Annotated in this window: 46 protein-coding genes and 1 pseudogene (2 of these 47 cut by a window edge); 17 read left to right on the forward strand and 30 right to left on the reverse strand. The window is 71.9% G+C overall.

What is annotated here, in order from left to right; all coding sequences use genetic code 11:
* On the reverse strand, positions 1 to 174 hold the 5' end (the start) of the coding sequence (locus HHX30_RS01060) for a hypothetical protein (protein WP_169978418.1). Its footprint begins 312 nt before the window's first position; the window shows 174 of its 486 coding nt (coding positions 1-174); it begins with the start codon at positions 172 to 174; its stop codon lies beyond the left edge, outside the window.
* A gap of 101 nt (positions 175 to 275) precedes the next feature.
* Between HHX30_RS01060 and murA the strand changes: the two genes are divergently transcribed.
* Positions 276 to 1,580 carry a UDP-N-acetylglucosamine 1-carboxyvinyltransferase gene (gene murA, locus HHX30_RS01065; protein WP_169978421.1) on the forward strand — a complete coding sequence of 435 codons (1,305 nt, stop codon included), beginning with the start codon at positions 276 to 278 and terminating at the stop codon, positions 1,578 to 1,580.
* A 52-nt stretch (positions 1,581 to 1,632) separates the two neighbouring features.
* Positions 1,633 to 3,891: a transglycosylase domain-containing protein gene (locus HHX30_RS01070; protein ID WP_311921949.1), complete on the forward strand. Its 2,259-nt coding sequence runs from the start codon at positions 1,633 to 1,635 to the stop codon at positions 3,889 to 3,891.
* Between the two features lie 10 nt (positions 3,892 to 3,901).
* Here HHX30_RS01070 and HHX30_RS01075 read toward each other — a convergent pair whose 3' ends face one another.
* From HHX30_RS01075 to HHX30_RS43100, 5 genes are all read right to left on the reverse strand, one after another.
* Positions 3,902 to 4,558 (reverse strand): response regulator transcription factor, encoded by a 657-nt coding sequence (locus HHX30_RS01075; protein ID WP_169978423.1) that lies wholly within the window; start codon positions 4,556 to 4,558, stop codon positions 3,902 to 3,904.
* Positions 4,555 to 5,652 carry a sensor histidine kinase gene (locus HHX30_RS01080; protein WP_169978425.1) on the reverse strand — a complete coding sequence of 366 codons (1,098 nt, stop codon included), beginning with the start codon at positions 5,650 to 5,652 and terminating at the stop codon, positions 4,555 to 4,557. The genes HHX30_RS01075 and HHX30_RS01080 overlap by 4 nt, the downstream gene beginning before the upstream one ends.
* Positions 5,653 to 5,654: 2 nt before the next feature.
* A complete protein-coding gene (locus tag HHX30_RS01085; RefSeq protein WP_311921951.1) occupies positions 5,655 to 6,362 on the reverse strand; it encodes a DUF998 domain-containing protein in 708 nt (235 codons plus the stop codon).
* Positions 6,363 to 6,443: 81 nt separating this feature from the next.
* The gene (gene dnaE / locus HHX30_RS01090; RefSeq protein ID WP_169978428.1) at positions 6,444 to 9,965 is read right to left on the reverse strand and encodes a DNA polymerase III subunit alpha; all 3,522 of its coding nucleotides are present in this window, start codon (positions 9,963 to 9,965) and stop codon (positions 6,444 to 6,446) included.
* A gap of 79 nt (positions 9,966 to 10,044) precedes the next feature.
* Positions 10,045 to 10,983, reverse strand: a complete 939-nt coding sequence (locus tag HHX30_RS43100) for a chorismate mutase (protein ID WP_169978429.1) — start codon at positions 10,981 to 10,983, stop codon at positions 10,045 to 10,047.
* A gap of 291 nt (positions 10,984 to 11,274) precedes the next feature.
* Here HHX30_RS43100 and HHX30_RS01100 point away from each other — a divergent pair, with 291 nt between their 5' ends.
* Entirely contained in the window at positions 11,275 to 13,434 is a 2,160-nt protein-coding gene (locus HHX30_RS01100; protein ID WP_169978431.1) for a serine/threonine-protein kinase, read from the forward strand.
* Between the two features lie 78 nt (positions 13,435 to 13,512).
* Here HHX30_RS01100 and HHX30_RS01105 read toward each other — a convergent pair whose 3' ends face one another.
* On the reverse strand, positions 13,513 to 14,004 hold the full coding sequence (locus HHX30_RS01105; RefSeq protein WP_169978432.1) for a hypothetical protein: 492 nt from the start codon (positions 14,002 to 14,004) through the stop codon (positions 13,513 to 13,515).
* A gap of 221 nt (positions 14,005 to 14,225) precedes the next feature.
* Between HHX30_RS01105 and HHX30_RS01110 the strand changes: the two genes are divergently transcribed.
* From HHX30_RS01110 to HHX30_RS43610, 3 genes are all read left to right on the forward strand, one after another.
* Positions 14,226 to 14,450 carry a hypothetical protein gene (locus HHX30_RS01110; RefSeq protein WP_169978434.1) on the forward strand — a complete coding sequence of 75 codons (225 nt, stop codon included), beginning with the start codon at positions 14,226 to 14,228 and terminating at the stop codon, positions 14,448 to 14,450.
* A 235-nt stretch (positions 14,451 to 14,685) separates the two neighbouring features.
* On the forward strand, positions 14,686 to 16,104 hold the full coding sequence (locus HHX30_RS01115) for a PLP-dependent aminotransferase family protein (protein WP_169978436.1): 1,419 nt from the start codon (positions 14,686 to 14,688) through the stop codon (positions 16,102 to 16,104).
* Positions 16,105 to 16,533: 429 nt separating this feature from the next.
* Positions 16,534 to 17,199 carry a BTAD domain-containing putative transcriptional regulator gene (locus HHX30_RS43610; RefSeq protein WP_396703272.1) on the forward strand — a complete coding sequence of 222 codons (666 nt, stop codon included), beginning with the start codon at positions 16,534 to 16,536 and terminating at the stop codon, positions 17,197 to 17,199.
* Between the two features lie 86 nt (positions 17,200 to 17,285).
* On the opposite strand, the gene HHX30_RS43615 is transcribed toward HHX30_RS43610, so the two are convergent.
* The 3 genes and pseudogenes from HHX30_RS43615 to HHX30_RS01135 all read right to left on the reverse strand — a co-directional run bounded on the left by HHX30_RS43615 (position 17,286) and on the right by HHX30_RS01135 (position 19,544).
* The gene (locus HHX30_RS43615) at positions 17,286 to 17,411 is read right to left on the reverse strand and encodes a S26 family signal peptidase (protein WP_396703274.1); all 126 of its coding nucleotides are present in this window, start codon (positions 17,409 to 17,411) and stop codon (positions 17,286 to 17,288) included.
* 256 nt (positions 17,412 to 17,667) lie between these two features.
* Positions 17,668 to 18,948 (reverse strand): annotated as a pseudogene (locus HHX30_RS43620) (ATP-binding cassette domain-containing protein); the annotation flags it as partial.
* 29 nt (positions 18,949 to 18,977) lie between these two features.
* Complete coding sequence (locus HHX30_RS01135) at positions 18,978 to 19,544, reverse strand: TlpA disulfide reductase family protein (protein WP_169978437.1); 567 nt, start codon at positions 19,542 to 19,544, stop codon at positions 18,978 to 18,980.
* A gap of 372 nt (positions 19,545 to 19,916) precedes the next feature.
* On the opposite strand from HHX30_RS01135, the gene HHX30_RS01140 reads away from it, so the two are divergent.
* Positions 19,917 to 21,068, forward strand: a complete 1,152-nt coding sequence (locus tag HHX30_RS01140) for a sensor histidine kinase (RefSeq protein WP_169978439.1) — start codon at positions 19,917 to 19,919, stop codon at positions 21,066 to 21,068.
* Positions 21,065 to 21,700, forward strand: a complete 636-nt coding sequence (locus HHX30_RS01145) for a response regulator transcription factor (RefSeq protein WP_169978440.1) — start codon at positions 21,065 to 21,067, stop codon at positions 21,698 to 21,700. Before HHX30_RS01140 ends, HHX30_RS01145 begins: the two co-directional genes overlap by 4 nt.
* A gap of 39 nt (positions 21,701 to 21,739) precedes the next feature.
* Here the strand turns inward: HHX30_RS01145 and HHX30_RS01150 are convergent, their stop codons facing one another.
* Entirely contained in the window at positions 21,740 to 23,170 is a 1,431-nt protein-coding gene (locus HHX30_RS01150; RefSeq protein ID WP_169978442.1) for a M1 family metallopeptidase, read from the reverse strand.
* Between the two features lie 64 nt (positions 23,171 to 23,234).
* Positions 23,235 to 26,063: a M14 family zinc carboxypeptidase gene (locus HHX30_RS01155; protein WP_169978444.1), complete on the reverse strand. Its 2,829-nt coding sequence runs from the start codon at positions 26,061 to 26,063 to the stop codon at positions 23,235 to 23,237.
* Between the two features lie 328 nt (positions 26,064 to 26,391).
* On the opposite strand from HHX30_RS01155, the gene HHX30_RS01160 reads away from it, so the two are divergent.
* Both HHX30_RS01160 and HHX30_RS01165 read left to right on the forward strand, forming a co-directional pair.
* The gene (locus tag HHX30_RS01160; RefSeq protein ID WP_169978445.1) at positions 26,392 to 28,218 is read left to right on the forward strand and encodes a serine/threonine-protein kinase; all 1,827 of its coding nucleotides are present in this window, start codon (positions 26,392 to 26,394) and stop codon (positions 28,216 to 28,218) included.
* A gap of 93 nt (positions 28,219 to 28,311) precedes the next feature.
* The gene (locus tag HHX30_RS01165; protein ID WP_169978447.1) at positions 28,312 to 29,895 is read left to right on the forward strand and encodes a serine/threonine-protein kinase; all 1,584 of its coding nucleotides are present in this window, start codon (positions 28,312 to 28,314) and stop codon (positions 29,893 to 29,895) included.
* Positions 29,896 to 29,905: 10 nt separating this feature from the next.
* On the opposite strand, the gene HHX30_RS01170 is transcribed toward HHX30_RS01165, so the two are convergent.
* From HHX30_RS01170 to HHX30_RS01180, 3 genes are read right to left on the reverse strand one after another with little or no spacing between them, the layout of a single operon-like run.
* Positions 29,906 to 30,835, reverse strand: a complete 930-nt coding sequence (locus tag HHX30_RS01170) for an RluA family pseudouridine synthase (protein ID WP_169978448.1) — start codon at positions 30,833 to 30,835, stop codon at positions 29,906 to 29,908.
* Positions 30,828 to 31,463 carry a signal peptidase II gene (lspA, locus tag HHX30_RS01175; protein ID WP_169978450.1) on the reverse strand — a complete coding sequence of 212 codons (636 nt, stop codon included), beginning with the start codon at positions 31,461 to 31,463 and terminating at the stop codon, positions 30,828 to 30,830. The genes HHX30_RS01170 and lspA overlap by 8 nt, the downstream gene beginning before the upstream one ends.
* On the reverse strand, positions 31,436 to 31,831 hold the full coding sequence (locus HHX30_RS01180) for a TraR/DksA C4-type zinc finger protein (protein ID WP_169978451.1): 396 nt from the start codon (positions 31,829 to 31,831) through the stop codon (positions 31,436 to 31,438). The genes lspA and HHX30_RS01180 overlap by 28 nt, the downstream gene beginning before the upstream one ends.
* A gap of 626 nt (positions 31,832 to 32,457) precedes the next feature.
* Here HHX30_RS01180 and ileS point away from each other — a divergent pair.
* From ileS to HHX30_RS01215, 7 genes are all read left to right on the forward strand, one after another.
* Positions 32,458 to 35,616: an isoleucine--tRNA ligase gene (ileS, locus tag HHX30_RS01185; protein ID WP_169978453.1), complete on the forward strand. Its 3,159-nt coding sequence runs from the start codon at positions 32,458 to 32,460 to the stop codon at positions 35,614 to 35,616.
* Positions 35,617 to 35,899: 283 nt separating this feature from the next.
* The gene (locus tag HHX30_RS43105; protein ID WP_169978455.1) at positions 35,900 to 37,474 is read left to right on the forward strand and encodes a GMC family oxidoreductase N-terminal domain-containing protein; all 1,575 of its coding nucleotides are present in this window, start codon (positions 35,900 to 35,902) and stop codon (positions 37,472 to 37,474) included.
* Between the two features lie 618 nt (positions 37,475 to 38,092).
* Positions 38,093 to 38,989, forward strand: a complete 897-nt coding sequence (locus HHX30_RS01195; protein ID WP_283246672.1) for a HoxN/HupN/NixA family nickel/cobalt transporter — start codon at positions 38,093 to 38,095, stop codon at positions 38,987 to 38,989.
* A gap of 213 nt (positions 38,990 to 39,202) precedes the next feature.
* The gene (locus HHX30_RS43625) at positions 39,203 to 39,514 is read left to right on the forward strand and encodes a hypothetical protein (protein ID WP_396703028.1); all 312 of its coding nucleotides are present in this window, start codon (positions 39,203 to 39,205) and stop codon (positions 39,512 to 39,514) included.
* A complete protein-coding gene (locus HHX30_RS43630; RefSeq protein WP_396703030.1) occupies positions 39,511 to 39,816 on the forward strand; it encodes an SH3-like domain-containing protein in 306 nt (101 codons plus the stop codon). The genes HHX30_RS43625 and HHX30_RS43630 overlap by 4 nt, the downstream gene beginning before the upstream one ends.
* Entirely contained in the window at positions 39,813 to 40,532 is a 720-nt protein-coding gene (gene scnC, locus HHX30_RS01210; protein WP_169978460.1) for a thiocyanate hydrolase subunit gamma, read from the forward strand. The genes HHX30_RS43630 and scnC overlap by 4 nt, the downstream gene beginning before the upstream one ends.
* Positions 40,533 to 40,558: 26 nt before the next feature.
* Complete coding sequence (locus HHX30_RS01215) at positions 40,559 to 40,864, forward strand: SH3-like domain-containing protein (protein ID WP_169978461.1); 306 nt, start codon at positions 40,559 to 40,561, stop codon at positions 40,862 to 40,864.
* 49 nt (positions 40,865 to 40,913) lie between these two features.
* Here HHX30_RS01215 and HHX30_RS01220 read toward each other — a convergent pair whose 3' ends face one another.
* The 15 genes from HHX30_RS01220 to HHX30_RS01290 all read right to left on the reverse strand — a co-directional run.
* A complete protein-coding gene (locus tag HHX30_RS01220) occupies positions 40,914 to 42,689 on the reverse strand; it encodes a hypothetical protein (RefSeq protein ID WP_169978463.1) in 1,776 nt (591 codons plus the stop codon).
* A 45-nt stretch (positions 42,690 to 42,734) separates the two neighbouring features.
* Positions 42,735 to 43,598 (reverse strand): DivIVA domain-containing protein, encoded by an 864-nt coding sequence (locus HHX30_RS01225; RefSeq protein ID WP_142568625.1) that lies wholly within the window; start codon positions 43,596 to 43,598, stop codon positions 42,735 to 42,737.
* A gap of 49 nt (positions 43,599 to 43,647) precedes the next feature.
* Complete coding sequence (locus HHX30_RS01230; protein WP_030509057.1) at positions 43,648 to 43,935, reverse strand: YggT family protein; 288 nt, start codon at positions 43,933 to 43,935, stop codon at positions 43,648 to 43,650.
* Positions 43,936 to 44,018: 83 nt separating this feature from the next.
* Positions 44,019 to 44,546, reverse strand: coding sequence for a cell division protein SepF (locus HHX30_RS01235; protein WP_169978465.1), 528 nt, complete (start codon positions 44,544 to 44,546; stop codon positions 44,019 to 44,021).
* 134 nt (positions 44,547 to 44,680) lie between these two features.
* Positions 44,681 to 45,379, reverse strand: coding sequence for a YggS family pyridoxal phosphate-dependent enzyme (locus HHX30_RS01240; protein ID WP_169978467.1), 699 nt, complete (start codon positions 45,377 to 45,379; stop codon positions 44,681 to 44,683).
* A gap of 33 nt (positions 45,380 to 45,412) precedes the next feature.
* A complete protein-coding gene (gene ftsZ / locus HHX30_RS01245; protein ID WP_169978469.1) occupies positions 45,413 to 46,888 on the reverse strand; it encodes a cell division protein FtsZ in 1,476 nt (491 codons plus the stop codon).
* 247 nt (positions 46,889 to 47,135) lie between these two features.
* The gene (locus HHX30_RS01250) at positions 47,136 to 47,807 is read right to left on the reverse strand and encodes an FtsQ-type POTRA domain-containing protein (protein WP_169978471.1); all 672 of its coding nucleotides are present in this window, start codon (positions 47,805 to 47,807) and stop codon (positions 47,136 to 47,138) included.
* 31 nt (positions 47,808 to 47,838) lie between these two features.
* Positions 47,839 to 49,263, reverse strand: coding sequence for a UDP-N-acetylmuramate--L-alanine ligase (gene murC, locus HHX30_RS01255; RefSeq protein WP_169978473.1), 1,425 nt, complete (start codon positions 49,261 to 49,263; stop codon positions 47,839 to 47,841).
* Positions 49,260 to 50,339 (reverse strand): undecaprenyldiphospho-muramoylpentapeptide beta-N-acetylglucosaminyltransferase, encoded by a 1,080-nt coding sequence (gene murG / locus HHX30_RS01260; RefSeq protein ID WP_169978474.1) that lies wholly within the window; start codon positions 50,337 to 50,339, stop codon positions 49,260 to 49,262. Before murG ends, murC begins: the two co-directional genes overlap by 4 nt.
* Complete coding sequence (ftsW, locus tag HHX30_RS01265; protein ID WP_311921971.1) at positions 50,336 to 51,763, reverse strand: putative lipid II flippase FtsW; 1,428 nt, start codon at positions 51,761 to 51,763, stop codon at positions 50,336 to 50,338. The genes murG and ftsW overlap by 4 nt, the downstream gene beginning before the upstream one ends.
* On the reverse strand, positions 51,760 to 53,136 hold the full coding sequence (murD, locus tag HHX30_RS01270) for a UDP-N-acetylmuramoyl-L-alanine--D-glutamate ligase (RefSeq protein WP_169978476.1): 1,377 nt from the start codon (positions 53,134 to 53,136) through the stop codon (positions 51,760 to 51,762). The genes ftsW and murD overlap by 4 nt, the downstream gene beginning before the upstream one ends.
* A complete protein-coding gene (mraY, locus tag HHX30_RS01275) occupies positions 53,118 to 54,194 on the reverse strand; it encodes a phospho-N-acetylmuramoyl-pentapeptide-transferase (protein WP_169978478.1) in 1,077 nt (358 codons plus the stop codon). The genes murD and mraY overlap by 19 nt, the downstream gene beginning before the upstream one ends.
* The gene (gene murF / locus HHX30_RS01280; RefSeq protein ID WP_169978480.1) at positions 54,191 to 55,558 is read right to left on the reverse strand and encodes a UDP-N-acetylmuramoyl-tripeptide--D-alanyl-D-alanine ligase; all 1,368 of its coding nucleotides are present in this window, start codon (positions 55,556 to 55,558) and stop codon (positions 54,191 to 54,193) included. The genes mraY and murF overlap by 4 nt, the downstream gene beginning before the upstream one ends.
* Positions 55,559 to 55,621: 63 nt before the next feature.
* Entirely contained in the window at positions 55,622 to 57,193 is a 1,572-nt protein-coding gene (locus HHX30_RS01285; RefSeq protein WP_169979712.1) for a UDP-N-acetylmuramoyl-L-alanyl-D-glutamate--2,6-diaminopimelate ligase, read from the reverse strand.
* 79 nt (positions 57,194 to 57,272) lie between these two features.
* Positions 57,273 to 57,671, reverse strand: partial view of a penicillin-binding protein 2 gene (locus tag HHX30_RS01290; protein WP_310741742.1) — the final stretch only. 1,332 nt of this gene lie beyond the right edge of the window; the window shows 399 of its 1,731 coding nt (coding positions 1,333-1,731); the start codon falls outside the window, past its right edge; it ends in the stop codon at positions 57,273 to 57,275.

Below are 57,671 nucleotides of genomic sequence, written 5' to 3' on the forward strand. Positions count from 1 at the left end.
GGCCTCGATGAGGGACTGCGTCTCCGGGTCGGCCAGGTGCGGCGTGCCGTCGACCAGCACGTACCGCGTGGCGGGGGCGAGCGCCGACCACACGTATCCGGCGACCGCGCCGAGGACGGCGAGCACGAGGACGGTCACGACGGTCGTCGCCAGATTGCCCCTCAGATGCCGCACCGTCCCGATAGTACCCACATGGTAATCGGGTCCGATCCCGTTACTCTTGCTGAAGCCGGGTGCAGGGGACGCGCGGCATCGGTGTGGGCCAAGGAGGCCGAGTGAGCGAAGAGGTATGGCAGATCGACCCGTCCGGCCCGTTGCGGGGAGACGTGGAGGTCCGGGGATCGAAGAACGCGGTTTCCAAGCACATGGTGGCGGCGATGCTCGGGACAGGTCCGAGCATCCTGCACAACGCCCCCGAGGTCGGCGAGGTGGGGCTGACCGCCGCCATGCTCGAAGCCCTCGGCATCCATGTGGAGATCACCCCTGGTGAGATCGCCATCGAACGGGGCAGCGAGATCCGGCCGCGCGTGCCGGAGGAGTACACCGGTCTCAACCGCATCCCGATCCTGATGCTCGGCCCGCTGCTGCACCTGGCGGGCGAGGCGTTCGTCCCCCTCGTCGGCGGCGACCCCATCGGCAGGCGGCCGGTCAACTTCCACGTCGAGGCGCTGCGGTCGATGGGCGCGGAGATCGAGGTCGGCGACAACGGCATCACCGCCAAGGCGAGCCGGCTGCGCGGCAACCGCATCACGCTCCCCTACCCCAGCGTGGGCGCCACCGAGACGATCCTCATGACGGCGGTGCTCGCGGAGGGCAAGACCGTCATCAAGGGCGCGGCGATGGAGCCCGAGGTGGTGGAGCTGGCACTGTTCCTCCAGCGCATGGGCGCGATGATCGAGCTGAGCCCGGACCGGCGCATCGTCATCGAGGGCGTCGAGAAGCTGCACGGCGCCTCCACCTGGCTGGCCGGCGACCGCATCGAGGCGTTCTCGTACCTCGTGGCGGGCCTGGTGACGGGCGGCGAGGTGCGCGTGCACGGCTGCCACCAGGACCGGCTCGTCACCGCCATCACCACGCTGGCGCGGATGGGCGCGCGGTTCGAGATCACCGACGAGTGGCTGTGCGCCTCGGCCCCGGACGGCCTGCGCGCGGCGGCGGTGCAGACCGACACCCACCCCGGTTTCATGACGGACTGGCAGACGCCGCTGATGGTGCTGTTCACCCGCGCCGAGGGCATGTCGGTGCTGCACGAGACGGTGTTCGAGAACCGGCTCGTGTACGTGCCCGCGCTGCAGAAGATGGGGTGCGAGATCGAGGTGTTCGCCCAGTGCCTGGGCGGCCCGGCGTGCCGCTATCACGACACCAACGCCAAGCACTCGGCGGTCGTTCGCGGAGTCTCCAACCTGCGCGGGGCCGACGTCACGCTCCCCGACATCCGCGCCGGGTTCTCCGCGGTGCTGGCCGCCGCCGTGGCCGAGGGCACCTCGACCCTGCGGGGCGTCAACCACATCGAACGCGGCTACCACAGACCGTTCGAACAGTTCACCTCCCTCGGATTGAAGATCAACAGGATCACGTAAAGCTTTACGGCTCCCGGGTTTGGACAAACGCCAGAGGTCGCACTGATATCCCGTGACCTCTCGTCTTCTCGGCGTCGCTTTCGGGCGCGCCGTCCTCGCGCTGGGCCTGTGCGGCACAGCCGGGGGCACCCTGGTCGCCGGGCTGGTGATGCCCTTCGTGGGCGGAGCCGGCCTGGCGGCCAGGAGCGCCGCGTCCACCCTCACCTACCTGCCCTCGCCGCTGCGTGAGGAGCCGCTGCCCGAGGTGACACGGCTGCTCGACCGCAACGGACGTCAGATCGCGCAGTTCTACTACCAGAACCGGCAGTCGGTGCCGCTGAGCGCGGTCGCCCCGGTCATGCGCCGGGCCATCGTGGCCATCGAGGACGCCCGGTTCTACGAGCACGGCGGTCTCGACCTCAAGGGCACGCTGCGTGCATTCGTCACCAACACCCGGGCCGGCGGGATCCGGCAGGGCGGCTCGTCCATCAGCCAGCAGCTCGTCAAGAACATCATGCTGAACCAGGCCGAGTCGGAGGACGAGCGGGCGCAGGCCCTCGTGCGCTCGTTCCGCCGCAAACTCGACGAGTTGCGGTACGCGCTGGCGCTGGAGCGCAAATACACCAAGGACCAGATCCTCGAGCGTTACCTCAACATCGCCTACTTCGGCGCGGGGGCGTTCGGCGTGCAGGCCGCGGCCAAGCGGTTCTTCGGCGTCGACGCCGCCGACCTGACGCTCACGCAGGCCGCGACGCTCGCCGGCGCCGTGCGCACGCCGTACGACACCGATCCCTCTTTGGGCGACGAGCACAGGGACCGGCTGCGGGCCCGGCGCGACCTGGTTCTCGGCCGGATGGCCGAGCTGAGGATGATCGACGGGAACGTGGCGCGCGCCGCCGCGGCCGAGCCGCTGGGACTGCGCCTGCGGCCCGAGCCCGGCGGCTGCGCCGGCAGCGCCCACCCCTTCTTCTGCGTGTACGTGGAACGCGAGGTGCTCGGCAACCCCGCGTTCGGGTACACCAGGGCCGACCGGGAGCGACGCCTGCAGCGGGGCGGGCTGACCATCTGGACGACCATCGACCCGGTCGCGCAGCGGGCCGCGGCGCGTGCCATCGCCGCGCGGGTCAGGCCGCGCGACAACCAGGTGGCGTCGGAAACCATGATCGAGCCGGGCACCGGGCACATCCGCGCGATGGCGGTGAGCAAGCGGTACGGACGCAACCCGCACGACCGCGACCTCGGGCCCGCCACCACCTACAATCTGGCGGCCGACACCGCGCACGGCGGCGGGCTCGGCCTGCAGGCGGGCTCCACGTTCAAGGTGTTCACGCTGGCCACCGCGCTCAAGCAGGGGATGCGGTTCGGCGACGGCTTCACGATCCCCGGCGCGTACGTCCCGTCGTACGGCTACCGCGACTGCTCGGGCAGGACCGTCAACGACCCGAAAACGGTCATCCACAACGCGGGCGGCGAGGGCGGCGGCGGGCCGTACAGCCTGGAGATGGGCACCTGGCAGTCGGTGAACATCTTCTACATGCGGCTGGAGCGCGAGGTCGGCCTGTGCGACGTGGTGCGAACGGCCAGGTCACTGGGCATCAGGCGGGCGGACGGCGCGCCGCTGCACGAGGTGCCGACGTTCACGCTGGGGGCAAACGAGATGGACCCCACCACCGTGGCGGCGGCGTACGCGGCGCTGGCCGCCCGCGGCCGTTACTGCCGGCCGCTGGCCATCACCGCCGTGGTGGAGCGCGACGGCACCCGCACCGACATCCCACCGGCGTGCGTGACCGCGATCGAGCCCGAGGTCGCCGACGCGGTGAGCCACGTGCTCACGGGGGTCTTCTCCAAGGGCACGATGCGCGGCCAGTCCATCGGGCGGCCCGCCGCGGGCAAGACGGGCACCAACAACGGCTACACCTCGGCCTGGTTCGCCGGGTACACGCCGGGCCTCGCGGCCGCCGTCAGCGTGGGCGACATCCGCGGCTCCTACCGCTATCCGCTCACCGGCGTCACCATCGGCGGCCGCTACTACGGCGCGGTGCAGGGCGCCTCGCTGCCCGGCCCGATCTGGGTGGACTCGATGCGCGCCGCCCTGCGGGACACCCCCGTGTACGGCTTCGTCCCACCCGACATGGCCCGGTTCGGCGGTGGGTTCACGCCGGGCCTGAAGGAGGCGCTGGAGAAGCAGCGCAAGAAGGAGAAGAAGAAGCGGGAGCGGGAGCGCGAGCGCGGCAGGCACGACGACGGCGACAGCGCGTCGGCCCACGCGGAGCAGGCGGCGAAGCGTACGACGGCGAACCGGGGAACCCACCGTGTGCAGCGCCCCGCCTGAGGGACCGGTTTCAGGTGCCGGCAGGCGAGGAACCGACGAGACCGTGCTCGTAGGCGAGGATGACGAGCTGCACGCGGTCGCGAACTCCCAGCTTGGTGATGGCCCTGGTGATGTGGGTCTTCACGGTCAGCGAGCTGATCACCAGCGCGGCGGCGATCTCGTCATTCGACAGGCCCGTCGCCACCAGCCGGACCACCTCGCTCTCGCGTGTCGTCAGCGCGGACAGCGTCGCGGCCGGCCGTGGACGGTGGGCGAAACGTTCGACGACGCGGCGCGTGACGCTCGGCGACAGTAGAGCTTCGCCTGCCGCCACGACCTCGACCGCCCGGCGCAACTCGGCCAGATCGACCTCCTTGGTGAGGAAACCGCTCGCCCCTGCCCGCAGGGCTTCAAAGACATGCTCGTCGGTGTCGAACGTCGTCAGGATGATCACCTTGGTCGCCGGCAGCTCGGTCAGGATCCGGCGCGTGGCGTCGATTCCGTTCATCCCCGGCATCCTGATGTCCATCAGCACGACCTCCGGTCGCAGCCGGATGGCCTGGCGTATCGCATCCTCGCCCGTAGCGGCCTCGCCGACGACGGCGAGGGTCTTGGCGCGGGCCAGCAGGGCGCGGAAGCCCGCCCTCACGAGCGCCTGATCGTCGACGAGCAGCACGCTGATGGTCATGACGCCAGGCCGCTCATGTAAGCCGTCAGGGGCAGGACGGTCTGTACGGCGAAGCCGCTGCCGGCCTCGATGCGCAGCGTTCCCCCGACGGCCGTGACACGCTCACGCATCCCGGTCAGGCCGTGCCCCGCGGTGTAATCCGCCGTCGCGCTCCCGTCGTCGACGACATTCACCACCAGGTCGCAGGCTGTGGCCTGCACCTTAATCGTGAGGCGGCCGGCGTCGGAGTGGCGCAGGGTGTTGATCACCGCCTCCTGGACGACTCGGTAGGCGGTGAGTGCCTGGGCCGCCGGGACGGCGGCGAGGTCGCCCTCGGGCTGGTAGCGCACCTCCAAACCGGCGGCCCGAGCCTGTGCGACCAGGTCGGCGATGGATTCCAAACCCTGCTGCGGGGTGTCGCGGAGCTCGCCGACGAACGCTTTGAGGTCCCTCGCGGCCTGGTTGCGCACGGCGATGGCGGTGTTCAGGGCGGCCCGCGCTTCCTCGGGGGAATCGTCCAGGACCGCGACGGCCACGTTCAGGTGGACGCCGACGACGGCCAGGGTGTGGGCGACCACGTCATGGACCTCTCGGGAGATGTGCAGGCGCTGCTCGGCCAGCCGGGTCTGTTCCAGTTGCAGGAGGCGGGCCCGGTGTTCGGCCCTCCACCGGCCGTACTGGCGCGTGGCGCTCGCCGCGGCCAGCACCAACGCCAGCCAGAGTAACTCGACGCCGCCCCGGGCGAGCGCTTCGGGGGCGTCCAGCCCCTGCTGGCCCAGGCCGTACGCCAAAGTCAGGGCGCCGACGGTGACGGCCCAGCCGGGCCGGGTGAGTGCGGCGGTGAACAGGGCGGCCGACAGCGGCCAGACCCAGCCGCCCTCGAACAGGCCGGAGCTCTGGTAGCCGATGAGCACCCCGGCGGACAGGACGAGGACGAGGAGGGGGCGGCGTCTGCGAGCCAACAGCAGTCCCCCCAGGAGAACCCCCAGGGCGAACGCGCCGTGCCACAGCAACGGCGCACCCGTCACCGCCGGGCCCGCGGCCACTCCCACGCCGGTCAGCAGGGCCGACGCGAGATCCACCAACAGGGCGCGGCGCACCCTGATCGTGCCCATGCTCACGTCCCGTCACTCGCCGATACGAGGCCCCGCGAGCCCCCGGTCAGAGGGCGGGCCCTCGACGGACCGGTGGCGGCCAGGGCGAGCCAGAGCAGATTCAGCCCGAGCAGGACCCGCTCGGCCAGGCCCAGCGGAGCCGTGTGCGTGAACGCCATCACGTCCGCCATCGCCACGGCGAACAGCAGGAACGCCACCGACGACGCCCAGGCCAGCACGGTCAGCCCGCGCGCCTTCGACGCCCACGCGGGCTCGCGCCGCCAACGCACGGTCAGCCGTACGATCGCGATCGCCAGCGCGAGGAGTCCCACCCAGGCGGCCGCCCCGTGCACACTCTCCGACAGCGAGGGATTGGACCAGCTACCGGGCGGATCAGCCGGGAAGATCGCTGCGACCAGGGCACAGCCGGCCCACAACCACAACAGTCCCCCGCCCCACCCGCTGCCCGCGGCCCGGACGGCCAGGGCCGCGGTCCCGGCGGCGAGTCCCAGCAGGCCGACGGTGACCAGCCAGCCGTACGGCAGGTTGACGTACCTGCTGATCGTCTCGTCCACCGGCTCGTACCCCCGGTTGACCACGTCGGACCCCACGAAGGCAAGGATAGCGATCACGAAACCAGCCAAAGAGAACCTCGTACTCATGCCCCCAACGGTAGGTTTCGGTGACGGCCGGACACATCGGCCGTAACGCGTCACCTGGGTCTGCGACATCGGAGTACCCGGCTACACCAATCGATGTACGACGGCGCCCTCCCGCCCACAGAGCCCGCTCTCCTCCGGGGTCCCCACCGGTCAGCCCGCCAGACAGGCCGGGCCGAGCAGCTGCTTGAGGTCTCCCATCAGGGCGGGCGAGGGACTCACGCGGAGCCGGTCGTCCAGCCGCATGACCGTCGTACGCGGCCCGTTGTGCACCTGGAGGTGGACCTCCGTGGTCCCCGGGTGGGTGGTGAGCACCTCCTTGAGGCGGCCGACGACAGGCGGCGTGCAGCGGTTGATCGGCATGCTCACCACCAGCGGCCCGCCCGACTCGGCCGTGAGGTCCGGCGCGGTCACCTCCATCGCGATGATCTTCGCGACGTCCTCCCGCTTGTCGATCCTGCCCTTGACGAAGACGATCGCGTCCTCGGCGAGCACGGTCGCGCAGAGCTGGTAGGCCGACGGGAAGATCATGACCTCGATCGAGCCCTCCAGGTCCTCCAGCATCGTGAGGACCCAGGTGTCACCCTTCTTGGTCACCTTGCGCTGCAGGCCCGACAGGATGCCGCCGACCGTGACGACCTGCCCGTCGGAACGGCTGTCGTCCTGCAGGGCCGCGATCGAGCAGTCGGCGCCCGCCGACAGGATGTGCTCGACGCCGAACAACGGGTGGTCGGAGACGTACAGGCCGAGCATCTCCCGCTCGAACTGCAGCAGCGTCGTCTTGTCCCACTCCCCCGGCGGGATCTGCACGTCGAAGGTCTGGTCCTCGGCGCCGTCGATCGCGCCGAACAGCGAGTCCTGGCCGATGGCCTCGTTCTTCTTGATGTCGATGATCGCGTCCACCGCCTGCTCGTGCACCATGAGCAGGCCCTTGCGCACGTGCCCGTACGAGTCGAACGCGCCCGACTTGATCAGCGACTCGATGACCCGCTTGTTGCAGACGATCGCGGGGACCTTGCGCAGGAAGTCCTTGAAATCGGTGAACCTGCCCTTCTCCTTGCGCGCGGCGATGACGCCGTCCACGACGTTCGCGCCGACGTTGCGGATGGCCGACAGGCCGAACCGGATGTCGGTGCCGCGCGGGGTGAAGTCGAAGTCCGAGTCGTTGACGTCCGGCGGGAGCACCTTGATGCCCATGCGGCGGCACTCGTTGAGGTAGAGGGCCGACTTGTCCTTGTCGTCCTTGACGCTGGTCAGCAGGGCCGCCATGTACTCGGCCGGGTAGTTGGCCTTGAGATAGGCGGTCCAGTACGACACCAGGCCGTACCCGGCGGTGTGCGCCTTGTTGAACGCGTAGTCGGAGAACGGGAGAAGGATGTCCCACAGGGCCTTGATGGCCGCCGCGGAGAACCCGTTCTCCTTCATGCCCTTCTCGAAGAACTCGAACTGCTTGTCCAGCTCGGACTTCTTCTTCTTGCCCATCGCGCGGCGGAGCAGGTCGGCGCCGCCGAGCGTGTAGTTGGCCACCTTCTGGGCGATGGCCATGACCTGCTCCTGATACACGATCAGGCCGTAGGTCGTGCTGAGGATGTCCTTGAGCGGCTCCTCCAGCTCGGGGTGGATCGGGGTGATCTCCTGCTGGCCGTTCTTGCGCAGGGCGTAGTTGGTGTGCGAGTTGGCGCCCATCGGGCCGGGGCGGTAGAGCGCGAGGGCCGCGGAGATGTCCTCGAAGTTGTCGGGCTTCATCAGCCGCAGCAGCGTGCGCATGCCGCCGCCGTCCAGCTGGAAGATGCCGAGCGTGTCGCCCTTGGCCAGCAGCTCGTACGTCCTGGTGTCGTCCAGCGGCAGGTCGAGCAGCTCGATCCGGTTCCCGGTGTTGCCCTCGATCATCTTCAGGCAGTCGTCGATGATCGTGAGGTTGCGCAGGCCCAGGAAGTCCATCTTCAGCAGGCCGAGCGTCTCGCAGGTCGGGTAGTCGAACTGCGTGATGATCGCGCCGTCGGAGTCGCGGCGCATGATCGGGATGTGGTCGGTCAGCGGCTCGGCCGACATGATGACGCCCGCGGCGTGCACACCGGTCTGCCGGATCAGGCCCTCCAGGCCGCGCCCGAGGTCGATCGTCGACTTCACGTCGACGTCCTCCTCGTACAGCTTGCGCAGCTCGCCCGCCTCGTTGTAGCGCGGGTGGTCGCCGTCGAAGATGCCCGACAGCGGGATGTCCTTGCCCATCACGGCCGGGGGGAACGCCTTGGAGATGCGGTCGCCCAGCGCGTACGGGTACCCGAGGACGCGACCGGCGTCCTTCACGGCCGCTTTCGCCTTGATGGTGCCGAACGTGGCGATCATGGCGACCTTGTCGGCGCCCCACTTCTCGGTCACGTAGCGGATCACGTCGGCGCGCCGGCGCTCGTCGAAGTCGATGTCGATGTCGGGCATCGAGACGCGCTCGGGGTTGAGGAACCGCTCGAAGATCAGGCCGTGCGGGATCGGGTCGAGGTCGGTGATGCCCAGCGCGTACGCGACCAGCGAGCCGGCGGCGGAACCACGGCCGGGACCGACCCGGATGCCGTTGTTCTTCGCCCACATGATGAAGTCGGCGACCACGAGGAAGTAGCTCGGGAAGCCCATCTGGAGGATGACGCCGATCTCGTTCTCGACCCAGGTGCGGTGCTCCTCGTCCACGCCGCCAGGGAAGCGGCGCTTCATGCCCTCCCAGACCTGCTGCCGGAAGTACTCCTCCTCCGACATCCCCTCGGGGATCGGGTAGGTCGGCATCAGGTTGTGGTACGGGAAGAAGCCCTCGGGGTCGACCTTCTCGGCCACCAGCAGCGTGTTGCGGCAGCCCTCCTGCCAGATGTCGGAGGAGTCGACCGCCCGCATCTCGTCGGCCGACTTGACGTAGTAGCCGCTGCCGTCGAACCGGAACCGGTCGGGGTCGCTGAGCTGCTTGCCCGTCTGGATGCACAGGAGGGCGTCGTGACCGGCCGCGTCGGACTCGTACGTGTAGTGGGAGTCGTTGGTGACGACCGGCGGAATGTCCAGCTCCCGGCTGATCCGGATGAGGCCGTCGCGGACCCGCCGCTCGATGTCGAGACCGTGGTCCATGATCTCCAGGAAGTAGTTGTCCTTCCCGAAGATCTCCTGGTACTTCGCCGCGGCCCTGAGCGCCTGGTCGTACTGGCCGAGCCGCAGGCGGGTCTGCACCTCGCCGGAGGGGCAGCCGGTTGTGGCCATCAGGCCCTCGGCGTGCTCGGCGAGGATGTCGGCGTCCATCCGGGCCCACTTGCGGACGAAGCCCTCGGTGTAGGCACGCGAGCTGAGCTTCATCAGGTTCTGCAGCCCGGCCTTGTTCCGGGCCCAGATCGTCATGTGGGTGTAGTAGCCACCCGCCGAGACGTCGTCGCTCTTCTGGTGCGGCTCGCCCCACAGCACCGGCTTCTTGTGCATGCGCGACTCGGGCGCGACGTACGCCTCGATGCCGAGGATGGGCTTCACCCCGGCGGCGGTCGCCTGCTTGTAGAAGTCGTAGGCGCCGTGCATGTTGCCGTGGTCGGTGATCGCGATCGCGGGCATCTCCAGCTCGCCCACGAGTTTGAACATCTGCTTCAGCCGCGCCGCTCCGTCGAGCATCGAGTACTCGGTGTGGACGTGCAGATGCACAAACGAATCACCCATGAGACCCCCATCGTCACCGGACCGCGGACCAGAGCCTACGCCGTGATCGCGAACCAGTGGGACTCAGGTGAAGCAGAGTTTATCTCCGCTCCTCGCCGTCCCGCGTCTCCTCCGACAGACGCAGTCCGGCCTCGATCACGGCGTTCATGATCGGGGCGAGCAGCCCGGCGCCGAGGCTGGGGGCGCGGCGGGCCATGGCCGTGACGAGGCGGCGCTCGCGCTCCATGTCCCGGCCCCGGAAACCGCCTACGGGCTTGAGGCGCTGGATCCGCCCGGCCAGCCCGGCCCGGCGTTCGAGGAGCGTGGCGAGGGCCGCGTCCACGCGGTCGATCGCGCCCCGGGCCGCGTCGAGGGTCTCGGGTACCTCCGGCCGCAGGATCGCCGCCACGACGGTGGCCGCCTCGTGCGCCGCCGCGAGAGCCCGCACAGGCGCGCCCGGGCCGACCAGCAGGCCGTCCGCCCCCGCCGCCACCGCCGCGTCCGCAAGCGCGCCGTCGCCGCCCAGCCCGGCGAGCACGGGGCGGCCGGTGCGCTCCCGCGCCGCGCGCATGAGCCCGAGGTCGGGCGCGGCGTCCTCCGGCTCCGCGCGCCCGCCGCTCTCGCAGAGCACGATCGCCTCGTTGTCCTCGGCCGCGCAGTCGTCCACCGCGGTCAGCCACTCCTCCAGCGTCGCCGTCCGCCCGCCCACGACGCCCCGCTGCAGGACGACGGGCAGCCCGAGCCGGGCCGCGGCGCGGACGAGGCCGGGATCGCACGCCCAGGCCGCCCCGACCACAACTCCGTCGGCGTGCCGGGCCACGGTGGGCAGGTCGGCGACCGAGGCGGGCTCCACCAGCAGCGGGCCCGCCCAGCTCGCCCTGGCCTCGGCGACCGTCCCGTCGCCGGGCGGGCCGCCGTCGCCGCGCAGACGCAGCCAGCGGGCGTCCTGGCCGCCGACGACCACCACGGGTAGCCCGTCGCCGATCACGAGATCACCGATCCGTACGGCGTCGCGGTCGAGTTGGGCTGCCTTCGTCATGTGGGCTCCTCCGTGGCCGCGTGCGAAAACCGGACGTGCGAAACGAAAAAGGCAGAGACGCTGGCGTCCCTGCCTCAAGCCGGCTCCGGATGGTCGCTAGCTCACCTTCACGCGACCGGCCCTCCCGGAGCCGGCCTCCTAAACGAGCTGTACGTACCCATAACTAGGACCTTAGCAGCGACGGGCCACGACTCGAACCGATCTGTCTCGGATTCCGGGATCGTCGGCGATGGACGCGGTTGATCCCTTTGCCATCCGTGGGACGATTCATGGGTCCAGGAAGGGGTTCGAGTGTCGCGTGCGGAAGGCCGGCTCGTCGGAGGCCGGTACCAGTTGGTGGAGCCGATCGGCCGGGGTGGCATGGGCGTCGTCTGGCGCGCCCACGACGAGTTGCTGGACCGCGCGGTCGCGGTGAAGGAGGTCCGCTACGACAGCGCCATGGGCGACGAGCTCAGCGACCTCAACCGCCGGACCATGCGCGAGGCCCGGGCCGCCGGGCGCCTCACCCACCCGAACGTGGTGGTCGTCCACGACGTGATCGAGGAGGACGACCGGCCCTGGATCATCATGCAGCTGGTGCCGTCCCGCTCGCTCGGGCAGGTGATCAGGGAGGACGGCCCGCTGTCCCCCGAGCGCACCGTCGAGATCGGGCTGCAGATCCTGGACGCGCTGCGCGCCGCGCATCGGCAGGGCGTGCTGCACCGCGACGTCAAGCCCGAGAACGTGCTGCTCACCGACGACGGCCGGGTGGTCCTGACCGACTTCGGCATCGCCCGGCTCGAAGCCGACTCCACCATGACCCGCACCGGCCTCGTCGGCACCCCCGCCTTCATCGCCCCGGAACGGCTTCGCGGCGAGGCCGCGCAGCGCGAGTCGGACCTGTGGTCGCTGGGCGCCACGCTCTACACGGCGGTCGAGGGCAAGCCCCCGCACGACCGCGGCATGGCGATGGCCACCATGCACGCGGTGCTGAACGAGGACCCGGCGCCGCCGCGGCGCGCGGGCGCGCTCGGTGCCGTGCTGCTGCGGATGCTCGCCAAGGAGCCCGCCGACCGGGCCGGTTACGAGGAGCTGACCCGCCTGCTCAAGCGGGCGTCGCGGGACCTCGCCCCGCCGCCGTCCCGGCCCGCGGCCGCCGCCGAAGGCAAGGCGCCCCGGGGCGCGGCGCCGTACCCGCCCGTGTCCTCCTCACCGCCGGAGTCCTCGCCGCGGCGCGGCGAGCGTCCCGCGCCGCCCGCGGAGCCCGGCGACGCGGCCGCGGGTGCCGGTGAGATCACCTCGCCCATCCCCGTCGTCCAGGACGAGCCCGGGACCCCTCAGGAGGGCGACGTCCCGGCGCCCATGCCGGAGACCGGCGTGCAGGCCGCCCCGCCCGCCCGTACGACGCCCTCGGACGAAGGCGATCCGGCGGCCGGCGACAAGGACGGCAAGGACCACAAGGACGGCGAGGACGGGACCACCAAGGTCGCCCCCGCCGTCGCCTCCGGCACGGTCGGCCGTGCGGTCGGCGGCGCGGTCGCCGAGGAGAACCGCGAGGCGCCGGAGGCCTCCGCCGAGGCGGCCGGGATCGCCGACGCCGGCGACCGGCTCGCCGGGCTGCGGCAGGAGCCGCCCGCCGCGCCGCCGGCACAGAGCGGGGCGGCACAGAGCGGGGCGGCACAGAGCGGGGCGGCACAGAGCGGGGCGGCGTGGCACGCCGCGTCCACCACCCCGGTCGAGCCCAGGTCGCGGGGCGGCCTGCTGAAGGTCGCGCTGGTCCTCGTTCCGGCGCTGCTGGTCATCGCGGGTATCGCGGGCTATCTCGGGCTGAAGGCGGGTGGGGACGACCCGGGAGGCAAGCCCGCCGCCGGATCGGACCCGTCGACCGGGAAGACCACCGAGAAGCCCTCCGCCTCGGCGCCCTCCTCGGCCGCGCCGTCCTCCGCCGAGCCGTCGGCGTCCCCCTCGGACGAGCCGGCGACGTCGGCGTCCCCCGAGCCCTCCCCGGACGGCGACGGCCCCGGCCCCGGGGACGTCCCCGACGGCTGGCACAAGTACAAGCACTCGAGCGGGTTCTCCATCGCCCTGCCGAAGGGGTGGCACGCCGATGGCAGGGGCAACGGTGAGGTTCGCTTCCGCGGGGACTCGCACACCTACCTGGAGGTGCACCACACCTCCAGCCCCGAGTCGGACGCGCTGAAGGTCTGGCAGCGCGACGTGCCGGGCATGAGCCGGAACTTCCCCGGCTACAAGCTCATCGCCATCAAAGAGGTCAAGGGCTACTGGAAGACCGCGGCCGACTGGGAGTTCACCTTCGGCGACAGCCGCTACCGGTCCCGTGTGATCGACCGCGGCTTCGTCACCGACAAGAACAACGGCTACGCGCTGCTCTACAAGACCCAGGACAAGGACTGGAAAAAGAAGAAGAAGCTCTTCGAGACCATGGCCGCCACCTTCAAGCCGGCGAAATAGCGGGGACCGGGCGCGCCGGTGACCGCCGGGCACCCACTACGCGGGTGCCCGGCATGGCACGGCGGTGAGGCGATGCGGTCAGGGCTGGCCGACGTAGTCGACCACGACGGTCGCCTCGCGGGCGGTCCAGCTGGTGGGCACCGGCGTGAACGTCACCTTCCCGGAGCCGTAGCACGGCAGCGTCGCGGTGACCGGGATCTCGGCCTTGACCCCGTAGTAGCGCAGCGTGAGCGCTCTCGCAACGGTTGACGGGTCGCCCAGGTCCACCGCGATCGTGGTGCCGCCGCTGCCGGTGTAGCCGGCGCTCGCCGCCGACGACGAGATCGCGACGGGCCGCACCTCAACCGTCTGCCCGGCGAGCGGATGACCGGTCTGTCCTGGGAATACCGGCCCGAAGCACGCCATCTTGATGGTCGCGTGGCCGGTCTGTCCGTTGACGAAACCGTAGAAGTACTGGTGGGGGCCGATGGGAGCGGGATCGACGACCTCGGCCGAGGCGGGGAGCGCGGTGGCCGCCACGAGGACGGCGGCGGCCAGGGGGACGAGGCGCGCTGCGGCGGTGCGGAACACGGGACCTCCGACTGACGACAGGACGGGGACGTGCGACCCGCACGGTAGGCCGGTCCTTCCGGCGGGTCAACGATCCCGCTCCCCACTCGATCCGGTGCTCAGGAGACGCGGCGGAACCGGTGAAAAGTTCACCCCCGCTCCTCGGGAATGCCGACTCCGCAGGGCCGCCGTATCCGGAGCGGCACGCCCCGTCCGCGGCCCCTCCCACGACCGCGCGAGCGATGGGCGCGACCAGCGCGACCGCTTCGGCCGGTCCTGCTTTGGGACAGCTCAGAGAGGCGGCGGAGATGCTGACGGGAGAGCCGGCCCACGACGAGGTGTGGCTGTGGGAGCTGGACCGCTACGGCGCCTCGTCGCGGCCGGGACTCGGGCACCTGGTCAGGGCCCCCTGGCCGACCCCCGCCGCGCTCGGGCGCGCTCTGACCTGCCTCATGTGCCCCTCCTGAGCGGCGGTCACGTTCGGCGCACTCGCCCTTTCCCGGCATGGCGCGTTTCAAGGCCTCGCCGCATTTTGCAACGCTTCTGTAAGCGAACTGAAAGTCGTCTGAGATTGCATTGCCCGGGAACGCGACGCCGGAGTGGCCGTTCCCGCGGAACCGGCATGGTCTGCCGGACTCCTCACACTCCGCCGGCCGCGGCACCACCAGCGCGTGAACCGTAGTTGTGAAGAGCCGAAGGGGCATGATGCGGACGGCGACGACTCTGTCGATCTATGTCGAGCTGGCACGTGGTTCCGCCGAGTCGATGGCGGCCCAACTGTCCAGGCAGCTGAGGCAGGCCGTCCTGGACGGCCGCCTGCCGCCGGACACGCGCCTGCCGTCCAGCCGGACCCTCGCCGAACTGCTGCGGGTGTCCCGGCCGGTGGTGCAGGAGGCCTATCGCACTCTGGAAGCCGAGAACCTGATAGAGAGCAGGCGTAGGTCGGGGACCTACGTCAGGCGGGCCGGGCCGGATAAGGCCGCCGGGGAGCCGTACCGGGGCAAGCCGCCCGCGGACCGGGTCCGTAGGACGCTCGTCGACCTGTCCCCCGACCAGCCGTCCGGGGAGGACTTCCCGGTGCCTGTGTGGCGGGCCGCGTGGCGCCGGGCCGCGCACCGGATCCCGGACGCGGTGGAGGTGCCCGGCGAGGCGGTGCTGCGCCGCGCGGTGGCCGCGCACCTGCGGGCGGTGCGCGGCCTGGAGGCCGACCCGGAGAACGTGCTGATCACCACCGGTGTCCGCCAGTCGCTGGACATGGTGGCGGCGGTCGCGATACAGCCGGGCACCGTCGCGGCGGTCGAGGACCCCTGCCTGCCCACGGTGATCCGGCTGCTGCGCCAGCACGACGTCGTCACCGTGCCCGTGCCCGTGGACGCCGAAGGGGCGCTGGTGGAGGCCGTGCCCCACGCCGCTGGGGCGGTCGTGGTGCGCCCCTCCCACCAGATGCCGCTGGGGGTGGAGCTGTCCCTGTCGCGGCGGCGCGCGCTGGTCGAGCTGGCCGTCACCCGCGGCGCGCTGATCGTGGAGGACGACCGGGACCACGACTTCACCGAGGCGATCCGGCCGCAGTCGTTGTGGGACCTTAGCCGGGACCGCACCGACGACGTCGTCTACGTGGGCTGCCTGTGCCGGCTGCTCCCGGACGTGGTGTGCACCGGCTACATCCTCGCCCGCGGACGCCGGCTGCGGCAGCTGGCCGAGCACCTGTCGCTGCGGCAGTCGGGCACGGTCGCGGTGGCGCAGCGCGCCGTGGCCGAGATGCTCGGCTCGGCCGAGACCCGGGCCCGCGTCGACCGGCTGCGTCACGCGTACCAGGCCAAGCGGCAACTCGTGGTGGAGGCCCTGACCGATCACCCTTCCGTGGAGCGCCTGAGCGGCACCCGGTCGGGGTCGCACGTGTACGTCGAACTGCGTCCCGACATGCCCGCCGGCCGGATCGCCCTGGCGTTGGAACGGCGGGGGATCGTGACGCCGACCACCGCGCGGTACGAGTGGAGCGGCCTGCTACGGCCTCGGAACGGTTTCCTCGTCAGCCACAACCACCTGACCGAGGCGGTGCTGTCCCGCACACTCGCGAAGATCACTCGCTGCCTGGACCACACGGTGCCCTGCCCCTGCTGACGCGGCGCGCGCACCTGTCCACTAAAGACCGTTAATGCCGGTCAACTGGCTATCCTCGTCCCTCCCGTACACAGGGCAGGATGAGAACAACGGCCAGGCCCGTCAACGTGGACGCGCTGGGAGCGACGCGTTGGCCGTGGGACGTGAGAAGGCGAACCCCCGCCCGCGCCGACGTCGACGCAGGCCCTCCTGTGGGTCCCCGCTCAGTGGCCATCCCGGCCCTTCCCACCCCGCGGCGCGATGTTCCGGCCCTCCCTGAGGCCGCAGAATCGAGTGCCCGAGAAAGGCCACGACATGCTCTTCCGCCTGCTGGGACGTGTTCAGGTCGGCCACGACGACGCGTCCCTGGCCATCGGATCGGCCCCGGTGAGGGGGCTGCTCGCCGCGCTGCTGCTCGAAGAGGGACGCTCGGTGCCGGTGGAGCAACTGATGAGATACCTGTGGGAGGACCCGCCCGGCTCGGCCCGCAAGAACCTGAGACTGCACGTCGCCCGGCTGCGTACCCGCCTGGCGGCCCTGGGGCTGCGCGACCGCCTGGTCACTCTCCGGGGAGGCGGCGGCGAGGGCGGCTACCGGCTGCTCGCCGTGCCCGAGGAGGTGGACGCGGTCATGTTCAGGCGGCTCGCCATGGAGGGCTTCGCCCGGCTGCGCGCCCGGCAACCCCGCGCGGCCGAGGAGGCGCTCAGCGGGGCCCTCGATCTGTGGCAGGGGCCGATCGGACAGGACTGCACCGCCTCGGAGCTGCTGCGGTCGCGGTTCACCGCCTTCGCCGAGCTGCACCTGACGGTGCGGGAGCGCCTGGTGGAGGCCCGCCTGGGCTTGGGCCGCACGACCGATCTCATCCCCGAGATCCTGGAGGTGCTGGGCGACGCCCCCTTCCGGGAGACCAGCTGGGCGCACCTCATGCGCGCCTGCTACCTGGGCGGCGACGTGGCCGGGGCGATCTCGGCCTGGGGGCGCGCCACGGCCGTGCTCGGCGGCCGGCTCGGCCTCGACCCGTCGGCCGAGCTGAACGGACTCCACGTCGCCGTGCTCCGCCGGGACGACGACGCCGTCCGGGGCGCCGTCGTCCCCCAGCCGGAGGCCGTCTTCTAGCGGCCCGAGGAGGCACGATCGCACGACGAGGGCCGCGGGGAGGTCTTTCCCTCCGCGGCCCTTTCGCATGACTCCCGCCCCGGCTCTCAGCGCCTCCGGCCGCCCGGTGCCCGCGCGGGGAGAACGCGGACCACCTTCCCGACGAGGCCGGTGGCGGGGACGTAGCCGAAGTGCCGGGAGTCCGTGCTGTGGCCGGCGTTGTCGCCGAGCAGGACGAAGGCCCCCGGGGCACGGCGGTCTCCCCCGCCGTACGGGGGACCTGGTCGGGGACGGGGTCGCCCGGCAGCGCGGCGACCCGCTTGACCACATAGCCCGTCCGGGGAGCGACAGCGACCCGGCTCGGCCCGAGGGCCGCCGCGCGCTTCGCCAGGACCCCGGAGACGTCGGCCACGACGACGTCCTCCCGCCGGACGCGGCCGGCGGGGACGCGCCGCACCAGCCCCGGTCGCCGAGACAGGCCAGGTCCCCCAGGCCGATGTTCTCCGCCGCTGTCAGGTCGTATTCCATGTAGTCCTGGAAGACCGCGCTGATCCGGGACCGCAGCTCGGCCGGGTCCAGGTCCCGCAGGTCCACCCCGTCCCACAGGATCGCGCCGCGCTCCGGGTCGTACATCCGGCACAGCAGCTTGACGAGGGTGCTCTTGCCCGCGCCGTTGCGGCCCACCACACCCACGGTGCGACCGTGCGGGATGGTGAGGTTCAGCCCGCGCAACGTCCAGGGGTGGCCGGGCGAGTAGCGGAACCACACGTCGCGGAACTCGATGCCGCGGGCCAGCGGGGCGGCCTCCCTGGGGCTCGCGGGCACCGGCAGGTCGGGCCCTGCGTACAGGACCTCGCGAAAGTGCGTGAAGAGCAGGAGCTGCTGGTGCGACCGGGCGATCCCGTCGACGATGGCCAGGCCCGCCGCCTGCACCCCGGCCACCGCCGCCACCAGCAGGGAGACGTCGCCGACGGTGACGCGGCCGCCCGCCGCCGCGAGCACCGCCCAGATCGTCGCCCCGCCCGCCACCGCGGCGCCGAGCAGGCTGGTCAGCCCCTGTGCGTGCAGTTCCCGGCGGTCCTGCCGCCGGTTCTCGCCGTCGGCCCGGCGGCGCTGGACCGACATGCGCTCGCGCAGGTGGGCGCCGATGCCGAACAGCCGGATCTCCTTGGCGGCCTGGGCGTCGGTCAGCAGGTCCCGGAAGAAGATCTCCCGGCGCTCCACGGGGGTCAGCCGCCAGTGGAGGCCGGCCCGGCGGCGGGCCAGCCGCAGCTCCACGCCGAGCACCGGTGCGGCGGTGGCGAGCACCAGGACGGGCATCCACGGCGAGAAGACCAGCAGCGAGCCGAGGAACCCCAGTCCGGTGACGACGGCGCCCGCCGTGGACAGCGCGCCGGCGACGACCACGCCCGGGGTGGTGCCGCCGTGCTGCAGCGCCATCCGCAGCCGGTTGAGGAAGGCCGGGTCCTCGAACCTGGCCATGCCCACGAACCGCTCGGTCACCGCGAACAGCCGCTCCTGCGCCAGCAGGCCGACCCGGCGGCCGGTCTCGGCCGAGGTGTACCGGAGGACGTGCGGCACCAGCGCCATGACCAGCCCGGCGGCGGCCAGGGCGACACCCGGCCCGAGCACCGCCCCGGCGCCGCCCCGGGCCGTGACACCGTCCAGGAGCAGCTTGGTCAGCCACGCCACCGCGACCGGCGCCACCGCGCCCAGCACCGTGAACACCACGAACACGCCCGTGTGCAGCCGGCCGGCCCGCCAGGTCATCCGCAGGGCTTCGACGATCCCTCCCACCGTCAGACCTCCGCCGGATCGAGGAACAGGTGCTCCAGGCCGGACCCGGAGGCGTTGACCACGCCGCCCGGGTCGACCAGCGCCAGCGCGGGGTACGCCCTGACTCCCAGCGCCTCACCCACCGGCCCGCTCCGATCCGGCTCCACCACCACGGTGGCGACCTTCTCAAGCAGCCGGATCTTGTCGGCGAGGTCGCCGGCGTCGCCGACGAGCAGCGCCAGCACCCGCGCGCCGTCGCCGGGGAAGGCCGCGGCGAGCTCCGCGAACTCCGGCAGGCGCTCCTCGCACGCCTGGCAGCCCGCGGTGAACGCCCCGACCAGCGTGGTGCCCCCGGCGAAGAACTCGTCGCCGACCGGCTCACCGCGCACCGTGTGCCCGCGGAACGTGCCCACCCGCTCACCGGCGGCACGCATCGCGCGCGGGGGCTTGTGCACGGTCCGCCAGGGCCCCGGACCGGAGCCCCCGGCCCGCAGGCCGTCGTACGCGCGAAGACGGCGGATCACGCCCGCCGTCAGCAGAAGATTGAGTACGCCGACGAGACCGGCGAACGACACTGCGAAGATCGACACGAGGACTCCCACGTCTCAGGATTGGCATTCACACCCGCGCGAACGCCGCCCGGATCACACCTCGTGTGATCCGGGCGGCGGGTCACCGCGCACGGCGAATCACGGCCGGAACCGGGAACCTCGGCTTGTGCGTCTCACCGCGAATTCGCTCCGGTTTCCCGCGGCTTCAGATCGGTCAGCAGCCGCCCGACTTCTGGATTCAGGAAGGGGCCGGTTTGTCCGACACCGGAAACACTAGGAATGACGTGCATGGGAAAGGCATGCGTTCGACACCCCCGGCGCATTCACCGGCGCATGGACGCGGCCATGACCGCGGTCATGGTTTTCCCGGCGGCCGGTCACATTCGCGCCGCGGAGATCTAGGGTCGAGTCATGGCGCGTTTCGACTGGTTACGCGACGCCGACCGGCCGTTCCTGTTGAACGTCGCGTTCTGGGCGATGACGGCCCTGCTGACCATCGGCCTGGCGGAGGCGGTCGCGACCGGCCGCGGCAGCGGCATGCCGGAGTACGTGCTGTTCGCCGCCAACCTCGCGCTGGTCGCGGCGCTCTGGCCGGCGCTGCCGTGGCAGCGGGCGGCGCGCCGCCGTTGGGTGGCGCCGCTGTTCCTGGCGGCGACGCTCGCGCTGGGAGTCACGGGGTCCGTCGAGACGCACATGCCCCTGGTCCTCATCGCGATGGCCAACCTCGCCTTCGTGTACGGCATGCGCGTCGCGACCGCTCTCCTGTCCTGCGTCACGGTCCTGTGCGCGGTCGTGCCGCTGCTCGCGGGCAGACCGGCCACGGAGGGCCTCGCCCAGGCCGCCACGATGGCGGTGTTCTCGGCGGTCGGCCTGGGCATGGCGGCGTCCACTCTGGAGGCGCGGCGCAGACGCGAGGAGGCCCAGGGGTTGCTGGAACGCATCAGGGAGCTGGCCGTCGCCGAGGAGCGGGCGCGGATGGCGGCGGAGATGCACGACTCGGTCGGCCACCACCTCACGGTCATCAAGATGGGCCTGGAGAACGCCGAGCGCTTCCGCGAGCGCCGCCCCGAGGCCGCCTGGGCGGAGGTCCGCCAGGCCAAGGAGCTCACCGCGGAGGCGCTGACCGACGCGCGGCGCTGGGTGCGCGCGCTGCGGCCGCTCGCGCTGGACGGCCGCGTCGGCAGCGCCGCGCTCGAACGGCTCGCGGCGTCGTTCGACGGCACCGGGATCAGCGTGAGCTTCGAGGTGCGGGGCGAGGAGCGGCGGCTTGAGCCCGACACCGAGCTCGTCCTCTACCGGGTGCTGCAGGAGGGGCTCACCAACGCGCTGCGGCACGCGAAGGCGGAGCACGTGCGCGGCACGCTCGCCTTCGGCGACGGCCGTGTCGTCCTCATGGTCAGTGACGACGGGAAGGGCAGGGACGACCGGCCGGCCGGCGGCTTCGGGCTGACGTCGCTGGCGGAGCGGGCCAGGGCCCTCGGCGGCACGCTGGCCGGCGCCAACAGACCGGGCGGAGGCTTCGAGTTGCGCGCGGAGCTGCCGTTGTCGGAGGTGCGGGCATGACGCCGGTCAGGGTCGTGCTGGTGGACGACCAGGCGCTGCTGCGCGAGGGGCTGCGCAAGCTGCTCGAGGTCGAGGACGGCATCGAGGTCGTGGGTGAGGCGGCCGACGGGCACGAGGCGCTGCGGTTGATCGCCGGCCGTCGCCCGCACGTGGCGCTGGTGGACATGCGCATGCCGGGCATGAACGGCGTGGAGCTGATCGGCCGCCTGGCCGCCGAGCACCCGGAGGTGGCGGTCGTCGTGCTCAGCACGTTCGACGAGGACGAGTACATCTTCGGCGCGCTGCGCGGCGGCGCGACCGGCTACCTGCTGAAGGACTGCTCGCCGGAGGAGCTGGTCTCGGCCGTGCACCGGGTGAGCCGCGGGGAGACCGTGCTGGGCAGCCCCGTGGCGGCCCGCCTGGTCGCCGAGCTGCGGCACCTGCCGGTGAGCCCGGTCGCCTTCCGCGGGCAGGAGCTGCTGTCCGCCCGCGAGGTGGAGGTGGCGCGGATGGTCGCCGCCGGGGCCGCCAACAGGGAGATCGCGGCGCGGCTGTTCATCACCGAGGGGACCGTCAAGAACCACGTGTCCAGCGTGCTGCGCAAGCTGGGCCTGCGCGACCGGATCCAGCTCGCCCTGCACCTGCGTCCCTGAACCGGCGGCTCCCCTGCCGGGGGAGCCGCCGGAAACGCGTCACCAGGAGGCGGGCTTTCCCTTCTGGAACAGCCACACGTCGAAGAACGCCTTCAGGTCCATGCCCGAGACCTTCTCCGCCGCCGTGACGAAGTCGGCGGTGCTCGTGTTGCCGTACCGGTGCTGCGCCGCCCAGTCCTTGATCAGCGTGAAGAAGGCCGTGTCGCCGATCTTGCCGCGCAGCGCGTGCAGCGTCATCGCGCCGCGGTTGTACGGCACGTTGCCGAACATGTCCTCGGGGCCGGGGTCGGCCGTGACGATCTGCCAGAACGACGAGGTCGCCGCCCGGCCGTAGTTGCTCGCGCCGTTGAACGTCTGCTGGGCGGTGGCGCCCCCGGTGTGCTCGGTCCACAGCCAGGTCGCGTACGTCGCGAAGCCCTCGTTCAGCCAGATGTCGGACCACTTTCCGACGCTCACGCTGTCGCCGTACCACTGGTGCGCGAGCTCGTGCGCCATCGTGCCGACGCTGGGCGCGCTGGAGAAGATCGGCTTGGTCTGGCTCTCCAGGGCGTAGCCGACGTTCGGCGCGCGGTCGATGATGGCGCCCGCCTGGTTGAACGGGTACGGCCCGAAGATCGAGGAGAAGTACTCCAGGATGTCGGGGATCCGCGCGACGGCCGCGGCCGACTGGGTCACCAGGCGCGGGTCCACGGCCGTGTAGACCGGGATCCCGCTCGGCGTGGTCGTCTCGTTGACGACGAAGTTCCCCAGGGTCACCGTGGCGAGGTAGGTCGCCATCGGCTCGGCCGAGTCCCACACGAACGTCGTCTCGCCGTTCGCGGTCGTCTTGGACACCAGACGGCCGTTGCCGACCACCGTGACGCCCTCGGGGACGGTCGCACGGAAGGTGAACGTCGCCTTGTCGGCGGGGCTGTCGTTGGAGGGCAGCCACGCCGGCGCGCCCTGCGGCTCGCCCGGCACGAAGACGCCGTCGTCGGTCGGCACCCAGCCCTCGATCGAGCCGTCGGGGTCGGTGATGACCGGCGGCGTCCCGGCGTACGACACCGTGACCGTGAAGGTCTCCCCGGTCTTGAGCTTCGGCCGTGGGGTGACGACGAGCTCCTGCCCGTCCCGCCGATAGCCGGCCGGGTGCTTGCCCACCTTCAGCGACGTGATCTCCGGGCCGCGGAAGTCCAGGTCGAACTGGTCGAGGTCCTGGGTGGCGACCGCGGTGATCACCGTCGTGGCGTCCATGACCTTGGTGGCGGGGTCGTAGGAGAACGTGACGTCGTAGTGCCGCACGTCGTAGCCGCCGTTGCCCTGGTCGGGGAAGTACGGGTCGCCGAGCGAGGGAGCGCCCGCGGAGTAGCGCGGCTCCCCGGGGTTCCCGGGAGCCGCGAGAGCCGTGGTCGCCTGGGTCGCGGTGAGCAGCGCGGCCGCGAGCGCGGCGCCGCCGATCCGCGTCGCCCGGCGCGAACGGGACGATGTCATGGGAGTCCTTTCATGGGGCCGAGCGGCCGGGGGGCGGCCGCTCGGCCCGGTTTCCTGCGTGGGATCAGGCGACGACGGAGCGGAGCGGGATGCCCGCCGCGCCGAGGTCGCGGACCAGGTCGCGGACGAACGGGTGCTCGTCGGCGGACAGGCCGCCGGGGTTCGGGATGGTGACGTAGGACGAGCCGTCCGCGGACGCGGTCAGCGCCGTGTCCGTGTAGCGCTCGACCACCGCGCGGGTCCGCGCGAGGTCGGCGTCGGCCACCTGGACGACGATCGGCCGCCACTCCCCGCCGAGGTTCGGCGGCTCCTCCGTCGCCGCCGCGGCGACGCGCAGCGGATCCGGGACCGGGGCGATCCGCTGCTTCGCCTGCGGCGATGGCTGCGACGCGCCCGCCGGGTACAGCAGCGCGTTGGCGAGCAGGTGCATGCCGTTCTCGTTGTACGCCCGGAACAGCGGGTTGTAGGCGAACAGCACGGCGCGTCCGGCGCCGGTCGGCTCGTCGACCAGGGAGACGGTGCCCTTGAGTGCCTCGGCGCCCACGGTGTAGCCGTTGGACCAGAACGTGTCGTCGGAGGGGTAGGTGAGCACGTTCACCCCGGTCTGGCTGGGGCTGAGGATGGGGTCGCCGTTGTTGAACTGGAAGTCCTCCGCCGGGCGGCCGAGGGACACCGGGGTGCCGGGGGTCACGTCGACCCGGAAGTGCGAGCCGATGACCTGGTAGCCGGTGGGCTTGGCCTTCTCGGTCGTGGAGGTGAGGCCGGCGGCCCGGGCGACCCGGGTGCCCTCGTTGCGCAGCCCGACGTACGTGCCGCCCGCGGCCACCCACTGCCTGAGGTTGGCCAGGCCCTGCGCGGTCAGCCCGCCGTTGGAGCTGCTGCCGTCCGGGACGAGCAGCACGGTCCGCTCGGTGAAGGCCGGGGTGTTGCCGTTGACGTCGGCCGCGGTCACCGGCGTGAGCCCGAGGCCCCAGCGGTCGCCGAGCACGTAGCGGGCCTCGCCGTACGACCCGGAGGTGGTGGAGACGCCGGTGCCGGCGAACAGGCCGACGTCGGGCGTGCGCAGCGCGGCGCCGGCGGCCGGGGCGGCGCCGCCCTCGACCGTCACGCCCAGCGAGCGGGCGAGCTTGTCCAGCTCGCCGCGGTTCATCGCCGTGGCGGGCAGGCTGACGACCCCGCTGCCGGCGTCACGCGTGAGCGGCACGCCCGCGCCGAGCAGCCGGAAGGTCAGCTCGGAGGCGGCGGCCGAGTCCATCGGGTAGGAGTAGGACCCGCCCCTGGGCGCGGCGGAGGCGACGCCGCCGTCGGCGTCCTTGACGAGGGCGGCCTTCGGCGACAGCTCGTCGCCGGTGGAGATGGCGTTCACGCCCGCGAGCAGGGGGTTGCTCCAGGAGGAGACGTCGTAGAAGTAGGGGAACGGGACGTACGGGTCCTCTCCCATGACCGCCTGGATCCAGTGCTTCTGCGGCTGGTCCATCGGGATCCAGTAGGCCCCTTCGGGGACCGTCACGTCGCCGGCCGTCCGGCCGCCGAAGACCCGCGCGGAGGGCACCTTCACGGGCTTGCTCACCCGGTAGACCTCGACGTCCATGCGGCGCAGCCGCTCGACCAGCCGGCGCACGTCGCCGAGCTGCCGGTCGGGCAGCAGGAAGTAGGACCGGATCGTGATGTCGGGCACCGGGAACCGGACTGTGTTGGACGGCTGGACGACCTCGTTCGGCTCCAGGGCGCCGGCGGCCCCCTCGGCGAGCGCGGTCCGCCAGATCGAGTAGTAGCCGTCCAGGATCTCGCGCCGGTTGTCGGCGGCCCAGCCGGTCGTCGCCCACTGGGTGTTGAACTGCTGCTGCACCCGGTCCTCGACCGCCGACGAGCTGCCCTTCTCGAACGTCATCCCGGCGGCGCCGAAGCCGGCGGCCGGGACCGTGTCGCCGTAGCCCATGTAGAACAGGTCGTAGGTCGCGTAGTTGAAGTAGCACTCGGTGGTGACCGCGCCGCCGCAGGCGCCGTTGTAGCCGAAGCCCGCGGCGTTCGCCGCGCCGATGCGGTTGATCCAGTCCACCGGCTGGTCGGCGATCTCGTGGTGGATCGGGTCGGCGTTGGGCGGGAAGAAGTACTGCCGCCCGCCCATCTCGTGCGCGTCGACGAAGACCTGCGGCGGGAACCGGCGGAGCATCTCGATCTTGCCGTCGGTCTCCGGCTGGGTGCGGGCGAACCAGTCCCGGTTGAGGTCGAAGCCGTACTCGTTCTGCCTGCGGTTCGCGTCGCGGCCGTCCGGGTTCTGGGTCGGCATGATGACCGTGACCAGGTTGTCGTTGCGCTTGGCGACGTCGCAGGACAGGCCGCCGGCCAGCTCGTACAGCGTCTTGAGGGCGGCGTCGGCGCCGCTCTTCTCGCCGCCGTGGACGTTGCCGGCGATCCAGACGATGGCGGGCGAGTCGGCGGCGATGCGCGCCGCCTTGTCCGCCTTCAGCGACCTCGGGTCGCGCAGCGAGCGGATCTGGTCCGCGATCTTCTTGAGCTGCCCCGGCACCATGTTGTGGGAGTCGGACACGATGGCGTACGGCAGGTCCTGGCCGGTGACGCTGTGCGCCACCGTGCCCGTGACCACGCGGTCCGAGGCGCCTGCCACGGCGTCCACGTACTTCTTGATCTCTTCGGTCGTGAGCACCCGGGGCTGTCCCTTGCCCAGGGGGAAGCCGAAGAACTGCTCCGGAGCGGGCACTCCGGCCAGGTGGGCGTTCGGGTCGGTGTCGCACCGCGCGGGCGCCTTGCCGGCCGGGCCGGCCTGCGCGGGGGACGCCGGTGTCAGCGTGAGCGCGGCCGACATCAGGACCGCGGCGCCGAACGCGATGCCGTAGGGGGATCTTCCGCACAACGTCGTGCGTAACCGCATCTCGCCTCCAGGCGGGGGGACGGGGGGTTGTCTCGGGAGGAGCACCCATCCGGGAAACGACAAAGTCACTGCGGACAGTATTAGAACGGAATAAACCGGACAAGACGCGCGAAATATAACCGCACCGCGACGGAAAGTGTGAGAAGCCGCGTTTTCGCATGTCGTCGCGCCGCCGCCCGACCGAATCCTCCTTATATAACGTCCGATAACAAGTGGGCATCGGGTTCGCCCGTCGTTCACCGCGCGCTTCTTCCGGTCTCGCGAGGTTCGGGGCGGACTGCCGCGCGCCGGCCTGTGGGACCATTCAGGAGATTTGGAGGAGGACAGGGTGGACGAGGAGCGTCGGGTGGCGGGCAGGTACCACCTGCTCGAACCGATCGGCCGCGGGGGCATGGGCGTCGTCTGGCGTGCCCACGACGACCTGCTCGACCGTACGGTGGCCGTGAAAGAGGTGCTCTACCACCCCACCTCGGAAGAGGACAGGGAGACCTTCAACCGGCGCACCATCCGGGAGGCTCGGGCGGCCGGCCGCATCGACCACCCGAACGTCGTCGTCGTCCACGACGTGATCGAGGAGGACGGCCGTCCCTGGATCGTGATGCAGCTGGTGCAGTCGCGGTCACTCGGCCAGGTGCTGCGCGACCAGGACACGCTCCCGCCCGCCCGGGTCGCCGCGATCGGCCTGCAGGTGCTCGACGCGCTGTGCACCGCGCACGCCGCGGGAGTGCTCCACCGGGACGTCAAGCCGGAGAACGTGCTGCTCAACGGGGAGACCCGGGTGGTGCTCACCGACTTCGGCATCGCGACGATGCCGGAGGAGGCCGGGCTGACCATGACCGGCGGCATCACCGGCACCCCCGCGTTCATGCCGCCGGAGCGGCTGAACGGCCACCCCGCGACCCCCGAGTCCGACCTGTGGTCCCTCGGCGCCACGCTGTACGCGGCGGTCGAGGGCAGGACTCCGTTCGACCGCAACTCCCCCGTGGCCACGATGGCGGCCATCCTGCACGACGAACCGGCCCCGCCCCTGCGAGCGGGCGCACTGACGCCGGCGCTCGAGGGCCTGCTGCGCAAGGACCCGGCCCGGCGCATCGGCGCGGCCGAGGCAGCCGCCCTGCTCAACGCGGCCCTGTCGGCCGGGCAGGAGCCCCTTCCCCCCGGACCGGGGCCCGAGCCCGGCCCCTGGAACGGCGCGCCGACCGGGCAGCCGTCCGCGGGCCCGTGGCCGCAGACCCCCTCCGGTCCCCAGCAGCCCTACGGCGGCCCCTGGAACAGTTCGCCGTCCATGCCGGGGCAACCGGGGCAGCCCGGCGCCTGGAGCCAGAGCCCGGCCGGCCCCCCGCCGCCGTACGGCGCCCATCCGTACGGCGGCCAGACGTTCCCGCCGGGAGGCCACCCCGGCACGCACACCGCACCGGGTGCGCGCCCCGCGAGGCGCGGCTCCGCCGCCAGAGTGACCCTGTTCGTCCTGTTACCACTGCTGCTCGTGGCCCTCGCCGCGGGCGGCTGGTACGGCTACAGCACGCTGAACGGAGGCGGGACCGCCGCCGAAGACCTCACGCCGACGGGCTACGGCCCCACCACGGGCTCGGATGCCACCTCGGGCGACGCCGAGCCCACTCCGGAGCCCTCGGAGACACCGACCGAGGAGCCGTCGGAGGAGCCGTCGGATGAGCCGTCCTCGGAGCGCCCCACGCCGACGGCGGCCGCGCTGCCCGCCGGATGGAAGGTCCACCGCGACCCGCTCGGCTTCTCGATCGCCCTGCCCTCCGGCTGGGTCCCGTACGGCAGGGAGGCCACCCGGGTGCGCTTCCACCACCCGAGCGGGCGTGACTACCTGCAGGTGGACCTGACCCCGTGGGAGACCACCGACCCGATGGCCGCGGTGCGCACGGTGGAGGCGGCCTCGACCAAGAAGGGGTACCTGCGCGGCTACGAGCGCATCGGCATCACGTCCGCGGAATACCTCGGTGTGCCCGCCGCGGACTGGGAGTTCACGCACCAGACCGACGCCGGCAGGGTACGAGTGCTCGACCGCGCCTTCAGGCTCGACGACGGCCGCTGCGTCGCCCTCTACTGGCAGGTCTCCGACTCCCGATGGACTTCCGGTTTGTCCTATTTCCGTGTCTTCGAGCGCACCTTTCGCCCGAAATAACGATTCGGTTAAGATCCGCAGGTCAAGGGCGATTTCGCCCCTGAAGAGCAACGATGTCGCATGCGTTCGCCCAAGTGGGGTAGCGCGACAAGCATGGCTGAAGCGCAGACCTCCGAACGTGTCGTGGCAGGACGCTATCGCCTGATCGAGCCGCTGGGGCGGGGCGGCATGGGCACCGTGTGGCGAGCCGTCGACCAGGTGCTCGAACGGGAGGTCGCCGTCAAGGAGCTACTCGCGTCAGCCGAGCTCACCGGCCCGGAGCGGGAGGTCTTCACCATCAGGACCTTCCGCGAGGCCAGGGCCGCCGGGCGGTTGAGCCATCCGAGCGTGGCGGCAGTGTACGACGCCTTCGAGGAGAACGGCTACCCCTGGATCGTCCTGGAACTGATCCCGTCCCGGACGCTCGGGTCGGTAATCCGCGACGAGGGCCCCCTGCCGCCCCGGCGGGTCGCGGAGATCGGCTCGCAGGTGCTGGCCGCGCTGCGCGTCGCCCACGCGAACGGGGTGCTGCACCGGGACGTCAAGCCCGACAACGTGCTGCTCGCCGACGACGGCCGGGTCGTGCTGACGGACTTCGGCATCGCCGCGATGGAGGACGACTCGCCGGTCACCCGCACCGGCATGCTGATCGGCACCCCGGCGTTCATCGCCCCGGAGCGGGCGGCGGGCCGGCAGGCGCAGCGGGCGTCGGACCTGTGGTCGCTCGGGGTGACGCTGTTCATGGCCGTCGAGGGGCGCTCGCCGTTCAACCGGGGCCACGCGCTGGCGACGCTGGCCGCGGTCATGTACGAGGAGGCCGGCCCTACGCACAACGCCGGCCCGCTGGCGCCGGTCATCGAGGGCCTGCTGGTCAAGGACCCGGACCTCAGGATGAGCGCGGACTACGCCGCGCAGCACCTGCACGCCGTGGCCACCGGCCAGGTGACCGGCCCGGTCGTGCCGCGCCCGCGGCAGCCGCCCAGGATCGCCCGGCTGATGCCCGGGTTCGAGGGCACCGCGCCGGCTCCCGCGCCCACTCCCGCGCCTCTGCCCGGGATCACCCCGGCGCCGACCCCGGTCCCCGCCCACGTGCCGATGGAGGGACGCCGCAGCCCCTGGGCGCTGGCGGCGGGCTCAGGGGTCCTCGTCGCGCTCGTCGGCCTGGCGGCGGGCACCGTCGCGTTCGCGACCGCCCGGCCTCCGGCCGACCCCCGGGGGACCACCGTGGTGAGCACGCCCACGGTGACGGTCTTCGCGACCAAGACCCCCGAGGCCGCCAAGAGCGGCAGGCGGACGGAGAGCCGCGAGGCGGAGAGGAAGACGGCCACCCAGCCCGTGGCGAACTCCGGGAGCCGTCCGGACGACCGCGGCCGGCCGGGGAACGGGCCCGGCGGAAACCCGGCCGGCGATCCCGGCGGCGCGAAGCCCAAGGAGAAGCCCAAGGGGAAGCCCGACGGGGACGCGTCCAAGCCCAAGGGCTCCGGCCAGGCGAACCACCCCGGCAACGGATCCGGCAACGGGTCGAGCAAGGGGCAGCCCTCCGCACCCAAGTCCGGGAAGGGCGGCGGATCCGTCGCGCCGACCCAGGGCAAGAGTGGAGGCCCGGGAAAAGGCGAGGGCCACAAGGCCGCCACGGACGAGCACACCGGTGACATCCCCGACGGCTACACCCAGCCGGAGAACGACTGGGACGCGTGACGGGCCCCCGTCAGCCCTCGTCCGCGAGGATCTCCAGCGCGCGGGCCAGGTCGCCGGGGTAGTCGCTGGTGAAGGTCATCCACTCCCCCGTCGCCGGGTGCTCGAACGACAGTGAGACCGCGTGCAGCCACTGCCGGCTCACGCCGAGACGGGCGGCGAGGGTGGGGTCGGCGCCGTACATCAGGTCGCCCACGCACGGATGCCGGAGCGCGGCCATGTGGACCCGGATCTGGTGGGTCCTGCCGGTCTCCAGCTTGATGTCGAGCAGCGACGCCGCCCGGAACGCCTCGATCGTGTCGTAGTGCGTGACCGAGTCCTTGCCCCCGGCCACCACCGCGAAGCGCCCGTCGCCCGACGGATGCCGGTCGATCGGAGCGTCCACGGTGCCGCGCAGCGGGTCCATGTGCCCCTGGACGAGCGCGTGGTAGCGCTTGTCGACGGTGCGTTCCTTGAACGCCCGCTTGAGGTGCGAGTAGGCCCGCTCGCTCTTGGCGACGACCATCACGCCGGTGGTGTTGGCGTCGAGCCGGTGGACGATGCCCTGGCGCTCGGCCGCGCCGCTCGTGGACACCCGGTGGCCGGCGCCGAGCAGGCCGCCGATCACGGTGGGGCCGGTCCAGCCGACGGTCGGGTGCGCCGCGACGCCGATCGGCTTGCTCACGACGACGATGTCGTCGTCCTCGTGCAGGATCGTCATGCCCGGGACGGGCTCGGCCACGGGCATCGGCGCCGCGGGGGGCGGCGGGATCGTGACGTCCAGCCAGGCCCCGGCGTGGACGCGGTCGGACTTCGCCGGGACGGCGCCGTCGACCAGCACGTCCCCCGAGGCGATCAGTTCGGCCGCGCGGGTGCGGGAGAAGCCGAACAGCCGGGCCAGGGCGGCGTCGAGACGCTCGCCCTCCAGGCCGTCGGGGACGGGCAGGCTGCGCTGGTCACCCATCGGCCCGCTCCCCCGCCCGCTCGCCGGCCTGCTCGTCCGCGCGCTTCTCGGCCTGCTCGTCCGCGTGCTTCTCGGCCTGCTCGTCCGTCTGGCGGGTGCCGTCGATCTGGTAGCCGCGCCAGGCGAGGAACACGGCGAGCACGCCGCCGCACACGATGGCCGAGTCGGCGACGTTGAACACCGGGAACCGCGTGACGGGGAACACCTGGATGAAGTCGACGACGTGCCCCTGGAACGGCGCCGGCGACCGGAAGACGCGGTCGGTCAGGTTGCCGACCGCGCCGCCCAGCAGCAGGCCGAGCGTGATCGCCCAGGGCAGGCTGCGCAACTGCCGCGCCGTGCGCACGATCGCGACGACGACGGCCAGCGCGATCACCGTGAACACGATCGTCATGCCGGTGCCGATGCTGAAGGCGGCGCCGGCGTTGCGGATCACGGTCAGCACGAGCGCGCCGGGAACGACGGTGAGCGGCTCCTCGTGCTCCAGGAACTCCACGACCAGGAACTTGCTGACCTGGTCGAGCACGTAGACGACCGCGGCCAGGACGGCGAGAAGGGCGATCCTCCGCGCCCGGTTGGCCCTCGCCGGGTCGGCGCCGCTCAGCGGCGCTCCTCCCGCTGCTTGCACGCTACGCACAGCGTCGCTCTCGGGAATGCCCTCAGGCGCTCCTTGCCGATCGGCTTGTGGCACGATTCGCACTCTCCGTAAGTCCCTGCCTCGACGCGGGCGATCGCCCGCTCGTTCTGCGCGAGCAGGTCGCGCGCATTCAGGGTAAGGGCGATCTCACGCTCACGCTCATACGTCTTGGCCCCGGCATCGGCCGGATCATCCCCCGCGCCCTGGCTCACGTCACCGGACGCGAGCTGCTCCTCCGCCCTGGCGATGTCGGCGCGCAACTCCTCGATCTCGTGCCGCAGCCGCTCGCGGACCTCGGCGAGCTCCTCCTCGGACCAGACGTCCTCACCGATGGCGGTTCTCGCCGTGCGCGTCGTCATTGCGGGCCTCCCCTTCGCCCAGGAACCCTTCGAGCCCATGCCCCTCGGGGCAGGGCGCACATCGGGCCGGTCCGGGCAGAATAAGTCGCCGATAACGGATCGGCAACGGACTCGCCGAGGCTTTTACCCCATCCGTACCCGGATGACGTATTCGGCCAGCTCCTCCTCGTCGCCCCCAATTTCGATCTCTTTGTCGCGACTGGTGCCGCCGGAGAGGAGTCGTACGTCACCCGTGCGCACCCCGCAGGGCGTCCTCCCCCGTATTCCCACGACGAGCCGGGTCTCACCCGGATCGTCGCCCGTATATCGGGAAGCCCTCGCGGCCGGGTTGCGTTATCGTCTTAGTCTGCAAGGCGTTGATGGGGACGAGTACCTCCACATCCGCCCGCTCAGCGACCCGGGGACGGTGTGAGCCCGGGGCGGGCCGTGGAGGGAAGATCACCCCGGAGCCGCCGGAGGAAAGGCCGTCCCGGCCGAGTAGAACCGGCAGCGGAGAGAAACGAGAGGGCGCCCGCCACCGGCCGGGCGTCAAGAAGGGTGGTACCGCGGAGCCGTCTGGCGGCTTCGTCCCTTCACGCCATGTCAGCAGCGCTGTCACAGCCACCGCGTGGAGGTTCCGCCCGACGATGTCTTCCCATCACTTCCGCTCACTTCCCGCGCAGGTCGACCTGCCGGCCCTCGAGCACGAGGTCCTCGAACGCTGGCGGGACGGGAAGGTATTCGAGCGCTCGCTGGAGCAGAACGCCGGCGGCCCGTCCTGGGTGTTCTACGAGGGCCCGCCCACCGCCAACGGCATGCCCGGCGTGCACCACGTCGAGGCCCGCGTCTTCAAGGACGTCTTCCCCCGCTACAAGTCGATGCGCGGCTACCACGTCCCCCGCAAGGCCGGCTGGGACTGCCACGGCCTGCCCGTCGAGGTCGCCGTCGAGAAGGAACTCGGCCTGTCCGGCAAGCCCGAGATCGAGTCGTACGGCATCGCCGAGTTCAACGCGCGCTGCCGTGAGTCGGTGCTGCGGCACGTGGACGCGTTCGAGGAGATGACCGAGCGGATGGGCTACTGGGTCGACATGTCCCAGGCCTACCGCACCATGGACCCCCAGTACGTCGAGGCCGTCTGGTGGTCGCTCAAGGTCGTCTGGGACAAGGGCCTGCTGTTCCGCGACCACCGCATCACGCCGTACTGCCCCCGTTGCGGCACCGGCCTGTCCGACCACGAGCTCGGCCAGCCCGGCGGCTACGAGACCGTCTCCAGCCCGTCGGTGTACGTGCGGATGCCCGTCGTGTCCGGCCCGCCGGCCGAGCTGGGCGCCTCGCTGCTGATCTGGACCACCACGCCCTGGACCCTGGTGTCCAACACCGCGGTCGCCGTGCACCCCGACGTGACGTACGTCGCGGCCCGGCGCGGCGACGAGGTGCTCGTGGTGGCCGAGCCGCTGCTGCGGCGGGTCCTCGGCGAGGACGCCGAGGTGCTGGCCACCTACAAGGGCTCCGAGCTGGAGCACACCGCCTACCGGCGCCCCTTCGACCTGGTGGACATCGAGGATGCCCACTACGTCGTGCTCGGCACGTACGTCACGGTCGAGGACGGCACCGGCCTGGTCCACCAGGCCCCCGCCTTCGGCGCCGACGACATGACGGTCTGCAAGCGGTACGGCCTGCCCGTGGTCAACCCGATCGGCCCGGACGGGCGGTTCCTGCCGGACGTGCCGTTCGTGGGCGGCCTGTTCTTCAAGGACGCCGACGAGCCGCTCACCGACAACCTCCGCGAGCGCGGCCTGCTGTTCCGCGGCGAGCACTTCGAGCACAGCTACCCGCACTGCTGGCGCTGCCACACCCCGCTGCTCTACTACGCGCTGCCGTCCTGGTACATCAGGACCACGGAGATCAAGGATCGGCTCCTCGCGGAGAACGAGCGCACCAACTGGTTCCCCGAGACCATCAAGCACGGCCGGTACGGCGAGTGGCTCCGTAACAACGTCGACTGGGCGCTGTCGCGGTCCCGCTACTGGGGCACGCCGCTGCCGCTGTGGGTCTGCTCCCGGGACGAGGAGCACGTCACCTGCGTCGGCTCGCTGGAGGAGCTGGGCGAGCTGGCGGGCCGCGACCTGACCGGGCTCGACCCGCACCGCCCGTACGTCGACGACGTGACCTTCCCCTGCCCGGCGTGTCAGGCGGAGGCGCGGCGCGTGCCCGACGTGATCGACGTCTGGTACGACTCGGGCGCCATGCCGTTCGCGCAGTGGGGCGCGCCGCTGGTCAACAAGGAGATCTTCGAGAGCTCCTTCCCCGGCCAGTTCATCTGCGAGGCGATCGACCAGACCCGCGGCTGGTTCTACTCGATGATGACCGTCGGCACGCTGGTGTTCGACCGGTCGTCGTACGAGAACGTGCTCTGCCTCGGCCTGATCCTCGCCGAGGACGGCCGCAAGATGAGCAAGCACCTTGGCAACGTGCTGCGGCCGATGCCGCTGATGGACCAGCACGGCGCCGACGCCCTGCGCTGGTACATGGCCACCTCCGGCTCTCCCTGGGCCCCGCGCAGGATCGGCCACGCCGCGCTGGAGGAGATCGTCCGCAAGGTCCTGCTGACCTACTGGAACACCGCGTCGTTCTTCGCGCTCTACGCCAACGCCGAGTCGTGGTCCCCGGCCCGGATGGCCGAGGCCCCGGCGTACGCCGAGCGGCCGCTGATCGACCGGTGGGCGCTGGCGGAGCTGCACCGTACGGTGGCCGAGGTCACCGCGTCCATGGAGGAGTTCGACACCGCCCGGGCCGGTCGCCGGCTCACCGAGTTCCTGGACGACCTGTCCAACTGGTACGTCCGCCGCTCGCGCCGCCGCTTCTGGTCCGGTGAGGCGTCCGCCTTCGCGACGCTGTACGAGTGCCTGGAGACCGTCACCCGGCTCATGGCCCCGCTGGTGCCGTTCCTCACCGACTACCTGTGGGACGTGCTGCGCGACCCGGACGCCCCGGCGTCGGTGCACCTGGCCGCCTGGCCCGAGGTGAACTCCGCGCTGCTCGACCCCGAGCTGTCGGAGCGGATGGCGCTGGTGCGCCGGCTGGTCGAGCTGGGCCGTTCGGCCCGCGCGTCCTCGTCGGTCAAGACCCGCCAGCCGCTCGGCCGGGCGCTGGTCGGCGCCCCCGGCTGGGCCGCGCTCCCCGCCGAGCTGCGCGAGCTGATCGCCGACGAGCTGAACGTCCAGCGGCTGGAGGACCTGTCCGGGTTCTCCGCCGACCTGGTGACGTTCACGGTCAAGCCCAACTTCCGCAGCCTCGGCAAGCGGTTCGGCTCGCAGACCAAGCTCGTCGCCGCCGCCGTGTCGGCGGCCGACCCGGCGGCGCTGGCCCGGGCCCTGCGCTCGGGCGGGACCGCGACGGTCGAGGCCGGGGAGCTGGGCACGGTGGAGCTGGGCGCGGACGACGTGATCGTGACCGAGCAGCCCAAGTCGGGCTGGGCCGTGGAGACCGGCGCGGTGGACACCGGCACCGGCGAAACCGTGGCCCTGGACCTGGCGATCACCGACGAACTGCGCCGGGCAGGCCTGGTCCGCGACGTGGTCCGGCTCGTCCAGGAGGCCCGCAAGTCCACCGGGCTGTCCATCACCGACCGCATCGACCTGTGGTGGTCGGCCGACGGCGAGCTGGCCGAGGCGCTGCGCGGAGCCGCCGGCGCCGTGGCCGACGAGGTGCTCGCCTCCCGGATCGTGGAAGGCGCCCCGGACGAGGACCTGCCGGTCCACGAGGACGCCGACCTCGGCCTGTCCTTCCGCCTCCGCAAGGCCTGAGTCAGGCTGTCGCCCGATGTCACCGGGGCCGGTCCACGGCCCCGGTGACGCGACGCCGGAAATATCGGGAAACTCACACCGAGATCACCCTCTCGTCATACAGCCTTGTGCTGTCTCCTGTCGGAACTTATTGTCATGAATCGAGTCAACGCTGACTCGACTCGGCACGACGTCTCCGCCCAACGCGGCCGCGTGATCGCGAGAGCCGCATCCAGGAGCCGGAACCACAGTTCCCACAGCACGGTGCGACGCCTTCACAGCGGATCGACGAGATGAGGAGACGGTGGGCAGCTACGACTACGTCGTGATCGGGGCCGGGTCGGCGGGGGCCGTGGTGGCCGGGCGCCTGACGCAGGACCCCGCGGTCAGGGTCCTCCTCATCGAGGCCGGCGGCTCCGGCCGTCATCCGAACGTCCGAATCCCCGCCGCCTTCGCCAAGCAGTTCAGGACCAGGCACGACTGGGAGTTCTACACGGAGCCGGAGCCGCATCTGGGCGGGCGCAGCCTCTACCACCCGCGCGGGAAGATGCTGGGCGGCTGCAGCGGCCAGAACGCGATGATCTACATCCGCGGTCACCGTTCCGACTACGACCACTGGGCCGCGAACGGTGCGACCGGCTGGTCCTACGACGAGGTTCTTCCGCTGTTCAAGCGGGCCGAGCGCAACTCGCGCGGCCCCGGCGAATACCACGGCGCCGATGGGCCGCTGTACGTCGAAGATCCTCGTTCGCCGAACGAACTGAGCGAACGCCTCGTGGCGGCCATGGTCGACACCGGCATACCGCGCAACAACGACTTCAACGGCGCCGAGCAGGTGGGCGCCGGGCTGTATCAGCTGACTCAGCGCCGCGGGCAGCGCTGGACCACCGCGGACGGTTACCTGCGTCCCGCGCGCAAGCGCCCGAACCTGACGGTGCTCACCGACACGCACGTCCTCAAACTGCGCATCGAGGGCGGGCGCGCGACCGGTGTCGAGGTCGTCCGCGCGGGCAGACGCGAGTCCTACCAGGCCGAGCGTGAGGTCGTGCTGTCGGCCGGCGCGTTCAACACCCCCCAGATCCTGATGCTGTCGGGCATCGGACCGGCCGACCATCTGGCCGAGCACGGGATCCCGGTGGTGGTGGACAACCCCAACGTCGGCGCCCACCTGATGGACCACCCGATGGCCATGATCGTCTTCGAGACGACGGCCAAGGGGACGCTCGCCGGGGCCCAGTCACCGGTGCAACTGCTCGACTACCTGCTGCGCCGCCGCGGCCTGCTCACGTCCAACATCGGCGAGGCGGGGGCGTTCTTCCACACCCGCTCAGGCGACGACGCGCCGTACATGCAGTTCATCGCCGCGCCGGCCTACTTCTACAACCACGGCTTCACCTCCTACGCGCGCCCGGCGTTCAGCATCGGCTGCTCCATGGTCGGTGCGTCCAGCACCGGCCGTGTGCGACTGCGCGGCGCCGACCCGCAGGAGAAGGTGGCGATCACGTTCAACTACCTCGCGGAACCGGAGGACGTGGACGCGATGGTCACGGCCGTCGAGCGGGCCCGCGAGGTCGCGGCGGCCGGGCCACTACGGGGGTTCCTCGGCAGGGAGCTGCACCCCGGGGCGCACATCCTGAAGCGGGACCAGCTTGAGGAGGACGTCCGGCGGACGGTGGAGCACACCTACCACCCGGCGTGCACCGCCCGCATCGGCACCGAGACCAGCGGCGTGGTCGACCCCGAACTGCGGGTGCACGGCGTGTCCGGCCTCCGCGTCGCCGACGCGTCCGTCTTCCCCCGCATCCCGCACGGCAACACCCACGCGCCGACCGTGATGGTCGCGGAACGGGCGGTCGACCTCCTCCGCGCCGCCCGATGAGCGGCGCCAAGGAGGAGGAGGAGGCCGCAGCGGAGCCCCGGGTGACGAACTCGGGGCCCGCTGAAATGGCGAGCCTGCGCCAAGGACAGACATTTTTTGTGTGATTAATCGCCGGAAATGCCGATTCTCACCCGGCCGCTTTCATCGACCGGTCGAATGGCGGAAATCACCGGTCGTTGACACCGCTCTGCGCGCGACGGACCATCGAGGAGATGGTCGTAATTTCCCAAGAAAGCGGGAGGCGACGTGCCATACAGCATTGGTCCGGCGCCGGCACTTCGGGTCAACCGCGCCACCGATTCCGGTCAAGGCACGGCCGGCGGGATCATGCACGCGATATCCGAGTATCACTCCGTCGGCGGTCCGGTGTTGCCCGAGCGCCGATGCGGGGAAGGAGCCGGGGCGTCCGCTGCCGATGCCCTCGTGGCCGCTTCGCCCTGTGAGTTCTGAGGATGCGTCTGCCCGCACACGTCCCCCGTACGCTGGACGGCGAGGGAGCGGACGCGGGTCGGCGGAATCGTCGCCTTCGTCGCGCTTCTCCATGTCGCCGGCTGGTCGCTTTATCTGTACTACGTCGACGGCCTGGCCGGGGCCGGAGGGTTCGCGGGCGCCGGAACGCTGGCCTACAGCCTGGATATCCGGCACGCCTTCGACGCCGACCACATCGCGGCGATCGACGACACGACGCGGTTGATGACGCAGCGCGGCCGGCGTCCCGTCGGGGTGGGCTTCTTCTTCGCCCTCGGTCACTCCACCGTCGTGCTGATCCTGGCCCTGATCGTGGCCCTCGCCGCCGGCGCCGCCGGGCGCGATGTCGAGAGCTTCCGGCACGTGGGAGGGCTCGTCTCCCAGATCGTCGCCATGTCGTTCCTGCTGCTCGTCGCCGTGCTCAACGGCCTCGTCCTCGCCGGCCTGATCGGACTGTGGCGGCGGATGGCCCGCGGCCGGATCGACCGGAGGGAACTGGAACTGCAGCTTCTCAACCGCCGCCTGATGAACCGCCTTTTGGGCGACCGCGTTCGAGGGCTGATCCGCTCGTCGTGGCACATGTACCCGATCGGCCTGCTGTTCGGGCTCGGGCTGGAGACGGCCAGCGAGGTGACGCTGCTGGCGCTGTCGGCCGGCACCGCGTCGCAGGGGCGGCTGCCGATGACGGCCGTGCTCACCCTGCCGCTGCTGTTCGCCGCCGGCATGACGGCCTGTGACACGGCCGACAGCCTGATCATGTCGCGCGCCTACTCGTGGGCCTATCGCAGCCCGGCGCGACGGCTCCACTACAACGCCGCGACGACCGGCATGACCGTGGTGGTGGCGGCGTTCGTCGCGACCGTGTACCTCGCCAAGCTGGTCGTGGACGCGACCGGCGCGGGCGGGCCCATCACGGCGTACGCATCGCTCGCCGACCATTTCGAGATCCTTGGATACGTCTTCGTCGCGTTGTTCGTCGCGTCCTGGGGCATCGCCGCACTTGTGTGGCGCGTTTTCGGTCTGGGCGATCGTTTCACCATCACCTGATTCTTTATCCCCCATTACTGCAAAATGCCCACACGTTCAGGTTGCGATCAAACGCGGGGGTATGAGGTCGCGGGGTTGAATACGATGACAGAGGAGAGAATGGGGCAATACGACACTTTGCTCCGGGACACGAACAGGCTACGGCCCGATTTCCGCCGACCATTGGACTCTCCCTACCACATCAGCACTGAGCTGTATGACGTTCTGCGCCATGTGCTGCACGATGTCGGCGGTCAACCCGACGTACAGGTGCCGTACGAGTCGCGGCACGAGGCCGAACGACAGTGGGAGATGGACACCTACGTCACCTGCGAGTGCCTCGCCTGGCGCGGCGTGTGGAACGCCGAGATACGGCGGCGCATGGAGAACGACCTCGGGGCCACCCAGTACTACGGGCTGCCCTACTACGCCCGGTGGATCACGACCGCCGCCCGGGTGCTCGTCGAGAAGGGAATCGTCACGACCGACGAGCTCGGAAGGAAGGTCGACGAGATTCGGACCCGGCGAAGGGAGGAGCTGTCGTGAGACGGTTCAAGGTCGGAGACCGCGTCGTCGTCCGCGACGAGACGTCGCTGTTCCACACGCGCTGCCAGGGTTACACGCGCGGACGGATCGGCACCGTGGTCGAGGACCGGCCCGCGTGGGTCATCCCCGAGGACGAGGCGTGGGGCCGCGACGAGGACGGCCGGCACGAGCCGTTCTACGTCGTGCGCTTCAGGCAGACAGAGCTCTGGCCGGACTACGCCGGCCCGGACCTCGACACCCTGGAATCGGAATTCTCGGAACGCTGGCTGGAACCGGCCGGTGAAGGAGAACGAAGCGTATGAGCACCCACAGTCATGATCCCCACGCTCCTGTCCAGGAGCCCGAGGAGATCAACGAGTTCGAGATCCTCGAGCTCGCCGTACGGGAACTGGCGATCGAGAAGGGCGTCTTCTCCGCGGAGGACCACCGCCGTTTCTCCGAATGGGCCGAAAGCCGCACCCCCATGTACGGGTCGAGGCTGGTGGCCAAGGCCTGGCTCGATCCGGCCTTCAAAGAACGCCTGCTCGCCGACGGGACGGAGACCTCCAAGGAGGTGGGGGTGGACTGGCTCGATCCGACCGGGACGGGCACGCCGAGCGACTACACCTACTTCTACGTGCTGGAGAACACCCCGCAGGTGCACAACGTGATCGTGTGCACCCTGTGCTCCTGCTATCCGAGGCCGATGCTCGGCATGTCACCCGACTGGTATCGGACCCCGAACTACCGTCGGCGCATGGTGCGCCAGCCGCGCCAGGTGCTCGCGGAGTTCGGCCTGATCCTGCCCGCCGATGTCGAGATACGCGTCCACGACTCCAACCAGAAGTCACGGTTCATGGTCATGCCGATGCGCCCGGAAGGCACCGAGGGCTGGACCGAGGAGCAGCTCGCGGCCATCGTCACCCGTGACACGATGATCGGTGTGGCTCTTCCGCAGCCGGGTTGGACGGCCGCCGAGGCACCCCCGCGGTCCGGACTCGTCTCTCCGACGGCGGGCGTCCCCGGGGGTGGCAAGTGAGCGGTGAGACACCTTACACAGTGCTCATGGAGACGCTTGAAGCCATCGGGGAGCGCCGCGACACCGACCTGCCGTCGCTGGAGCGCGTCCCTACTCCATGGGAGTCCCGGATGCAGGCGACCTGCGAGTGCCTGGCCTCGCGAGGCGCGCTGGACACCCTGGAACGCCGCCGGACCGAGGACCGGCTCGGAGAGACCGTCTATCGCCGCTTTCCGTTCCACGCGCGTTCCGCGCTGGCCGTCGCCCACGCGCTGATGGACAAGGGCGTGTTCACCGAAGGCGAGCTTCGGTCGAAGATGGCGGAACTACGCATCCGGTTCGGCGAGGACTGACCCACCGGGACGTCTTCTGGTCCGGCGGGAGCCCGGAGGTCGCCCGCGGTCAGCTCTTCCGGCAGACCGAGCAGGGGGTGAGGCCCGCCTCGCCGGCCTCGGTCAGCGTCATGATCTCGATGCCCGTGTCGTCCGTGCCGGCGATCAGCGGGCAGCCGGGGATGTGGTATCGGCGTGTGCCGACCATGACCCGCACCTGCGTGTCCCCGTCCTCGGACGGCTCCGCAGCCCCGGCGGCGCGGTCCTCGCCACCCGTCCCGGTCACGGGTGCCGAGCCGGAGGTGGAGCCGGCCGAGGCCGCGAATCCGGCGCGCCCGGATTCGCGGGTCTCTGCCGGCTCCACCGGCTCTCCGGTCCCCGCAGGCGGGGGCGTGGGGGCGTCGGCCGGGAGGGACGCCGCGTTCGCGTCCGCACCGGGGTCGCCCTGGTTCTGGGAGGTCTGGTCGTGGGAGGTCTGGTTGTCACGAGCCCGCTCGTCGTCCGCCCGGGAAGAGGGGGCCGCCTGCGGGGAGGCCGGAGCCTCATCGGGCGTCTTCTCCGCGGCCGTGTCGCCGGCGGGGCCGCCGTCCCCGGACGACGGTGCGTCCTTCGCCGCCTCGGCGGTCTTGGATCGTGCGGGGTCCCACGGCCGGGAGACCCGACCGGGGCTGAACCAGTCGTGCTCCGCGGTGTCGGTGATCGACTCGTCCGTCTCGTCGTCCGCCGGGCCCGACACCGATCCCGCCGCCGGCGGAGACCAGGCCGGTGCGGACCATGACGTGGCGGCGGTCCCCGGCGCCGGAGCATCGGCATCGGCATCGGACGGCTGCGCCCCGCCCCGGCCGAACCAGTCCACCGGTGTGTGCTCGTCGTTCTCGGCGCCGGCGTCGGCCGCGGCGGCCGTGTCGGCCTTCGGACCACCGGGCGCGTCCGCCTCGCCGGCCGTCTCTCCGGACGACTTTCGCGGCGTCTCAGGGGACTCTTCACGCGTTTCGCCGCCGGACGGCGCGTCCTCGGACCGCGCGGGCGGGACGGGCGGCTCGGGCAGGCGCGATCCCGGGACGCCGGGCTGAGGAAGCCGCGCGAAGGGCGGCTCCGGGTCAGCGGGCGTGAGACGGGTCGGTTCCCGGCCGGTCGTGCCGGTGGTCCCGGCCGCAGGCGTGGTCGTCGTGGGAGCGGCTTCGGCGCGCAGGCTCCCGTCGCGGATCGAGTCGTCGCGGATCGAACCGTCGCGCGGCGCGGCCTCCTCCGGCTCGGCCACACGGGCGGAGACTTCGGGGAGGCAGGTGGTGCAGGGGGTGAAGCCCTCCTCGCGGGCCTCCTCGTGGGTCAGCTCCTCGGTCTCTCGCCCGGCGAGCTGGCGGCAGGTGGCCAGGTGGAAGCGCTTGCGCCCGGGGATCACGAGGACGATCGCGTCGGGGGCGAGGCCGCGCCCCGAGGCGGCCGGAGGCCGCGTGATCGGTCCCGTCCGCTGGGGCGGCGGGGACGGGAAGGTCTGGGGGGGCAGTGCCCCGTGATGCGTGACCGGCGGTGCCGCCACCATGGGCGTCGCCACCGGATGCGCCGGTGCCCCGGCGAGGGCTCCGCCGTACGCCCCGCTCACGGCACCGACGTGCGCGAGCTGGGGCACGGACGAACCCGGGGGGGTGGGAGCCGTTCCCTCGGCGGCACGCCCGCCGGCCGGGAACAGCTCGTGGCGCCTCAGCAGTGCCCCGATCAGCAGGCAGACCGCCGACAGCACGCTGACGACGATCGACCACATCACGAGAGGGGGTGTCCCCAGCACGACGCCCGCGATGAGCAGGACGATTGCGGCGAGGACCAGTGCGGCACTGATGAGGATCACGGGGGGTTCTCCGAGCTATCGGGTCCTGTGGGGACCCGCCACTGCTTACCGGCGGTCGTTGTGGGGGCCGTCGGGACCGGGGAAGGCGCCGGAGTGCTGCGAGGGCTCCTGGCCGAACGGGTTGGGGGCGGCGCCCATCTGCTGGGGACCGGGGGCGACGGCGTGGGCCATGGCCGGGGCGGCGCCCACGATCGGGAAGCCTCCGCTGCCCTCACCGGCGACGTTCAGCTCGGCGAGCTGGTTCTCCAGGTAGAGCTTGAGGCGGCTGCGGTACTCGCGTTCGAAGCTGCGCAGCTCCTCGACCTTGCGCTCCAGCTCGTCGCGGGTCTGCACCAGGGTGCCCATGGCCTGACGGTGCCGCTCCTGCGCGTCGCGCTCGAGCGTCTCGGCGCGGGCGCGGGCGTCGCCGATGATCTGCTCGGCCTGACGGCGGGCCTTGCCGAGGATGTCGTCGGCCTCGCGCCGGGCGCGGGTCACGGTCTCGTCCGCCTCGCGACGGGCGTCGGCGATCGCCTGGTCGGCCGTCTGCTGGGCGAGGGCGAGCACGCGGGCCGCGGTGTCCATGTTGTCCTCGGCGGGCGGCAGGCCCATGCCGACGGGCACCGGCTCGGGACGGGCCGGCTCCGGAGGCTTGATCGGCTCCGGCTGGGGGGCCATCATCTCGGGCTTCGGCTCGGCCACCGGAGCGGGAGCCATCTGCATGGAGCCGGGCATGCCCATACCCCCGGGGACCTTGCCCCTGAGGCACTCGGCCAGCTTCGCGCGGAGCTCCTCGTTCTCCTGGATGAGACGGTCCAACTCGGCCTCGACCTCGTCGAGGAACGCGTCGACCTCCTCCTCGTCGTACCCCGGCCTCAGCCGGGTGGTACTGAACTGCTTGTTCCGCACATCGGCGGGCGTCAACGGCATTTGGGTCTCCTTGGCGCGCTTGGAGTCTGTCCGGTCGGACGGTACCCGATCAACGAAGCGCGTTCACGACTTGGATCAAGACCAAAACCACAATGAACAGCACTGTGAAGCTCAGGTCAAAGGCCACCGTACCCAACCTGAGGGGCGGAATGAAACGGCGGAGGAACTTGAGAGGCGGGTCGGTCACCGTGTAGACGACCTCCGCCAGCACCAGGACGACCCCGGTGGGCCGCCAGGCGCGGGCGAACGCCTGCACCGTATCTATGATCATTCTGCCGATCAGCAGAACCAGGAAGAGGGTCAGGGCGATGACCAAGATCTCGCTAATGATCCCCACGGTCGAGCCCCGCCTCCCCTCGGTCCAGCCGTCCTCGGGCCGCACGGGCACCGCTAAGCCGGTCACTGTTCATGTATGGAACTCTAGCTCTGGTTGAAGAAGCCGCGTTCCGCGATTCTGGCCTTGTCCTCGGCGGTCACCTCAACGTTGGCGGGGGACAACAGGAACACCTTGTTGGTAACACGTTCGATGCTGCCGTGTAGGCCAAAGACGAGACCTGCCGCGAAATCGACAAGGCGCTTGGCGTCGCTGTCGACCATTTCTGTCAGATTCATGATGACCGGCGTGCCCTCGCGGAAGTGCTCGCCGATCGTCCGCGCCTCGTTGTACGTGCGGGGATGCAGGGTGGTGATGCGCGCCAGATCGGTCGTACGGCGCTCCAGCACGGTCGTGGGGGGACGCGGAGCGGGGACGGCCGTCTCGGTGTCGTCCTCGCGCTCCAGGGGCCCGGAGTGCGTACCCGAGGGGGCGGCGAAGCCGCGCCGCGGCGACTCGTACTCCTCGTCGCCGTACTCTTCCTCAGTGCCGTACTCTGCCGCGTACCTGTCTTCGTAGCGGTCGTCCTCCACGAGACCGAGGTAGACCGCCATCTTGCGCATCGCGCCGGCCATCGCTCGTCGTCCTCCGCGTTACTGGTGCCTTCAAGGTCCCTTCGGAAGGCCAGGGCGGTAGCCGTACCCCCCTTTGAGCTCACCGCTGATCGACCTCTACCTGAGCGCGGACACCATGGTCCGCTTGGGGGACATTACCTGACGAAGAGCTTTCTGCGGCCGAGCAACGCCGTACCGACTCGCAGGTGTGTCGCGCCGTTCATCACAGCCTGAGGGATGTCTCCACTCATTCCGGCCGATATCACGTCCGCGGCGGGATGTTCCTCGCGGACGCGCTCAGCGACGGCGCGCAGCCGGGCGAACGCGGCGGCCGGGTCCTCCCCCAGCGGGGCGACCGCCATGACCCCCCGCAGGCGCAGCCCCTCGGCCTTCGCGACGAGCCCGGCGAGCGCCGGCACCTCCTCCGGTGCGGCGCCGCCCCGTCCCGCCCCCTCGCCCAGCCCTACCTGGACGAGGCAGTCGACCTCGCGCCCCGCGCGTACGGCCTCGCGACTGAGCGCGTCCACCAGCCGCGGACGGTCCACCGAGTGGATCATGTTGGCGTAGGAGACGACCGAGCGGGCCTTGTTGGACTGCAGCTGGCCGATGAAGTGCCAGGTGAGGCCGAGGCCGGCGCACTCGGCGGCCTTGGCCGCCGCCTCCTGGTCGCGGTTCTCGCCGACGTGCGACACGCCCAGCTCCGCGAGCAGCCGCACGTCGGAGGCCGGGTAGGTCTTCGTCACGGCGATAAGGGTGATCTCCGACCGCGACCGGCCCGCGGCCCGGCAGGCGTCCTCGACACGCCGCTCCACCTCGGCCAGGGCCGCGGCCAGCTCCTCGCGCCGGTCACCCACGGACCGCGCCTCCGGCCGTACGAACGTCCAGCGTCACTTGAGGAAGTCCGGCACGTCGAGCTCCTCCTCCTGCTCCTCGAACACCACCGGGCGCCGGGGACCCGGCTGCGCGGTCCTGGAGGTGATCGGGGTCGGCGGCTCGGGCGCGGGGCGCGGGATCGACAGCGGCCCGGTGACGCTCTGGTCGCGTCCGCCGTCGGCCTGCGCGTCGCGCGGGAACGGCGTGACCGCGTCGGCCTGCTGAGCCTGCTGGGCCTGCGGCGCGGACGCCGCCTGCTGGACCGGCTGGCTCACGGGCTGGGCCGGCGGCGGCGCGGAGCCGGCCGAATGCGCGTTCACCGGCAACTGGGTCGCCGGCGGCGCGGAGTTCGCGGGCTGCGCCTGCGCGGGAGCGGGCTGCGCCGTGCCCACCGTGCCCACCGTGCCGCTCACCGGCCGGACGGGCGGCTGCGCGGGCTCCGGCTTGGCCGGGGCGGGCGCGGGACGGGCCGCGGGCGCGGCCGGCGCGGGACGGGACGCCTGCTGGGGCCGCGACAGCGGCGCGGCCACCGGCGCGGCCGCTTCGGGCTCGTCGAACCCGGCTGCGATGACCGTGACCCGCACCTCGTCCCCGAGCGCGTCGTCGATGACCGTGCCGAAGATGATGTTCGCGTCGGGCGCGGCGGCGTTACTGACGAGCTGGGCCGCCTCGTTGATCTCGAACAGGCCCAGGTCGGAGCCGCCCGCGATGGACAGCAGCACGCCGTGGGCGCCGTCGATGCTCGCCTCCAGCAGCGGGCTGGAGACCGCCATCTCGGCGGCGGCGACCGACCGGTCGTCGCCCCTGGCGTGGCCGATGCCCATGAGGGCCGAGCCCGCCCCGGACATGACCGACTTCACGTCGGCGAAGTCCAGGTTGATCAGACCGGGCGTGGTGATGAGGTCGGTGATGCCCTGCACACCGGACAGCAGCACCTGGTCGGCGGCCTTGAAGGCGTCGAGCACGCTCACCTGGCGGTCGGAGATCGACAGCAGCCGGTCGTTCGGAATGACGATCAGCGTGTCGACCTCCTCGCGGAGGGTCTCGATGCCGGCCTCGGCCTGCATGGCCCGGCGCTTGCCCTCGAAGCTGAAGGGCCGGGTGACCACGCCGATCGTGAGCGCGCCGAGCGAGCGGGCGATGCTGGCCACGACCGGCGCGCCGCCGGTCCCGGTGCCGCCGCCCTCGCCCGCGGTCACGAAGACCATGTCGGCGCCCTTGATGACCTCCTCGATCTCCTCCCGGTGGTCCTCGGCGGCCTTGCGGCCCACCTCCGGGTTGGCGCCCGCGCCGAGGCCCCGCGTGAGCTCGCGCCCCACGTCGAGCTTCACGTCGGCGTCACTCATCAGCAGCGCCTGGGCGTCAGTGTTTATGGCGATGAACTCGACGCCCTTGAGTCCCTCCTCGATCATCCGGTTGACGGCGTTGACTCCGCCGCCGCCGATGCCGACGACCTTGATGACCGCGAGGTAGTTCTGCGGTGCTGCCACGACGAGGGGCCTTTCCGCTCGTTTGCGTTTCATGCGGGCAGGGCCCGCCGTCTTCTGAACTCTCACCCTCAAGTTGAGATTTAGAGTTATGTCAACCTGAGGATTGATACGGACAGTAGGGTTGCGCGTCCCCCAGGGTCAACTAACCGCGCCGCAAGGCCGTCCGGCGTGTCGCGGGCTGTCCTATTCGCACGATGCCCCGCCCTGAGGCGAATTCGGATCATGCGTTCCCGGCCCGTGAGATATCTCACCTGACCGTCACCACCTGCGGCGAGCTGACATCGTAGCTGGTACCCGGCTTGGCGAGCGCGGCGAGCAGGACACGTCCCTTCTGCGCCGAGCGCCCCGCGTCCCCCCAGACGACCGTACGGCCGTCCGTGAGTTTGAGCGTGATCGACCGGGGCGAGGGGACACGCAGCTCCCGCAGGCGCTCCAGCACGCTGACCGGCAGCGCCCGCAGCACGGTGAGCCCGGCCCTGGTGGCGGGATCGTCCGCGGCCGCCCGCTGGACGCGCAGCACCGGCAGCCGGGGCGGGGCCACGGTCACCTGCTGCAGCACGACCCCGTACCGGTCGACCACCGCGGTCGTCGGGCCCATGGGCACGGCGGCGGCGGGGACACGCTCGACAACGCTGACGCGTAGCGTCCCGGGCCAGCCGCGGTCGACCGCGGCCGACTCGACCGCCCGCATCGCCCGCAGCCGCCGTTCGACCTCGGCGAGGTCCACGGTGGCGAGCGGGGTGCCGGTGCGCACCCCCGCGGCCTGGCGCAGCTGCTCGGCGGGGATCCGGCTGTTGCCGGTGATCTCGACCTCCCGCACGCCGAGGACGGGCGAGAAGAACACGACCCACGTGGCGACGCCCACCACCCCGCCGGTCAGCAGGGTGGCGAGGGCCGAACGCCGGACGGCCCGCCTCACCGGTCCCCCACGCTCCGGCTCGCGTCCCGGATCACTGGGCGGACAGCTCCGCGACGATCCTCGGGCCGAGCTCCGTCACGTCTCCCGCGCCCATCGTGAGCACGATGTCGCCGGCCCGGGCCCGGCCGGCGACGAGCGCGGGCACGGCCTGCCGGTCGGGCGCGTACACGACCCGCTCGGCGGGAAGCGGGACCTTCCCCGCGACGAGGGCGCCGGAGACCCCGGGCTCGGGGTCCTCGCGCGCGCCGTACACGTCGAGCACGACCACCTCGTCGGCGAGGCCGAGCGCCGCGCCGAACTCGTCGGCGAAGAACCGCGTGCGCGAGTACAGGTGCGGCTGGAAGACCGCGATGACCCGGCCGTCGCCGGTCACGACGTCGCGGGCGGCGCGCAGGTCGGCGGTCAGCTCGGTCGGGTGGTGGGCGTAGCTGTCGTAGACCGTCACGCCCCCGGCCTCGCCCTTCGACTCGAACCGCCGCTTGGCCCCGCCGAAGGCGGCCAGGCCCTCCTTGACGTCGTCGAAGCGCAGGCCGAGGTGGAGGGCCACGGCGATCACCGCGGTGGCGTTGAGCGCGTTGTGCCGGCCGGGCACGGCGAGGCGCACCTCGCCGCGTCCCGGTCCCCCGGGCGCGGCGGGGCCGAGCTCCACGGCGAACTCCACGCCGAGGCCGCGCGGCACCACGTCGGTCGTACGCAGGTCGGCGCCCCCGCTCTCGCCGTACGTCACGACGGTGAGGCCGCGCTCGCGCGCGATCGGCACGAGGGCCGCGGCGCCCGGGTCGTCGGCGCAGACCACGAGCAGCGACCCGATCCGCTCGACGAAGCGGGCGAAGCTGTCATGGACGGCCTGGGGGTCGCCGTAGTTGTCGAGATGGTCGGCCTCGACGTTGGTCACCACGGCGATGCCCGGCGCGAGCATGAGGAACGAGCCGTCGCTCTCGTCGGCCTCCGCCACGAACACCTCGCCCGCGCCGTCGTCGGCGCCGAGCCCGGTCGTCACGAGCTGCCCGCCGACGCAGTACGACGGGTCCTCACCGCACTTCTGCAACGCCACCGTCAGCATCGAGGTGGTCGTGGTCTTGCCGTGCGTGCCGGCGACGGCGATGCCGGTGCGGCCGGTCATGACCGACGCCAGCGCGGCGGCGCGCGGGATCACCCGCAGGTCCTGCCGCAGCGCCTCCCCCAGCTCGGGGTTGGAGTCGCGGATCGCGGTGGACACCACGACCGTGTCCACGTTCTTGATGTGGGAGGCGGCGTGGCCGACGTGGATGACCGCGCCCAGCTCGCGCAGCTCGGTCAGCAGCTCCGAGGGCCGCGCGTCGCTGCCCGACACCGGCACGCCCCGCTTGAGCAGGATCCGGGCGATGCCCGACATCCCGGCGCCGCCGATGCCGATGAAGTGCACCCGCCCCAGGGCGGCCGCGGGAACGGGATCCACGAGCTTGACGAGACTCATCGGTGAGCGATCTCCAGCACCTTGCGGGCGAGCGCCGTGTCCGCGTCCTTGCGGCCCATCCGCGACGCGGCCTCGGACATCGCGACCACGCGCTCGGGGTCGTTCAGGATCGGCAGCAGCGTCTGGACGATCCAGGCGGCCGACAGGCTCGCGTCGTCGACCAGCAGGCCGCCCCCGCCCCGCACGATCGGCTCGGCGTTGAGGCGCTGCTCGCCGTTGCCGTGCGGAAGCGGCACGAACGCCGCGGGCAGCCCCACCGCGGTGAGCTCGGCGCAGGTCATGGCGCCCGCGCGGGACAGCACGAGGTCGGCGGCGGCGTAGGCGAGGTCCATCCGGTCGACGTACGGCAGGATCACGTACTGCGGGTCACCCGGCGGGGGCTCCACCTCGACGGTGTTCTTGGGTCCGATCACGTGCAGCACCTGGACGCCGGCCGCCCGCAGGTAGGGCGCGGCCTCCAGCGCCGCCTGGTTGATGGAGCGGGCGCCCTGCGAGCCGCCGAACACCAGCAGCGTCACCCGGTCGGACTCCAGCCCGAAGTACGACCGCGCCTTGTCGCCCATCGACAGCCGGTCCATCATGCTGATCTCGCGGCGCAGCGGGATGCCGATGTACTCGGCGTTCGGGAGCGCGGCCTCCGGGTGGCCGGTGAAGACGTGCTCGGTGAGGCGGGCTCCGAGCCGGTTGGCCAGGCCGGGCCGGGGGTTGGCCTCGTGGACCACGATCGGCACCCCGCGCCGCCGGGCGCCGAGGTAGCCGGGCGTGGCGACGTACCCGCCGAAGCCGACCAGGACGTCCGCCCCGACCCTGTCGAGGATGCCCGCGGCGCTGCCGATGGCCCCGGCCAGGCGGCCGGGCACGGTGAGGAGCTGGGGGCTGAGCGAGCGGGGCAGCGGCACCGCGGGCACGAGTTCGAGCTCGTAGCCCCGGGCGGGCACCAGGCGGGTCTCCAGGCCGCGCTCGGTGCCGAGGCAGGTGATGCCGATCCTCGGGTCGAGCCGGCGAAGCGCGTCGGCCAGCGCGAGCGCCGGCTCGATATGGCCGGCCGTCCCGCCGCCGGCGAGGACCACCCTCATGTCACTCCCTGTTCTCGCGGATGTTCTCGCGTCCGTTCCCGCGTCGTTCCGTTTCGTGCCGTCCGCGGCCGTGCCTTCTGTGCCGCCTGCTGCCGGGCCGGTGCCCGCGAGGCCGCGGGCCGCCTGGCGCGGCCGTTCAGGCCAAGCCAGCTTAGAGCCCGCGCGGCCGGTCCCGGGCCACGGGCGGCCAGCGCCTCGGCCGCTCCGGGCTCCTGCTTCGCGAACGACAGCAGCATGCCGAGCGCCGCGAGCGTCGGCAGCAGCGCCGATCCGCCGTACGACACCAGGGGCAACGGGATGCCGGTGACCGGGAAGACCCCGATGACCGCGCCGATGTTGACCACGGCCTGCCCGGCGATCCAGGCGGTGACGGCGGCGGCCGACAGCCGGACGAAGGGGTCCTTCGTCCGCATGGCGATGCGCAGCCCGGCGTAGCCGAGCAGGCCGAACAGCGCGACCACCACGAGCGTCCCCATCAGCCCGAGCTCCTCGCCCAGGATGGAGAAGATGAAGTCGCTCTCCGCGTGCGGGACGTAGTTCCACTTCTGCCGGCCGGCACCGAGCCCGAGGCCGAACCAGCCGCCCGAGCCGATCGCCATCAGCCCCTGGGCGGACTGGAACCCTTCGTCCTGCGCGGTCTCCCACACGTGCATGAAACCGGTGAGACGGCCGAGCCGGTACGGCTCGACGATGATCATAGTGGCGGTCGCCAGCACGAGCAGCGCGAGGATCCCGCCGAACAGCCGCACCGGCGCGCCGACCACCCACAGCAGCGCCAGGAAGATCATCATGAGCACCAGCGTCGTGCCGAGGTCGCGCCCCAGCATGACCAGGACGGCCAGCAGGGCGACGCCCGGCATCAGCGGGATCAGCAGCTGGCGCCACTCGATGCGCCCGCCGCGCGCCCGCGTCGCGAGCAGGTCGGCCCCCCACAGCACCAGGGCCAGCTTCGCCGGCTCCGACGGCTGGACCGAGAACGGGCCGATCACGATCCACCGCTGGGCGCCCAGCAGCTCCTGGCCGAGGAAGATGACCATCAGCAGGCCGAGGATCGACAGGCCCATCAGCGGATAGCCGGCCAGGCGGAAGAAGCGCTGCGGCAGCCGGGAGCAGACCCACATCAGGGGGAGCCCGATCGCCACGGACGTGACCTGCTTGAGGAACCAGTAGAAGGGGTCGCCGGTCCGCTGGAGCGCCTCGATGCTCGACGCCGACAGCACCATCATCAGCCCGAGCGCCAGCAGCAGCGCGCTGCAGCCGAGCACGAGATGGTAGGACGTCAGCGGGCGGCCGAGCAGCTCGCGCAGCGCGGCGAGCTGGGCGGCGGCCCAGCCGATGGGCTCGGGCCCCTGACGCTCGGGCTCCCGGCGATCGGTCTTCCGCGCGGGCGCGGCGCCGGCGGGGCCGGGCGCGGGGCCCGTCACCGGTCCGCCAGCCGCTGCACGGCTCGGGCGAAGGCCTCCCCACGCGCTCCGTACCCGGCGAACATGTCCAGCGAGGCCCCGGCGGGGGCGAGCAGCACGGTGTCGCCCGGGGTGGCGAGCCGGGCGGCTTCGGCGACGACGCGGTCCATGACCCCAGTGTCTTGCCCCGGCACGTCCACGACGGGGACATTCGCGGCGTGTCGCGCCAATGCCTCGCGGATCACGTCCCGGTCGGCCCCCAGCAGCACCGCCCCGCGCAGCCGGGGCGCGGCCTGCCGTACGAGCTCGTCGACGTCGGCGCCCTTGAGCTGCCCGCCCGCGATCCACACGACCGACTCGTAGGCGGCCAGCGACGCGGCGGCCGCGTGCGGGTTGGTGGCCTTGGAATCGTCCACGTAGTCGACCTCGCCGACCCGGGCGACGTGCGCGATCCGGTGCGGGTCGGGGGTGAACTCCCGCAGGCCGCGGCGTACGGCCTCGGGCGGCACGCCGTACGCGCGGGCCAGGGCGGCCGCGGCGAGCGCGTTGGCGACGTTGTGCGGGGCGAACGGCCGCACGTCGGCGAGGCAGGCCAGCTCCTCCGCCGAGGTCGCCGGGTCGGCCACGAAGGCCCGGTCGACGAGCAGGTCCTCCACGACTCCCAGCTGCCCGGGCCTGGGCACGGCGAGCGTGAAGCCCACCCGCGAGGCGTACGGCTCGGCCAGGCGGGACGACCACGGGTCGTCGGCGTTGTAGACCACGGTCCCGGCGTGAGCGAAGACGCGGGCCTTGGCCGCGGCGTACTCCTCCATCGAGCCGTGCCAGTCGATGTGGTCCGGCGCGACGTTGAGCACGGCCGCCGCGAGCGGGGCCGGGGTCGAGGACCAGTGGAGCTGGAAACTCGACAGCTCCACGGCAAGCACGTCGTACGGCCCGTCCACGGCCTCCACGATGGGGACGCCCACGTTGCCCACGGCCAGGGCCTTGTGCCCGGCGGCGGACAGCATGGAGGCGAGCATGCGGACGGCGGTGGTCTTGCCGTTGGTGCCGGTCAGCGCGAGCCAGGGGGCGGCCGGCTCCTCCCGCAGCCGCCAGGCCAGCTCGACCTCCCCGATGACCTCGACGCCCGCGTCCGCCGCGGCGACGAGCAGCGGGGTGGCGGGCCGCCAGCCCGGCGAGGTGACCAGGAGCGAGGCGCCGGCGGGCAGGGCGGGCTCGCCGAAGCGCACCTCCACGCCCAGCTCGGCGAGCTCGGCGGCCGTCGCGCGCTGCCGCTCGCCGTCCGCGGCCTCCAGGACGGTCACACGCTCGCCGCGGGCGGCCAGGGCCCGCGCCGCGGCGGCGCCCGACACGCCGAGGCCGGCGACGACGACGTTCACTGTTTCGGCATCCATTCGAGGTAGAACAGTCCGAGACCGGCGGCGACGCACAACGCGGCGATCAGCCAGAAGCGCACCACGATCGTCGTCTCGGCCCAGCCCGACAGCTCGAAGTGGTGCTGGAGGGGCGCCATCCGGAAGACCCGTCTGCGGGTCAGTTTGAAGGACCCGACCTGGATGATCACCGACATCGTGATGATCGCGAACAGGCCGCCCAGGATGACGAGCAGGAGCTGGGTCCGGGTGGTGAAGGCCAGGCCGGCGATCACGCCGCCGAGGGCCAGCGATCCGGTGTCACCCATGAAGATCTTGGCGGGCGGGGCGTTCCACCACAGGAAGCCCAGACAGGCGCCGAGCACCGCCGCCGCGACCACCGCCAGGTCGAGCGGATCTCGCACCCAGTAGCAGTTGGGGCCGAAGCCGACCGTCGTGCAGCTGTTGCGCAGCTGCCAGTTGCCGATCAGCACGTACGCCGCGAGGACCAGGCAGGTGGCGCCGGAGGCCAGGCCGTCGAGGCCGTCGGTCAGGTTCACCGCGTTCGAGAAGCCCACGATGAAGAACACGACCCAGATCATGAAGCCGATCAGGCCGATCGACGGCCCGATGTCCCGCAGGAACGACACCCGCGTCTCCGCGGGGGTCACGGCGTAGGCGTTGGGGAACCGCAGGACGAGCACCGCGAAGATCGCGCCGATGACGAGCTGCCCGGCCGCCTTGGCGCCGCTGCGCAGCCCGAGGCTCCGCTGCTTGTAGATCTTGATGAAGTCGTCGAGGAAGCCGACCGCGCCGAGGCCCGTCATCAGGAACAGCACCAGCAGCCCCGAGGCCGTCGGGGGGTCGCCGACCTCCGAGAAGACGGTCACGCCGTGGGCGACGAAGTAGCCGATCAGCGACGCGATGACGATCACCGTGCCGCCCATCGTCGGGGTGCCCTTCTTGTCGTAGTGCCCCGACGGCCCCTCCTCACGGATGTTCTGGCCGTAGCCCCTGCGGGCGAACAGCCGGATGGCCAGCGGCGTGCCGACCATGGACAGAATCAGCGAGATCGCCCCCGCGATGAGGATGTTCCTCACCGGGCGTCACCTCCGAGGATCGCCTCGGCGACCCGCTCGAGCCCGGCCGCACGCGGCCCCTTCACCAGCACCACGTCGCCCGGCGCGAGCCGGTCCGACAGCTCCCTGGCCGCCGTCGCGACGTCGGGCGCGTAGATCGCGGCGGGAGCGCCGGCGAGCACGGGCTCGGCGTCCTCCCCCACGACGACCAGCGCCTCCAGCCCCACGCCGGCGGCCAGCCGCCCGAACTCCTCGTTCAGCGCCGGAGCGTGCTCGCCCAGCTCGCGCATCGCGGCGATCACCGCGAACCGCCGCCGCCCCTCGCCGATGACCGCGAGGCTGCCGATGGCGGCCCGCACGGAGTCGGGGCTGGCGTTGTAGGCGTCGTTGATCACGGTCACGCCGTCGGGCCGCTCGGTGACCTCCATGCGCCACCGGCTGCGCGGCTCTGCCGCCGACAGCTCCTCGGCGATGTCCGCCACCGGCAGCCCCAGCTCGTGGGCGGCCGCCGCCGCGGCGAGGGCGTTGGCCACGAGGTGCGCGCCGTGCAGGCGCAACCGGACCGGCGCCGTGCCGGACGGCGTGCGCAGCGTGAACGAGGCGCGGCCGGTCGCGTCCAGCGTCTCGTCCTCCGCCCGCACATGCGCCTCGGGCGAGCGCCCGAAGTAGGTCACCCGCGCGCGCGTACGGCCGGCCATCGCGCGCACCAGCGGGTCGTCGGCGTTGAGCACGGCGACCCCGTCGGCGGGCAGCGCCTCGACCAGTTCGCCCTTGGCCCGGGCGATCGCCTCCTTGCCGCCGAACACGCCGAGGTGCGCGTCGCCGACGTTGAGCACCACCCCGATGCGGGGCGGGGCGATCCTCGCCAGGTAGGCGATGTGACCGATGTTGCGGGCGCTCAGCTCCAGGACCAGGAACCGGGTGGCCTCATCGGCCTTCAGCACGGTCAGCGGGTGGCCGATCTCGTTGTTGAACGAGCCGACGGGGGCGATGGTGGGGCCGAGCCGGGCGGTGAGGCCGGCCAGCAGGTCCTTGGTCGTGGTCTTGCCGGCGGATCCGGTCACACCGACCACGGTCGCGGCCGGCAGCTCCGACACCACGGCCGTGGCCAGCGAGGCCAGGGCCGCGAGCGGGTCGTCGACGATCACGGCCGGCGCCTCGACGGGCCGGGTGGCGAGGACGGCGACGGCGCCGGCGTCGTGGGCCTGCCGGGCGAAGTCGTGCCCGTCGGCCCGCTCGCCCTTGATCGCCACGAACAGCGAGCCCGGTCCGGCCGCCCGCGAGTCGATCACGACGGGTCCCCGGACGACGGCCGAGGGGTCGGCCGCCGCGTTCAGCGTTCCGGACGTGATCTCGGCGACCCGGGCCAGCGGCAACGGGATCATGGTGTCTTTCCTGCTCTCTTTCGCGTCGCTAAATCGGCCGCCAGGGCACGGCCCGGCATCGGCTCACGCATCGGCGGCCTCCCGCGCCGCCCGCCGTGCCAGGCTCCGTTCCGCGATGGCCGCGGCGGCCACCTCGCGGTCGTCGAAGGGGACGACCCGGCCCCCGGCATACTGCCCCTGCTCGTGTCCCTTGCCGGCCACAACTACCACATCTCCGGGCGCGGCACCGCAGATCGCCAGGCGGATGGCGGCCGCCCGGTCCGGCTCCACGACCACGTGGCCCCGCTCCTCGATGGGTACCCGCAGCGCGCCCTCCAGCATCGCGGCGAGGATCGCGAGCGGGTCCTCCGTACGTGGGTTGTCGCTGGTGAACACGGCCAGGTCGGCGAGGCGGACGGCGGCCTCGCCCATCATCGGGCGCTTGCCGCGGTCGCGGTCGCCGCCGCAGCCCAGCACGATCACCAGGCGGCCTCCGGGCCCATCGCCGAGCACCGCGCGCAGCGAGCGCAGGACCGACTCCACCGCGCCCGGCTTGTGCGCGTAGTCGACGATCACCTGCACGTCGTCCGCGCCCGGCACCCGCTCCATCCGGCCCGGCACGCCCGCGAAGTCACGGACGCCGGTCACCGCGGCCTGCAGCGGGACCCCCGCCTCGACCAGGGCCACCAGCGCGCCGAGGGTGTTGGCCACGTTGAACGGGCCGGGCAGGGCCACCGACACCTCGGCCTCGACCCCCCCGGGACCGACCAGGCGGAACCGGCTGCCCGCGGGGCCGAGGCGCACGTCCTCGGCGCGCCAGTCGGCCTCCGGCGCCCCGGTGGCGGAGAACGTGGTGATCGGGATCTTGGCCGTGGCGGCCAGCTCGCGTCCGTGGGCGTCGTCGATGTTCACCACGCCCGCCCGGCTGAACTCCGGGGTGAACAGACGGGCCTTGGCCGCGAAGTAGTCGTCCAGGTCCCGGTGGAAGTCCAGGTGGTCCTGCGACAGGTTGGTGAAGATCGACACGTCGTAGAAGAGGCCGTCGACCCGGCCGAGGGCCAGGGCGTGGCTGGAGACCTCCATGGCCGCGGCGCCCACGCCCCGCTCGCGCATCAGCGCGAACAGCCCCTGCAGGTCGGTCGCCTCGGGGGTGGTGAGCTCGGGGGTGAAACGCACGTCGCCGGCGCGGATCTCCACACCGCCGACCAGGCCGGTGCGGTGGCCCGCCGCCCGCAGTCCCGCCTCCAGCAGGAACGTGCTGGTGGATTTGCCGCTGGTGCCCGTGACGCCGATGAGCGTGATGCCGGCCGCCGGCCTGCCGTACACCCAGGCGGCGACCTGCCCCAGCACCGCCCTCGGGTCGGGCACGACGAGCACCGGCAGCCCGGTGGCGGCGGCACGGTCGCGGCCGTCGGGGTCGGTCAGGATCGCCGTCGCGCCCGCCGCCAGCGCGTCTCCGGCGAACTCCGCGCCGTGCCGGGCGTTGCCCGGCGCGGCCACGTAGAGGTCGCCGCGCCGCACCCGGCGCGAGTCGAGGGTGATGCCGGTGACCGTGCCGCGGACCGCACGCGCGCCGGGCGACGGGACGGCCGACGACGTGCCGAGCAGGGACGCCAGCGCGGACAGCGGGCGGGCCTGGACGGTCTCGGGACGCATGGACGACGGGGAACGCACGGCGAGAGCGTACCCCCCTCCGTCGCTCGTCCCGGCCACTCCGACTCCCGTCACTCCGCGGTCACTCCGCCGGGCGAAGGAGCATCTCGGGCGCCTTCGTGCCGGTCGGGGGGATCTTCCTGCTCTTCAACGCGAAAGTCATGACGTCCTTGAACACCGGGGCGGCGATGGCGCCGCCGTAGTGGCCTTTCTTCGGATCCTGGATGACCGCCAGGGCCATCAGCCGGGGCTGGTCCGCGGGGGTGAAGCCGACGAACGTGGCGGTGTATCCGCAGTATCCCGCGCACTTCTCGTCGTACCGCATGGCGGTGCCGGTCTTGCCGGCGACACGGTAGCCCTCGATCGAGGCCTCCTTCCCCGTGCCCTCGTGGCCCACCGCGGCCTCCAGCATCAGCGCGATCCGCCGGGCGGTCGTCTCGCTGATCACGCGTGTGCTCTTGGCGGCCGGGCTGGGCACGAA

This window comes from Microbispora sp. H10836 (assembly GCF_012999525.1).
Classification (GTDB): Bacteria; Actinomycetota; Actinomycetes; order Streptosporangiales; family Streptosporangiaceae; genus Microbispora.

Bases quoted from the DNA above. Each gene is read 5' to 3' on its own strand.
- murD (WP_169978476.1), bottom strand. From the start codon at position 53,136: ATGGATGCCGAAACAGTGAACGTCGTCGTCGCCGGCCTCGGCGTGTCG.
- HHX30_RS01165 (WP_169978447.1), top strand. From the start codon at position 28,312: ATGGCTGAAGCGCAGACCTCCGAACGTGTCGTGGCAGGACGCTATCGC.
- dnaE (WP_169978428.1), bottom strand. From the start codon at position 9,965: ATGGGTGATTCGTTTGTGCATCTGCACGTCCACACCGAGTACTCGATG.
- murC (WP_169978473.1), bottom strand. From the start codon at position 49,263: ATGAGTCTCGTCAAGCTCGTGGATCCCGTTCCCGCGGCCGCCCTGGGG.
- HHX30_RS43610 (WP_396703272.1), top strand. From the start codon at position 16,534: ATGAGATACCTGTGGGAGGACCCGCCCGGCTCGGCCCGCAAGAACCTG.
- HHX30_RS01150 (WP_169978442.1), bottom strand. From the start codon at position 23,170: ATGACATCGTCCCGTTCGCGCCGGGCGACGCGGATCGGCGGCGCCGCG.
- HHX30_RS01180 (WP_169978451.1), bottom strand. From the start codon at position 31,831: ATGACGACGCGCACGGCGAGAACCGCCATCGGTGAGGACGTCTGGTCC.
- HHX30_RS01215 (WP_169978461.1), top strand. From the start codon at position 40,559: ATGGAGACGCTTGAAGCCATCGGGGAGCGCCGCGACACCGACCTGCCG.
- HHX30_RS01145 (WP_169978440.1), top strand. From the start codon at position 21,065: ATGACGCCGGTCAGGGTCGTGCTGGTGGACGACCAGGCGCTGCTGCGC.
- murF (WP_169978480.1), bottom strand. From the start codon at position 55,558: ATGATCCCGTTGCCGCTGGCCCGGGTCGCCGAGATCACGTCCGGAACG.
- HHX30_RS01285 (WP_169979712.1), bottom strand. From the start codon at position 57,193: ATGCGTCCCGAGACCGTCCAGGCCCGCCCGCTGTCCGCGCTGGCGTCC.
- HHX30_RS01140 (WP_169978439.1), top strand. From the start codon at position 19,917: ATGGCGCGTTTCGACTGGTTACGCGACGCCGACCGGCCGTTCCTGTTG.
- HHX30_RS01075 (WP_169978423.1), bottom strand. From the start codon at position 4,558: ATGACCATCAGCGTGCTGCTCGTCGACGATCAGGCGCTCGTGAGGGCG.
- ileS (WP_169978453.1), top strand. From the start codon at position 32,458: ATGTCTTCCCATCACTTCCGCTCACTTCCCGCGCAGGTCGACCTGCCG.
- murG (WP_169978474.1), bottom strand. From the start codon at position 50,339: ATGAGGGTGGTCCTCGCCGGCGGCGGGACGGCCGGCCATATCGAGCCG.
- HHX30_RS01225 (WP_142568625.1), bottom strand. From the start codon at position 43,598: ATGCCGTTGACGCCCGCCGATGTGCGGAACAAGCAGTTCAGTACCACC.
- HHX30_RS01110 (WP_169978434.1), top strand. From the start codon at position 14,226: ATGGGCGCGACCAGCGCGACCGCTTCGGCCGGTCCTGCTTTGGGACAG.
- HHX30_RS01235 (WP_169978465.1), bottom strand. From the start codon at position 44,546: ATGGCCGGCGCGATGCGCAAGATGGCGGTCTACCTCGGTCTCGTGGAG.
- HHX30_RS01085 (WP_311921951.1), bottom strand. From the start codon at position 6,362: ATGTCGCAGACCCAGGTGACGCGTTACGGCCGATGTGTCCGGCCGTCA.
- HHX30_RS01080 (WP_169978425.1), bottom strand. From the start codon at position 5,652: ATGGGCACGATCAGGGTGCGCCGCGCCCTGTTGGTGGATCTCGCGTCG.
- HHX30_RS01155 (WP_169978444.1), bottom strand. From the start codon at position 26,063: ATGCGGTTACGCACGACGTTGTGCGGAAGATCCCCCTACGGCATCGCG.
- HHX30_RS43100 (WP_169978429.1), bottom strand. From the start codon at position 10,983: ATGACGAAGGCAGCCCAACTCGACCGCGACGCCGTACGGATCGGTGAT.
- HHX30_RS01170 (WP_169978448.1), bottom strand. From the start codon at position 30,835: ATGGGTGACCAGCGCAGCCTGCCCGTCCCCGACGGCCTGGAGGGCGAG.
- scnC (WP_169978460.1), top strand. From the start codon at position 39,813: ATGAGCACCCACAGTCATGATCCCCACGCTCCTGTCCAGGAGCCCGAG.
- HHX30_RS01115 (WP_169978436.1), top strand. From the start codon at position 14,686: ATGATGCGGACGGCGACGACTCTGTCGATCTATGTCGAGCTGGCACGT.